At 64.1% G+C, this 55749-nt stretch carries 56 protein-coding genes (2 of these 56 cut by a window edge); 26 read left to right on the top strand and 30 right to left on the bottom strand.

Going from position 1 to position 55749, the window contains the following annotated elements:
* The 6 genes from LK540_RS06435 to LK540_RS06460 all read right to left on the bottom strand — a co-directional run.
* Positions 1-358 carry the 5' portion of an ABC transporter substrate-binding protein gene (locus LK540_RS06435; protein ID WP_229436244.1) on the bottom strand. The gene continues 854 nt to the left of window position 1, outside the view, so the window shows 358 of its 1212 coding nt (coding positions 1-358); its start codon is at positions 356-358; its stop codon lies off the left edge, out of view.
* 63 nt (positions 359-421) lie between these two features.
* Positions 422-1132 (bottom strand): ABC transporter ATP-binding protein, encoded by a 711-nt coding sequence (locus LK540_RS06440; RefSeq protein WP_229436245.1) that lies wholly within the window; start codon positions 1130-1132, stop codon positions 422-424.
* On the bottom strand, positions 1129-1902 hold the full coding sequence (locus tag LK540_RS06445) for an ABC transporter ATP-binding protein (RefSeq protein WP_229436246.1): 774 nt from the start codon (positions 1900-1902) through the stop codon (positions 1129-1131). Before LK540_RS06445 ends, LK540_RS06440 begins: the two co-directional genes overlap by 4 nt.
* A gap of 249 nt (positions 1903-2151) precedes the next feature.
* Positions 2152-3810, bottom strand: coding sequence for a GMC family oxidoreductase N-terminal domain-containing protein (locus LK540_RS06450; RefSeq protein WP_229436247.1), 1659 nt, complete (start codon positions 3808-3810; stop codon positions 2152-2154).
* A gap of 13 nt (positions 3811-3823) precedes the next feature.
* A complete protein-coding gene (locus tag LK540_RS06455; RefSeq protein ID WP_229436248.1) occupies positions 3824-4858 on the bottom strand; it encodes a nitronate monooxygenase family protein in 1035 nt (344 codons plus the stop codon).
* Between the two features lie 172 nt (positions 4859-5030).
* Positions 5031-7109 (bottom strand): TonB-dependent receptor domain-containing protein, encoded by a 2079-nt coding sequence (locus tag LK540_RS06460; protein WP_229436249.1) that lies wholly within the window; start codon positions 7107-7109, stop codon positions 5031-5033.
* Between LK540_RS06460 and LK540_RS06465 the strand changes: the two genes are divergently transcribed.
* From LK540_RS06465 to LK540_RS06480, 4 genes are all read left to right on the top strand, one after another.
* Positions 7108-7443: a hypothetical protein gene (locus LK540_RS06465; protein ID WP_229436251.1), complete on the top strand. Its 336-nt coding sequence runs from the start codon at positions 7108-7110 to the stop codon at positions 7441-7443. The two genes, LK540_RS06460 and LK540_RS06465, sit on opposite strands and share 2 nt — an antisense overlap.
* Positions 7444-7559: 116 nt before the next feature.
* Complete coding sequence (locus LK540_RS06470) at positions 7560-8252, top strand: winged helix-turn-helix domain-containing protein (RefSeq protein ID WP_229436576.1); 693 nt, start codon at positions 7560-7562, stop codon at positions 8250-8252.
* 834 nt (positions 8253-9086) lie between these two features.
* A complete protein-coding gene (locus tag LK540_RS06475; protein WP_229436252.1) occupies positions 9087-9545 on the top strand; it encodes a hypothetical protein in 459 nt (152 codons plus the stop codon).
* Positions 9546-9729: 184 nt separating this feature from the next.
* Positions 9730-10497 carry a 5'-methylthioadenosine/adenosylhomocysteine nucleosidase gene (locus LK540_RS06480; protein ID WP_229436254.1) on the top strand — a complete coding sequence of 256 codons (768 nt, stop codon included), beginning with the start codon at positions 9730-9732 and terminating at the stop codon, positions 10495-10497.
* Between the two features lie 7 nt (positions 10498-10504).
* Here LK540_RS06480 and ald read toward each other — a convergent pair whose 3' ends face one another.
* Both ald and putA read right to left on the bottom strand, forming a co-directional pair.
* Positions 10505-11620 (bottom strand): alanine dehydrogenase, encoded by a 1116-nt coding sequence (ald, locus tag LK540_RS06485; protein ID WP_229436255.1) that lies wholly within the window; start codon positions 11618-11620, stop codon positions 10505-10507.
* 37 nt (positions 11621-11657) lie between these two features.
* Entirely contained in the window at positions 11658-15305 is a 3648-nt protein-coding gene (putA, locus tag LK540_RS06490) for a trifunctional transcriptional regulator/proline dehydrogenase/L-glutamate gamma-semialdehyde dehydrogenase (protein WP_229436256.1), read from the bottom strand.
* Positions 15306-15518: 213 nt separating this feature from the next.
* On the opposite strand from putA, the gene LK540_RS06495 reads away from it, so the two are divergent.
* Positions 15519-15974: an Lrp/AsnC ligand binding domain-containing protein gene (locus LK540_RS06495; RefSeq protein ID WP_229436257.1), complete on the top strand. Its 456-nt coding sequence runs from the start codon at positions 15519-15521 to the stop codon at positions 15972-15974.
* A 275-nt stretch (positions 15975-16249) separates the two neighbouring features.
* Here LK540_RS06495 and LK540_RS06500 read toward each other — a convergent pair whose 3' ends face one another.
* On the bottom strand, positions 16250-17206 hold the full coding sequence (locus tag LK540_RS06500; RefSeq protein ID WP_229436258.1) for a LysR family transcriptional regulator: 957 nt from the start codon (positions 17204-17206) through the stop codon (positions 16250-16252).
* A 159-nt stretch (positions 17207-17365) separates the two neighbouring features.
* On the opposite strand from LK540_RS06500, the gene LK540_RS06505 reads away from it, so the two are divergent.
* Positions 17366-17566 carry a hypothetical protein gene (locus LK540_RS06505; protein ID WP_229436259.1) on the top strand — a complete coding sequence of 67 codons (201 nt, stop codon included), beginning with the start codon at positions 17366-17368 and terminating at the stop codon, positions 17564-17566.
* A gap of 83 nt (positions 17567-17649) precedes the next feature.
* Here LK540_RS06505 and LK540_RS06510 read toward each other — a convergent pair whose 3' ends face one another.
* The 6 genes from LK540_RS06510 to LK540_RS06535 all read right to left on the bottom strand — a co-directional run bounded on the left by LK540_RS06510 (position 17650) and on the right by LK540_RS06535 (position 21540).
* Positions 17650-18237, bottom strand: a complete 588-nt coding sequence (locus LK540_RS06510) for a chalcone isomerase family protein (RefSeq protein ID WP_229436260.1) — start codon at positions 18235-18237, stop codon at positions 17650-17652.
* Between the two features lie 182 nt (positions 18238-18419).
* The gene (locus LK540_RS06515; RefSeq protein ID WP_229436261.1) at positions 18420-18956 is read right to left on the bottom strand and encodes a DUF1003 domain-containing protein; all 537 of its coding nucleotides are present in this window, start codon (positions 18954-18956) and stop codon (positions 18420-18422) included.
* A gap of 94 nt (positions 18957-19050) precedes the next feature.
* Positions 19051-19311: a YfhL family 4Fe-4S dicluster ferredoxin gene (locus LK540_RS06520; RefSeq protein ID WP_229436262.1), complete on the bottom strand. Its 261-nt coding sequence runs from the start codon at positions 19309-19311 to the stop codon at positions 19051-19053.
* A 49-nt stretch (positions 19312-19360) separates the two neighbouring features.
* Positions 19361-19858: a pantetheine-phosphate adenylyltransferase gene (gene coaD / locus LK540_RS06525; protein ID WP_229436264.1), complete on the bottom strand. Its 498-nt coding sequence runs from the start codon at positions 19856-19858 to the stop codon at positions 19361-19363.
* Positions 19859-19970: 112 nt separating this feature from the next.
* Entirely contained in the window at positions 19971-20612 is a 642-nt protein-coding gene (gene rsmD / locus LK540_RS06530; RefSeq protein ID WP_229436265.1) for a 16S rRNA (guanine(966)-N(2))-methyltransferase RsmD, read from the bottom strand.
* Positions 20613-20643: 31 nt separating this feature from the next.
* Positions 20644-21540 carry a DUF6279 family lipoprotein gene (locus LK540_RS06535; RefSeq protein ID WP_229436266.1) on the bottom strand — a complete coding sequence of 299 codons (897 nt, stop codon included), beginning with the start codon at positions 21538-21540 and terminating at the stop codon, positions 20644-20646.
* A 27-nt stretch (positions 21541-21567) separates the two neighbouring features.
* On the opposite strand from LK540_RS06535, the gene glmU reads away from it, so the two are divergent.
* Positions 21568-22956 carry a bifunctional UDP-N-acetylglucosamine diphosphorylase/glucosamine-1-phosphate N-acetyltransferase GlmU gene (glmU, locus tag LK540_RS06540; RefSeq protein WP_229436267.1) on the top strand — a complete coding sequence of 463 codons (1389 nt, stop codon included), beginning with the start codon at positions 21568-21570 and terminating at the stop codon, positions 22954-22956.
* 136 nt (positions 22957-23092) lie between these two features.
* Here the strand turns inward: glmU and LK540_RS06545 are convergent, their stop codons facing one another.
* Complete coding sequence (locus tag LK540_RS06545; RefSeq protein WP_229436577.1) at positions 23093-23563, bottom strand: Lrp/AsnC family transcriptional regulator; 471 nt, start codon at positions 23561-23563, stop codon at positions 23093-23095.
* Between the two features lie 157 nt (positions 23564-23720).
* Here LK540_RS06545 and glmS point away from each other — a divergent pair, with 157 nt between their 5' ends.
* Positions 23721-25550 carry a glutamine--fructose-6-phosphate transaminase (isomerizing) gene (gene glmS, locus LK540_RS06550; RefSeq protein ID WP_229436268.1) on the top strand — a complete coding sequence of 610 codons (1830 nt, stop codon included), beginning with the start codon at positions 23721-23723 and terminating at the stop codon, positions 25548-25550.
* Positions 25551-25813: 263 nt separating this feature from the next.
* Positions 25814-27448: a methyl-accepting chemotaxis protein gene (locus LK540_RS06555; protein ID WP_229436269.1), complete on the top strand. Its 1635-nt coding sequence runs from the start codon at positions 25814-25816 to the stop codon at positions 27446-27448.
* Between the two features lie 257 nt (positions 27449-27705).
* On the opposite strand, the gene LK540_RS06560 is transcribed toward LK540_RS06555, so the two are convergent.
* From LK540_RS06560 to tssK, 4 genes are all read right to left on the bottom strand, one after another.
* On the bottom strand, positions 27706-28170 hold the full coding sequence (locus tag LK540_RS06560) for a hypothetical protein (RefSeq protein WP_229436270.1): 465 nt from the start codon (positions 28168-28170) through the stop codon (positions 27706-27708).
* Between the two features lie 117 nt (positions 28171-28287).
* Positions 28288-29691, bottom strand: coding sequence for a hypothetical protein (locus LK540_RS06565; protein WP_229436272.1), 1404 nt, complete (start codon positions 29689-29691; stop codon positions 28288-28290).
* Positions 29692-29701: 10 nt separating this feature from the next.
* The gene (locus LK540_RS06570) at positions 29702-29965 is read right to left on the bottom strand and encodes a PAAR domain-containing protein (RefSeq protein ID WP_229436274.1); all 264 of its coding nucleotides are present in this window, start codon (positions 29963-29965) and stop codon (positions 29702-29704) included.
* Between the two features lie 10 nt (positions 29966-29975).
* Positions 29976-31316, bottom strand: a complete 1341-nt coding sequence (gene tssK, locus LK540_RS06575) for a type VI secretion system baseplate subunit TssK (protein WP_229436276.1) — start codon at positions 31314-31316, stop codon at positions 29976-29978.
* Between the two features lie 162 nt (positions 31317-31478).
* Between tssK and tssE the strand changes: the two genes are divergently transcribed.
* Genes tssE through tssG form a run of 3 tightly spaced genes read left to right on the top strand, consistent with a single transcriptional unit; the run spans position 31479 to position 34841 of the window.
* Positions 31479-31958, top strand: coding sequence for a type VI secretion system baseplate subunit TssE (gene tssE / locus LK540_RS06580; protein ID WP_229436278.1), 480 nt, complete (start codon positions 31479-31481; stop codon positions 31956-31958).
* Position 31959: 1 nt separating this feature from the next.
* Positions 31960-33792, top strand: coding sequence for a type VI secretion system baseplate subunit TssF (gene tssF / locus LK540_RS06585; protein WP_229436280.1), 1833 nt, complete (start codon positions 31960-31962; stop codon positions 33790-33792).
* Positions 33756-34841 (top strand): type VI secretion system baseplate subunit TssG, encoded by a 1086-nt coding sequence (gene tssG, locus LK540_RS06590; protein ID WP_229436281.1) that lies wholly within the window; start codon positions 33756-33758, stop codon positions 34839-34841. The genes tssF and tssG overlap by 37 nt, the downstream gene beginning before the upstream one ends.
* A 162-nt stretch (positions 34842-35003) precedes the next feature.
* Here tssG and LK540_RS06595 read toward each other — a convergent pair whose 3' ends face one another.
* From LK540_RS06595 to LK540_RS06615, 5 genes are all read right to left on the bottom strand, one after another.
* Positions 35004-35753 (bottom strand): SDR family oxidoreductase, encoded by a 750-nt coding sequence (locus LK540_RS06595; protein ID WP_229436282.1) that lies wholly within the window; start codon positions 35751-35753, stop codon positions 35004-35006.
* A gap of 252 nt (positions 35754-36005) precedes the next feature.
* Positions 36006-38294, bottom strand: coding sequence for a xanthine dehydrogenase family protein molybdopterin-binding subunit (locus LK540_RS06600; protein WP_229436283.1), 2289 nt, complete (start codon positions 38292-38294; stop codon positions 36006-36008).
* Positions 38287-39318, bottom strand: a complete 1032-nt coding sequence (locus LK540_RS06605; RefSeq protein WP_229436284.1) for a xanthine dehydrogenase family protein subunit M — start codon at positions 39316-39318, stop codon at positions 38287-38289. Before LK540_RS06605 ends, LK540_RS06600 begins: the two co-directional genes overlap by 8 nt.
* Entirely contained in the window at positions 39315-39839 is a 525-nt protein-coding gene (locus tag LK540_RS06610; protein ID WP_229436285.1) for a (2Fe-2S)-binding protein, read from the bottom strand. The genes LK540_RS06605 and LK540_RS06610 overlap by 4 nt, the downstream gene beginning before the upstream one ends.
* Positions 39840-40017: 178 nt before the next feature.
* A complete protein-coding gene (locus LK540_RS06615; RefSeq protein WP_229436286.1) occupies positions 40018-40905 on the bottom strand; it encodes a LysR family transcriptional regulator in 888 nt (295 codons plus the stop codon).
* Between the two features lie 98 nt (positions 40906-41003).
* Between LK540_RS06615 and LK540_RS06620 the strand changes: the two genes are divergently transcribed.
* Complete coding sequence (locus tag LK540_RS06620; RefSeq protein ID WP_229436287.1) at positions 41004-42023, top strand: zinc-binding alcohol dehydrogenase family protein; 1020 nt, start codon at positions 41004-41006, stop codon at positions 42021-42023.
* Positions 42024-42147: 124 nt separating this feature from the next.
* Here the strand turns inward: LK540_RS06620 and LK540_RS06625 are convergent, their stop codons facing one another.
* Positions 42148-42795 carry a DUF6624 domain-containing protein gene (locus tag LK540_RS06625; RefSeq protein ID WP_229436289.1) on the bottom strand — a complete coding sequence of 216 codons (648 nt, stop codon included), beginning with the start codon at positions 42793-42795 and terminating at the stop codon, positions 42148-42150.
* 126 nt (positions 42796-42921) lie between these two features.
* On the opposite strand from LK540_RS06625, the gene LK540_RS06630 reads away from it, so the two are divergent.
* The 4 genes from LK540_RS06630 to LK540_RS06645 all read left to right on the top strand — a co-directional run bounded on the left by LK540_RS06630 (position 42922) and on the right by LK540_RS06645 (position 45324).
* Positions 42922-43551 carry a histidine phosphatase family protein gene (locus LK540_RS06630; RefSeq protein WP_229436290.1) on the top strand — a complete coding sequence of 210 codons (630 nt, stop codon included), beginning with the start codon at positions 42922-42924 and terminating at the stop codon, positions 43549-43551.
* Between the two features lie 75 nt (positions 43552-43626).
* Positions 43627-43971 carry a DUF6152 family protein gene (locus tag LK540_RS06635; protein ID WP_229436292.1) on the top strand — a complete coding sequence of 115 codons (345 nt, stop codon included), beginning with the start codon at positions 43627-43629 and terminating at the stop codon, positions 43969-43971.
* A complete protein-coding gene (locus tag LK540_RS06640) occupies positions 43971-44456 on the top strand; it encodes a DUF6644 family protein (protein WP_229436293.1) in 486 nt (161 codons plus the stop codon). The genes LK540_RS06635 and LK540_RS06640 overlap by 1 nt, the downstream gene beginning before the upstream one ends.
* Positions 44457-44544: 88 nt before the next feature.
* Entirely contained in the window at positions 44545-45324 is a 780-nt protein-coding gene (locus tag LK540_RS06645; RefSeq protein WP_229436294.1) for a glutaminyl-peptide cyclotransferase, read from the top strand.
* A 14-nt stretch (positions 45325-45338) separates the two neighbouring features.
* Here LK540_RS06645 and LK540_RS06650 read toward each other — a convergent pair whose 3' ends face one another.
* The 3 genes from LK540_RS06650 to LK540_RS06660 form a co-directional block, all read right to left on the bottom strand.
* Entirely contained in the window at positions 45339-46358 is a 1020-nt protein-coding gene (locus LK540_RS06650) for an NAD(P)-dependent alcohol dehydrogenase (protein ID WP_229436578.1), read from the bottom strand.
* Positions 46359-46426: 68 nt separating this feature from the next.
* The gene (locus tag LK540_RS06655; RefSeq protein WP_229436295.1) at positions 46427-46891 is read right to left on the bottom strand and encodes a DUF2269 domain-containing protein; all 465 of its coding nucleotides are present in this window, start codon (positions 46889-46891) and stop codon (positions 46427-46429) included.
* The gene (locus tag LK540_RS06660) at positions 46892-48178 is read right to left on the bottom strand and encodes an SDR family oxidoreductase (RefSeq protein WP_229436296.1); all 1287 of its coding nucleotides are present in this window, start codon (positions 48176-48178) and stop codon (positions 46892-46894) included.
* A 37-nt stretch (positions 48179-48215) separates the two neighbouring features.
* Between LK540_RS06660 and LK540_RS06665 the strand changes: the two genes are divergently transcribed.
* Together LK540_RS06665 and LK540_RS06670 are read left to right on the top strand one after the other, a co-directional pair.
* Positions 48216-48695 carry a hypothetical protein gene (locus tag LK540_RS06665; RefSeq protein WP_229436297.1) on the top strand — a complete coding sequence of 160 codons (480 nt, stop codon included), beginning with the start codon at positions 48216-48218 and terminating at the stop codon, positions 48693-48695.
* 16 nt (positions 48696-48711) lie between these two features.
* Entirely contained in the window at positions 48712-49218 is a 507-nt protein-coding gene (locus tag LK540_RS06670; RefSeq protein WP_229436298.1) for a hypothetical protein, read from the top strand.
* A 54-nt stretch (positions 49219-49272) separates the two neighbouring features.
* Here LK540_RS06670 and LK540_RS06675 read toward each other — a convergent pair whose 3' ends face one another.
* Positions 49273-50217: a DUF808 domain-containing protein gene (locus tag LK540_RS06675; protein ID WP_229436299.1), complete on the bottom strand. Its 945-nt coding sequence runs from the start codon at positions 50215-50217 to the stop codon at positions 49273-49275.
* A 201-nt stretch (positions 50218-50418) separates the two neighbouring features.
* On the opposite strand from LK540_RS06675, the gene LK540_RS06680 reads away from it, so the two are divergent.
* From LK540_RS06680 to lipA, 7 genes are all read left to right on the top strand, one after another.
* Positions 50419-50652, top strand: coding sequence for a BrnA antitoxin family protein (locus LK540_RS06680; RefSeq protein ID WP_229436300.1), 234 nt, complete (start codon positions 50419-50421; stop codon positions 50650-50652).
* A gap of 124 nt (positions 50653-50776) precedes the next feature.
* Positions 50777-51061 carry an HU family DNA-binding protein gene (locus LK540_RS06685; protein ID WP_229436301.1) on the top strand — a complete coding sequence of 95 codons (285 nt, stop codon included), beginning with the start codon at positions 50777-50779 and terminating at the stop codon, positions 51059-51061.
* 94 nt (positions 51062-51155) lie between these two features.
* The gene (locus LK540_RS06690) at positions 51156-51797 is read left to right on the top strand and encodes a LysE family transporter (RefSeq protein WP_229436303.1); all 642 of its coding nucleotides are present in this window, start codon (positions 51156-51158) and stop codon (positions 51795-51797) included.
* A gap of 130 nt (positions 51798-51927) precedes the next feature.
* Positions 51928-54078, top strand: a complete 2151-nt coding sequence (locus LK540_RS06695) for a DUF6600 domain-containing protein (RefSeq protein ID WP_229436305.1) — start codon at positions 51928-51930, stop codon at positions 54076-54078.
* Between the two features lie 120 nt (positions 54079-54198).
* Positions 54199-54465 carry a DUF493 family protein gene (locus LK540_RS06700; protein ID WP_229436307.1) on the top strand — a complete coding sequence of 89 codons (267 nt, stop codon included), beginning with the start codon at positions 54199-54201 and terminating at the stop codon, positions 54463-54465.
* Positions 54466-54547: 82 nt separating this feature from the next.
* Positions 54548-55261, top strand: a complete 714-nt coding sequence (gene lipB, locus LK540_RS06705) for a lipoyl(octanoyl) transferase LipB (protein ID WP_229436309.1) — start codon at positions 54548-54550, stop codon at positions 55259-55261.
* Positions 55258-55749 carry the start of a lipoyl synthase gene (lipA, locus tag LK540_RS06710; RefSeq protein ID WP_374041329.1) on the top strand. It continues 516 nt past the right edge of the window, so 492 of the gene's 1008 nt are visible here — the first part of the coding sequence; it begins with the start codon at positions 55258-55260; its stop codon lies beyond the right edge, outside the window. Before lipB ends, lipA begins: the two co-directional genes overlap by 4 nt.

Genomic DNA, 55749 nt, shown 5'->3' on the forward strand with positions numbered 1-55749 from the left:
CCGCCGCGACTTTCGCCATGGCCAGGCTGGCGCCCGAGTTGGTACCGCCGATCAGCATGTCAACGCCCTGCTGGTCAAACCATTCGCGCGCCTTGGAGGCGGCGATGTCCGGCTTGTTCTGGTGGTCGGCGACCATGAACTGGATCTTCTTGCCGTTCACGGCGCCGCCCAGGTCGGCAATCGCCATGCGCACGGCTTCGGCGCCGCCGTTGCCGTCGACGTCGGAATACACGCCGGACAGGTCGGTGATCATGCCGATCTTGATGGTGTCGCCGCTGATCTGGGCGTGGGCCGGCAGCGTGAAGCCTGCGGTGGCGAATGCGGCGGCGGTGGCGAGGGCGAGGGTTGTGCGTTTCATCTTGTCTCCGTTGTTGTATGTGAAGCGTTGAAGCATGAAAGCGTTAAAAGCTGCCCGGGTGGTCTAGACTCCGAGCAGTTCGGTCAGGACGGGCATGCGTGCGTCGAGTTCGCTTGATGCGATGGTCTCGACGATCTGCCCGTGCTCGACCACGTGGAACCGGTCCGCCAGCGGTGCGGCGAAGCGGAAATTCTGTTCGACCATGACGATCGTGTAGCCCTTGTTCTTCAGCGTCGTGATCATGCGCGCCAGGGTCTGCACGATGACCGGCGCTAGCCCTTCCGAGATTTCGTCGAGCAGCAGCAGGCGTGCGCCGGTGCGCAGGATGCGCGCCACCGCCAGCATCTGCTGCTCGCCGCCCGACAGGCGCGTGCCCTGGCTGTGGCGGCGCTCGTACAGGTTGGGGAACATCTCGTAGATCTCGTCGAGCGACATCGCGGTGCCGGCTTTCGGCAGCACGGGCGGCAGCAGCAGGTTTTCCTCGGCCGACAGCGAGGCGAAGATGCCCCGCTCTTCCGGGCAATAGCCGACGCCGAGGTGGGCGATGCGGTGGGTCGGCATGCCGATCGACTCGACGCCGTTGACCTTGATCGAACCGGTGCGGCGTCCCGTCAGGCCCATGATGGCGCGCAGCGTGGTGGTGCGGCCGGCGCCGTTACGGCCGAGCAGGGTCACGACTTCGCCCTGGGCTACCGTGAAACCGATGTCGTGCAGGATGTGCGATTCACCATACCAGGCCTGCAGGTTGCGAATTTCAAGCGCTGCTGCCGTCATCCATGTGCTCCTTCGAGTTCGCCGTCCGCCGTGCCCATGTAGGCCTGCATCACTTGCGGGTTCTTCGAGACCTCGGCGTAGCTGCCTTCGGCCAGCATGGCGCCGCGCTGCAGCACCGAGATGCGGTCGCAGATGCCGGACACCACGTTCATGTTGTGTTCAACCATCAGGATGGTGCGGCCCGCCGAGACCTTCTTGATCAGCTCGGTCACGCGGTGCACGTCTTCGTGGCCCATGCCCTGGGTCGGCTCGTCGAGCAGCATGAGTTCCGGTTCCATCGCCAGCGTGGTGGCGATCTCGAGCGCGCGTTTGCGGCCGTAAGGCAGATCCGCGGTCACGGTATCGGCAAAGCCTTCGAGATCGACCTCGGCCAGCAGCGCCATGGCGCGCGCGTTCAGGCGGTCGAGCGAACCTTCGCTGCGCCAGAAGTGGAAGCTGGTGCCGAGCCCGCGCTGCAGGCCGATGCGCACATTCTGCAGCACGGTCAGGTGCGGAAAGACGGCGGAAATCTGGAAGGAACGGATGATGCCCATGCGCGCGATCTGCGCGGGCTTGGCGCCGGTGATGTCCTTGCCGTTGAACAGGATCTGGCCAGACGATGGCACCAGGAACTTGGTGAGCAAATTAAAACAGGTGGTCTTGCCGGCGCCGTTCGGGCCGATCAAGGCATGGATATGGCCGCGCTGCACCTGCAGGTCGACGCCATTCACGGCGGTGAAACCCTTGAACTCCTTGGTGAGGCGCTTTGTCTCAAGAATGACGTCTGTCATTGTGTCTCCGGTACGTTTTACACGTGCTGCCTCGACAACCAATCAGCCTATCTGCGTAGACTCTTGACGGATATTACACAGAAGAGTTGTAGTGGACAATACAACACAGCCTTTGTGCGCCGCTGCACAGGCTGGGTAGTTTTGCGCACCCGGTGTGCATATTTGCACGGCTGAGCTAAGTGGTTCGCGATGCGGACGGGATGAAGAAAATCGCCGGAAAATGCACTCTGACGGTGCGCACTCTACGAACTAGACCGTCATTAGCGCCGGCCGCGCCACCGCTTCCCGTGCATCCGCCGCGATCATCTCCGCCGCCTTTTCCGCGATCATCAAGGTCGGCGAATTCGTGTTGCCCGAGGTGATGAAGGGCATGATCGACGCATCCACCACGCGCAAACCGTCGACCCCGATCACGCGCAATTCGCTGTCGACCACCGCTGCCGGATCGCCGCGCCGCCCCATGCGGCAGGTGCCCACCGGATGGAAAATCGTGGTCCCGATCAGTCCCGCCGCCTGCGCCAGTTCTTCCTCGGTCTGGAAGCGCGGCCCCGGCTTGAATTCTTCCGGCCGGTATTTCGCCAGCGCCGGCGCCGCCACGATGCGCCGCGTCAGCGCCAGCGCCTGCGCCGCCGTGCGGCGGTCGGCGTCGGTGCTCAGGTAGTTCGGCGTGATCTTCGGTGGCGCATAACTGTCGTTCGAGGCGATGCGCACATGCCCGCGCGAGCTCGGCCGCAGATTGCACACGCTGGCCGTGAACGCCGGAAAACCGTGCAAGGGGTCGCCGAACTTTTCCAGCGACAGCGGCTGCACGTGGTACTGCAAGTTCGGCGTCGCTTCCTCAGGACCCGAGCGCGCAAAGGCGCCCAGCTGCGAGGGCGCCATCGACATCGGTCCGCTGCGAAACAGCGCATACTCCATGCCGATCTTCATCTTGCCGAACCAGCTGGCGGCGCTGGTGTTCAGCGTTTTTACGCCCGTTACCTTGTAGACCATGCGCAGCTGCAGGTGGTCTTGCAGGTTTTCGCCCACGCCCGGCGCATCCACCACCGGCCGGATGCCGTGACGCTGCAGGCTGGCCGCCGGCCCGATGCCGGAGAGTTGCAGGATATGCGGCGAGCCGATCGCGCCGGCCGCCAGCAGGGTTTCGCGGTGCGCCGTCGCGGTAAAGGCGCGGCCGCCGCCGGTGAACTGCACGCCCCTGCACACCTTGCCGCCCTCGCCCTCCTCGATCAGCAAACGTTCCACGTGGCAGCCCGTCATGATGGTGAGATTCGGGCGCTGCGCCGCCGGCTTGAGAAAGGCCTTTGCCGTATTCAGGCGGATGCCGCGGCGCTGGTTCACTTCAAAATAGGACGAGCCGGCGTTGTCGCCGGTATTGAAATCGTCGATTTTCGCGATGCCGACTTCGGCCGCCGCATCGCGGAAGGCATCCAGGATCTTCCACGATAGTCTCTGCTTTTCCACGCGCCACTCGCCGCCGGCGCCGTGCAGTTCGCTGGCGCCGAGGTAATGGTCTTCGCTCTTCTTGAATAGCGGTAGTACCCGCTCCCAGCGCCAGGAATCGTCGCCAGCTTCGACTGCCCAGCGGTCGTAGTCGCCCTTCTGCCCGCGCATGTAGATCATGCCGTTGATCGAGGAACTACCGCCCAGCACTTTCCCGCGTGGATAGATCAGGGCGCGCCCACCCAGGCCCGGGTCGGGTTCGGTATTGAACAGCCAGTCGGTGCGCGGGTTGCCGATGCAGTGCAAATAGCCGACCGGGATGTGGATCCACAGGTAATCGTCGCGTGCGCCCGCTTCGATCAGCAGCACGTTGACGTTCTTGTTGCGGGTCAGGCGATTGGCCAGGACGCAGCCCGAGGTGCCGCCGCCGACAATGATGTAGTCGTATTCTCCAGCCGTTTCCACGCAGTGTCTCCTGTCAGGACTGCAGTTCGGATGCCAATAATGCGATCAATTGTTCAGCCGGCATGGGACGTGCGCGCGCCACGCCGGTGCCGGCCCAGAGCGACATCAGCTCGGTGTCGTTGCTCGTTGCGGCGGCGGCGCGGATACTGCCGGTCAAGGCGTTCTGCACCGGGTAAGGCGGCACCTGCGCTTCCACCGGCGCCATCTGGCGCATGAAGCGGTTCTCGATGCCGCGCGCATAACGGCCGGAAAAGCTGCGCGTCAGGCGGGTCGGCTGGCCTTCGGCCTCGACCAGGCGCTGCTTGTAGGCGGGGTGGATGCCGGATTCAATGGTGACAAGGAAGGCCGTGCCCATCTGCACCGCCGCGGCGCCCAGCGCCAGCGCCGCCTTGATATCGTTGCCGTCCATGATGCCGCCGGCGGCGATCACGGGGATGTCCACCGCCTGCACCACCGCCGGCCAGAGTTCGCGGGCAGTCAAGGTGGCGTCTTCCTGGCGGCCGATGAAGGTGCCGCGGTGGCCGCCGGCCTCGATGCCGGAGGCAATCACGGCATCGGCGCCGATGCTTTGCCAGGCCAGCGCTTCGTCGACCGTGGTGACGGTACCGATGGCCAGGATGCCGGCCGCGTGCAGGCGCTCGACCTGAACGGCGTCGAGAATGCCGAAGGTGAAGCTGGCCGCGGCCGGACGCAGGTCGAGCAGGGTTTCGAACTGGGCGTCGAAGTCTTCGCACCATTGCTTCGGTTGCGGGAGTGCGCTCCAGCCCAGGCTCTCCCAGACGGGGCGCAGCAGTTCGGCGCCGCGTTCGACTTCTTCGCTCGACGGCGTGGGAGTGCGCTGGACGAAGAAATTCAGGAGGAAGGATTGGTCGGTGAGGCTGCGGATGCGCTCGACCCCGGTGCGCAGGGCGGCCGGGGACAGCAGGGAACCGGCAAAGGAGCCGAGGGCGCCGGCGTTCGAGACGGCGGCCACCAGCTCGGGCGTGGTGGCGCCGCCGGCCATCGGGCCCTGGATGATCGGCAGCCTGAACAGCGAACTGAACTCCATACGGCATCCTTCCGGAAAGCGACGCAATTAAGCGATTCAATGAAGCAAAGCTTACCAGATCGCAAAACGGTTGCCGATAAAGTCGGCATGGACCGTTGAAAGCGTTTCGACTTTCAACGGTGCTATACAGCGTGGACTCGGGAGTCCACCCTACCTGATGTTAATTGCACGGTCAGAAGCTGTTGTTCAATCCAATCCACACCCGGCGCCCATCGCCCACGGTGTTGTAGGTCAAATCGTCCAGCTGCTTGTCGCCGATGTTGTACAGGGCGGCATTCAGCGTAACGCTGCGGTTCACACGGTAGGACACGCCGGCGTCGACCAGGGTGTAGTCGTCGTACTGGCGCACGCCGTTGGCCAGCAATTGGCCGTTGGTGCCGGTGCGCGCCGCGGCGTTGATTTCCTTGCCGTGGTAATTCGCCGCCGACCACACCGTCAGCCCACGTTTGACCGTCCAGTCCGCGCGCAAGTTCGCCGCGTGTTTCGGGGTGCGGGTCAGGGCGTAGCCGGCGTAGTCGCCGCCCTTCTGCTCGGAATCGGTGTAGGTGTAGTTGGCGCTGACGTTCAGCGCGCGCGAGGGTTTGTAGCGCGCCGTTAATTCCACTCCGCGAATCGTTGCGTTGTCGATGTTGTAGCTGTACCAGAGGCGGTAGTTCGGGTCTTCCGACCAGCGCGCCGGCACGCCGGGCGAGGCGTAGATCAGGGCATTCGCGACCTTGTCCTTGAAGTCGGTATAGAACACGGTGGCGCCGCCGGTCCAGCCGCGCTTGTTGTCGAGGTGGGCGCTGAGTTCATAGTTGGTGCTGGTTTCCGCCTTCAGGTTGGGGTCGCCGATGATCACGCCGCAGGTGCCGTTCGGACCGTAGGTGCAGCCGCCGCCGCCGGTGGTGTAGGCGTAGCCCGGCGCGATGGTGCGGATGTCCGGTGCGCGGAAGCCTTTCGAGATGCCGCCCTTGACGGTCATCATGTCGTTGGCGTGCCAGACCACGTAGCCGCGCGGGCTCCATTCCTTGCCGTAGATTTCGTGGTCGTCCAGGCGCAGGCCGCCGGTGAGCGACACGGTGCCGGTCAGTTTCCATTCGTCTTCGGCAAACAGCGCCTGCTGCTTGACGTTGAAGTGCTCGTCGACGCCGGTACGGCGGCCCGGGTTCTGGTCGGTCAGTTTCGCTTCGTTCCACTGCGCGCCCACCACCAGCGAATGCGCACCCAGCGGCATGTTCAGCTTGGCGTCGAAGACGGTGTTCTCGATTTTCGGCGCGCGCACATTTGCCACGAAGTCGCCGGCGTTGTTCTGCGTATAGGCCCAGCGCTGCGCCGATTCGTGCTGCAGCGAGATTTCCGACTTGCCGATGCCCCAGTTGCCGTCGTGCGAAATCGAATAATGGTTGCGCTTGTGCTTGTTGTAGGTGTTGGCGGCGGTCGCGGCCAGCGTTTCGCCGCCGGACGCATGGCGGCGCACATCGGTGACGCCGCCTTCGACCATGACGGTGTGATCGGTATTCGGCGTGAATGCCAGGCGCGCGTTCAGGTCGCGGTCCTTGGCGCCGGTGAAGCCGGCCAGGATCGCATCTTCGTCGCGCTTGTACTGCTTGCCCCAGATTTGCAGGCCGACGGTGTCAAGCTTGATCGGGCCGCTCAGGTAGAACTGGGCCTGGTAACTGTCGCCCGATTCGCTGTGTTCCTGCAGCGTGGTGTCGAAGCCGAGCGAGCCGCCCCACTCCTGCGCCACCTTGCGCGTAATGATGTTGATTACGCCGCCCATCGCGTCCGAACCGTAGAGCGAGGACATCGGTCCGCGCACGACTTCGATGCGCTCGATCGCTTCCAGCGGCGGGATGAAACTTTGCTCGAAGCCGGAATTGCCATTGGTACGGGCGTCGCGCGTACTCTGGCGCTTGCCGTCGACCAGGATCAGGGTGTACGAACCCGGCAGGCCGCGCATCAGGATGTCTTTTTCGTTGGTCGAGCCGGTGATGCTCACGCCTTCCAGGTCGCGCAGGGCATCGGTCAGGTCGCGGAAGGGGCGCTTGTCGAGTTCGGCGCGGGTGATCACGCTGATGCTGGCCGGCGCGTCGGCGATCTGCTGCTCGAAACCGGCGGCGGTGACGACGACGGTGGCCATCCTGCCTTCTTCGGTGCCGGCACTGGTGCTGACGGCTGCATCGCCAGTGACAGCGGCGGCGGCGTGGGCGGCGCCGAAGACCAGGGTGCCGCAGACGGCAAGGGACATCGCACGCAGGGCGGACGGCATGACTGTATTGCTTTTCACTTTTGCTCTCTCTCTATTTGCTTTGGAATATTCTTTGGCGCTGCCGGCGGTGGCGATCCACTACCTGCCGTCAGGCCAGGATGCGGGCGCCGTAGCGGGCGCCGGATGCCATGCGAACCGCAATCTGGACACGTATTCGCTCTTGTCTTGTGCGCCCGGCGCCGGCATATCCTGCGATGCAGGCAGACGCTGCCGTAATGCGGCGCCCACCTGCGGCACCGGCATCGGCAAGGCGGCCGATGTGAACTTTTCAGCACAAAACATGATGGAAAGGCCGACACAGGCGGGCGTGCCTTGTCAAACCCGAAGCTTGTAAATGATAATCATTATCATAAACATTTACTTCACGAAAAGTTTGTCAAATTGTGGCAGCGCCGCAAGAGCGGTTGAAGCAGGGAGAATGTGATGGAAAACAGGAGCCATATCCTGTTGATGGATCCGAACGAGGCAGTACGCGAACAGCTGGGCAAGCAGCTGCGGCTATACGGCATGGCGGTCACCGAGGCTTGCAACATCGCCGACGCCAGGCGCCTGTGCCGGCAACAATGTTTCGACCTCGCGGTGCTGGATTTTCCGTCACCGGGTGCGGAAGCGCTGGCCCTGGTGCGCACGCTGCGGATGAAATCGGGGACGCCGGTCATCTTGCTGGCAAGGCAACAGGACCCGGTGCAACTGATCGCGGGTTACGGCAGCGGCGCCGATGACTACATCGTGAAACCCTGCAATCCCTGTGAACTGGTCGTGCGCATTCATGCGGTATTGCGCCGCATGTCGCGCCAGCGGCAAGCGCCTCCTGCCCTGCCTTCCGGCAGTTACCGCTTCGGCGGCTGGCTGTTCGACGTCGAACAACGCCAACTGTGCGGGTTGGAGGACGTGCCTGTTGCGCTCAGCAGCGGGGAATTCCGGCTGCTGCGGGTTTTGCTGGCCCATCCGAATACCGTGCTCAGCCGTGAACGCTTGCTGGAACTCACCGCCGGCAGCGATCCGCAAGCATTCGACCGCAGCATCGACAGCCAGGTCAGCCGCCTGCGCAAGAAAATCGAAACCGATCCGCGCCGGCCGCAACTGCTGAAGACCGTCTGGGGCAATGGCTACATCCTGGCGGCCGACGTACATCCGGCCTGAAGCGCCAGCCCAGGCCCTTTCCCGGCAACGCTCCACCCAGCGCTGCCACGAAAACGGACGCGAACGACCAGCACACGCCCTCCCCGGCTTGCGTCTCAGTTCACAACACCTAGCTTACCAGATCGTAAACGCTGCGCTAGAGGCGCCACTGTGGATAAGCTTCTTGATATCCACAAGAACGGATTGTGAAAAAACGCGGCTTTTTCCACGCCCGCGATTGTTGTCCAGATTTGCCACCAGGAACATACAGGGGCAAATCACCAGCTTATACCGCGCGTAAACCAATGATTTCTCATCCGTTAACCTGCTTATCCACAGAAAAGGGCAGTTGTTAACACTACTACTATCCTTGTATACAGATTTTGGTTGTAAACCTGAGGTGCTCCGCGCTGCGCGCTCGAAAAAAAAAATTTTTTCGTTGCGAGCTCGACTGTTGGCAGAAAGCTGCACATCAAGCCTGCTCGCCTCCGGCATGCTGGCCCAGGCCATAAAACGCGTTCTGCTCGCCCACAAGCAGGTTCGGCAAGGCGATGCTGGTCGACCTGGCGCTGCCAACTGTGGACAAGCCCATGTATATCCACAGGAAGGAATGTGCAGAACGGCCGACTTCCACATGCACGCCGAATTTGTACAAAAATCGTGCAAGCCAGAAGCAAGGTTTGTCCAGCCCATCCGGAAGCACGTAAACCATTGACGCTGTGGAGAAAAACGGGTTTATCCACAGATGAGGGGGCGTTTACTACTACTACCAACTTTATATCTATCTACTTATTAAGAAGATGAAGTGCGCAAGTGCGGGGGAAAAGCAAAAAAAACCCGCCTGCGGTACTGCAAATGCTGCCGCGTACGCTGCTGATGAAAGGTTTGGCAAAAAGTCGCGAAGACGCGTTCGCTGTCGACTGCGGAAAACCGACCGCTGAACACACGTTTGCTGGAGCCTGCCGAAATCTTGCCGGCCCTGTTCGACCTGGTTTTGTCCGCGCTGTCGAAACGGGACAAAAGGAGATGACAAACCCGACCGCGATCGCGGCCAGGCTGGAGTCGCATCCGCCAGGAGCAAGCTGCCGGCAGTGCAGCGCAGCGCCGAATACGCCCTGCCAGGTAGCGGAAACACTGCTCAACCCCTGTTTTGCCAGCAAAAAGCGGCCTGAAGGCAGCTCGGCTGTGGACAAGCCGCTGGATATGCACAGGATCGGATGTGCAAAAACGACGCCTTTATCGACAAGCCGTTTTTTCTCCAACATCTGTGCTGGCTGGATACAATCCTTGTCCAGCCAGTTCGCGCTGGCGTAAACTGCTGATCTTGTGGAGAAAACTCTTCTTATCCACAACAACATCATCGTTTACTATCACTACCAGCTTTATATATACGTTTACTACTGTAAACAGTAAAAAACGCGAACAGCGGGCATAAGTGCCATTTCCAGCGCCTGTAGCTCCTTTGCAGGCTCTTTTTTGAACTCAAAACAAGCAAAACATGCGTCTAGGGATCATCAGCGCCTTGCACGAAGAACAGCAGGGGCTCGTAGAGGCCATGCAGAGCCCCTACAAGCTCATCCATGGTCAACGCGAGTACTGGCTCGGACAACTCTGGGAAATCGACGCTGTGTGCGTTTTATCGCGTATAGGCAAGGTTGCAGCTGCCATGACAGCGACCACGCTTGTGGAGAAGTTCGGAGTTACGCACATCCTGTTTACCGGCGTTGCCGGCGCCGGCGACAAAACGGTGCAGGTCGGCGACATCGTGGTGGCCGAATCGCTGGTCCAGCACGACATGGATGCCAGTCCCTTGTTCCCGCGCTTCGAGGTGCCGCTGACCGGCCTGACCCACTTCCCTGCCGATCACCAGCTCGGCACGCGTCTGGTCGATGCGGCGCATGGCTTCCTGGACAACGACTTCGACAACGCCATCGATCCGCGCGAAAAAACGGTGTTCGGGCTCACGCGGCCGCGCATCCACCGCGGCCTGATTGCCAGCGGCGATCAGTTCATCAACGATGCGCAGCACATCAATGTCTTGAATGCGGCCCTGCCCGGGCTGGTGGCGGTGGAAATGGAAGGTGCGGCGGTGGCCCAGGTCTGCTACGAACTGGGCTTGCCGTTTGGCGTGATCAGGACGATTTCCGACAACGCCAATGAAAACGCGGCCCATGATTTCATGCGTTTCGTGAAATCAGTGGCCGCGCGTTATGCCTTTCACATCGTCAGGCGCTTTTGCCTGGAGACGGAAAGCACGGTGTCGTAAAGATGACTCAGTCGAGCAGGGAATCGGCTGGCGTGTAGTCGTAGTTCAAGGCATCGGCCACGGCCTGGTAAGTGATCTTGCCCTGGCAAACGTTCAGGCCATTGCGCAGGTGAACGTCATCCGCCAATGCCTGGCGCCAGCCCTTGCCCGCCAGCGCCACGGCGTGGCCGATGGTGGCGTTGTTCAGGGCAAAGGTCGAGGTACGGGCGACGGCGCCCGGCATGTTCGCCACGCAGTAATGCACGACGCCGTCGATCACGAAGGTCGGATGGGCATGCGTGGTCGGGTGCGAGGTCTCGAAGCAGCCGCCCTGGTCGATGGCCACGTCCACCACCACCGACCCCTTTTTCATGCGCGCGATCATGTTGCGCGTGACCAGTTTCGGCGCTGCCGCACCGGGCACCAGCACGCCACCGATGACCAGGTCGGCCGATAAAACGGCTTCCTCGATCGCATGGGCATTCGAATACAGGGTGGAAATGCGGTTGCCGTAGACCAGATCCAGCTGGCGCAGGCGGTCGATGTTCTTGTCGAGCACGGTCACGCGGGCGCCGGTGCCTACCGCCATCTGCAGCGCATTGGTGCCGACCACGCCGGCGCCGATGATCACCACATGGCCCGGCGCCACGCCCGGCACGCCGCCCAGCAGCAAGCCCATGCCGCCTTTCGACTTTTCCAGGTGGGCCGCGCCGGCCTGGATCGCCATGCGCCCCGCCACTTCGCTCATCGGCGCGAGCAGCGGCAAGCCGCCGCCTTGGCCGGTGATGGTTTCGTAGGCAATGCAGACGGCGCCGGAATGGACCAGCGCCGCGGTCTGCTCGGGATCGGGCGCCAGGTGCAGATAGGTGTAGAGGATCTGGCCGGCGCGCAGCATTGCGCACTCCTGCGGCTGCGGCTCCTTGACCTTGACGATCATGTCGGCGCGCGCAAAGACCTCTTTCGCCGTCTCCACGATGCTGGCGCCGGCGGCCAGGTATTGATCGTCGGATAGACCGATCTCGCTGCCGGCGTTCGTTTGAACAATCACCTGGTGCCCCCGTGCGACCAGCTCGTGCACGGAAGGCGGGGTCAAGCCGACCCGGTACTCATGGTTTTTAATTTCTTTTGGAACGCCGACCAGCATGTCTTCCTCCGTTTGTAAGAATAAAACTGCTACATGATTACAGCCCCAGCGTCATCAGGCTTGCGTTGCCGCCAGCCGCGGTCGTGTTGACGCACAGCGCGCGCTCGGCCACCAAACGCCACAAATCCACTGGTGCGTTTCCATCGGTATCGACGATGCCGACGATCGCATCCGGACGCGCCGCCAGCTGCGAGCGCAGTGCACCCTTCAGCCCGGTTTCCACCAGAGCGATCTGGAAATCGCACTGCGCCACGTCGGCCGCACCGACGAAACGGATGCGGTCTTTTACTTCGACCGGCAGATCGTCCGGCACGGCCAGACTCGCGCCGGCCAGCACATAGGCGCGGTTGCCGGTGGCCAGCGCCGCTGCCAATTGGTTCAGCATCGCCGGCAAAGTATCGGCTGCGCACAGCACGGCGCCACGCGGGCAGAAGGCCAGGGTGTTGCGCTCGCCGGTCGGGCCCGGCAAGACGAGTTCGCTGCCGTTCAGCTGGGTGCGGGTGTAGCCTTCGCCCAGCTGGACAATGTGCCCGTGGCCATGGGTGCGCGCCCAGACCAGCAGCGACACCAGCGCCGGGCAAGCCTTGCGGTTGTGCTCCAGCAGCGCTGCGGCGCCGCGCTGCAGGCGCTTCAGGTAGAGCGGGCCGCCGGCTTTCGGGCCGGTGCCGGATTTGCCTTCGCCACCGAACGGCTGTACGCCGACCACGGCGCCGACGATGTTCCGGTTCACGTAGATATTGCCCACATGCGCGCGGGTGGTGATGAAGTCGATGGTTTCGTCGATGCGCGAATGCACGCCCAGGGTCAGGCCGTAACCGGTGGCGTTGATCGAATCGACCACCTTGCCCAGGTCGGCGCGGCGGTAGCGCACGATGTGCAGCACCGGGCCGAAGACTTCGTGCTTGAGCTCGTTCAGCGAGCCGATCTCCAGCACGGTCGGCGGAACAAACGTCCCCTGCGAGGTCACGCTGGCCGGGAGTTCCAGGGCAAAGTGGTTTTTCGCGGTCGCCTTCATGCGCTCGATGTGGGCCAGCAAATTGCGCTGGGCTTCGGCATCGATCACCGGGCCGATGTCGGTGGCCAGGCGGTCCGGGCTGCCGACGCGCAGTTCGCCCAGCGCGCCCTTGAGCATGCGGATGGTCTTGTCGGCGATATCGTCTTGCAGGAACAGCACGCGCAGGGCCGAGCAGCGCTGGCCGGCGCTGTCGAATGCCGAGCTCAGCACGTCTTGCACGACCTGTTCCGGCAGTGCCGAGGAATCGACGATCAGCGCGTTCTGGCCGCCGGTTTCCGCCACCAGCGGAATGTCGATGCCTTCGACTTCGCCGCGTTTCGCCAGCGTGCGGTTGATGAGCTGCGCCACTTCGGTCGAGCCGGTGAAGATCACGCCTTTCACACGCGCGTCGCCGGTGAGGGCCGCGCCGACCACTTCACCGCGGCCCGGCAGCAGCTGCAGCGCGGCGGCCGGGATACCGGCTTCGTGGAACAGCTGCACCGCGCGGTGAGCGATCAGCGGGGTCTGCTCGGCCGGTTTGGCGAGCACGACGTTGCTGGCAGCCAGGGCTGCAGCCACCTGACCGGTGAAAATGGCCAATGGGAAGTTCCATGGGCTGATGCAGGTGACCGGTCCCAGTGCCTGGGCTGTAGTGGCGTCTTTCGCCTGTGCAGCGTAGTAGCGCAGGAAGTCGACGGCTTCGCGGATCTCGGCGATCGCATTCGGCAGCGATTTACCGGCTTCGCGCACGGCCAGGGCCATCAGCTCGGCAATGTTTTCCTCGAACAGATCGGCCACGCGCATTAGGATCGCGGCGCGCTCGCCGTTGGCGCTGGACTGCCATTCGCCGGCAAAGGCGGCGGCCGCGGCCAGCGCGGTATCGACATCGGCTTTCGATGCCTCGAGAACCTTGCCGACGATATCGGCCGATTGCGCCGGATTCACCACGTTCAGGGAATCCGCACCCTGCACTTCTCCCGCGATCAATGGCGCGGCGGCATACTCGCGCTGGCGCGACAGTTCCATGCCAAGTACGCGCAGTGCATCTTCATTCGTCAAATCGATGCCGGCGGAGTTCTTGCGCTCGGCGCCGAACATCGCGCGCGGCAGGGGAATGCCGGTGTGCGGCAAGCCGCCGCTGGCACGCGCTACCTCGAACGGGTCGTTCAACAGCGACTCGACCGGAATCTTTTCGTCGACGATCTGGTTCACGAACGACGAATTCGCGCCGTTTTCCAGCAGGCGGCGCACCAGGTAGGCGAGCAGGGTTTCGTGCGAACCGACCGGGGCGTAGATGCGGCAGGCCTTGTTCAGGTTATCTTTGCCGACGACCTGGTCGTACAGGGTTTCGCCCATGCCGTGCAGGCACTGGAATTCGTAGTTGTCGACGCCACGTTCCTTGGCCCAGGTGTAGATCACGGACAAGGTGTGCGCATTGTGGGTGGCGAACTGGGCGTAGATGACGTCGGTCGCGCCCAGCAATTTTTGCGCGCAAGTCAGGTAGGACACGTCCGTGTAGACCTTGCGCGTGTACACCGGATAGCCCGGCATGCCGTCCACCTGGGCGCGCTTGATCTCGGCATCCCAGTAGGCGCCTTTGACCAGGCGCACCATGAACTTCTGGCCGCTGCGGCGCGCCAGGTCGACCACGTAGTCGATCACGAAGGGGCAACGCTTCTGGTAGCCCTGCACCACCAGGCCAATGCCCTCGAAACCGGCGAGCTCGGCATCGAATGCCAGGGTTTCCAACATATCGAGGGAGATTTCCAGGCGGTCTGCTTCTTCCGCATCGATGTTGATGCCGATGTTGTAGCTTTTCGCCAGCAGCACCAGGTTGCGCACGCGCGGCAACAACTCTCCCATCACGCGCGCATGCTGGGCGCGGCTGTAGCGTGGATGCAGGGCCGACAGTTTGATCGAAATGCCGGGGCCATTCTTGATGCCGCGCCCGTTCGAGGCCTTGCCGATCGCGTGGATCGCCGCAACGTAGGAGGCGTAGTAATTCTGGGCATCGCTTTCGGTCAGTGCCGCTTCGCCCAGCATGTCGTAGGAATACTGGTAGCCGCGGGTTTCGTTGGCCTGGCTGTTCTTCAGCGCTTCCTCGATGGTCTGGCCGGTGACGAACTGGTTGCCCAGCATGCGCATGGCCATATCGACACCCTTGCGGATCAGCGGTTCGCCGCCCTTGGCGATCAGGCGCGTCAGGGCCGAGCCCAGGCCGCGTTCGCTGTTGGTCGACACCAGTTTGCCGGTGACCAACAAGCCCCAGGTGGCCGCGTTCACGAACAGCGACGGCGATTCGCCCAGGTGGCTGCGCCAGTCGCCCTTGCTGATCTTGTCGGCGATCAGGCGGTCGGCGGTGGCGCTGTCGGGAATGCGCAGCAATGCTTCGGCCAGGCACATCAGCGCGACGCCCTCTTCCGATGACAGCGAGAATTCATGCATCAGCGCGTCGACGCCCGAGGCGCGGGTGCGTTTCGTGCGCACGTTCGAGACCAGGCGGTGCGCCAGCGGTTTCGCATCCGCGCTCGGACGCGCGCCCTGGGCCAGCAGCCACTGGACGGCTTCGGTCTCGTCGCGGCGGTAGGCGGCGGTGATGGCGGCGCGCAACGGCGCTTGCTCCTGCTTGATTTCAGCCTGGAAGGTGTCGAATGGGACGAAGGTGGTGGCCGGGGTGGCGGCGATCTGCATGGCGGGTCTTGTGAAAGGTCAGGAAAAGGGAAAGCGCACAGAAAAAAGCGCCGCTTGCAGCAGCAAGCGACGCGCGATTTGTACCGTGCTTCAATCGTTTGATTGTAGAAGGAATTCTTCTGGATTAATTCTGTTTTTAACGGGCACTAGCAATAGATAGTTTTTGGTGCGAGAATTCGGCCAAATAATATTTACGGTGAGAGCGGAGACGCCATGTTGGACAAGATTTCGAAAAAAATACTGGCCGAGTTGCAGAACGATGGACGCATCAGCAACGTCGAGCTGGCCGCGCGCGTTAACCTGTCGCCGGCCGCCTGCCTCGAGCGCGTGCGCAAGCTGCACGAGTCGGGCTACATCACGGGCTACACGGCCCAGCTGAATCCGCAGCTGCTGGATGTGTCGCTGCTGGTCTTCATCGAAGTCGTGCTGGACCGCACCACGCCGGAGGTGTTCGACGCCTTCAAGCAGAGCGTGCAATTGATTCCGGAAGTGCTGGAATGCCACATGGTGGCGGGCGGCTTCGACTACCTGGTCAAGGCGCGCGTGAAGGACATGGCGGCTTACCGCGAATTCCTGGGCAAGACGCTGCTGCAGAAAGGGGTGCGCGAGACGCACACGTATGCGGTGATGGAAGAGGTCAAGAATACGACGAAGTTGCCGATTCGGTGATGTTGACTGGCGCTTGCTTGAATCGTTGGCTGTAACCGTACGGTGGGCACTCCGTGCCCACGCGGAACGATGCGTCGTGTTGGCTTCGTTCTGTCGAAACGGATGAGGTAACGTGGCGTGTCCGGATGTGGACACGCGGCGTTTTTAATTCAACGATACGCTTTTTTGCGCGGCAAACACAATTGCGAGGCTGCGAGATGTTGTCACACGTTCCGTAGCCGGATGCTTTGCACCGCGTGGGCACAAGTGCCCACCCTACGAAAAACAAACCTCTTTTAAGCGGCCTGCCGTTCCATCAACGGCTTGGTCGCCGCCGCCGCCGTCGTTTCCAGGTTATTCCGCAGCCAGCGATGCGCCGGGCTGCGGCCGTCGCGCTCATGCCAGAGCATGTCCAGGTGCACGGCCGGCAGCGCGAACGGCAGCTCGCGCCAGATCAGGGCCTCGGTCATGCCGGTCGAGACCATCAGGTGTTTCGGCAGCACGGTAATCAAATCCGAATTCGCCACCACCCGCCCTGCGGTAAAGAACTGGTTGACGGTCAGCAGGATGCGGCGTTCGCGCCCGATCTGGGCCAGCGCCTCGTCGACCAGGCCATGGGCGCGGCCCGAGAAACTCACCAGCAGGTGATTCGCCTTGCAATACGCATCCAGGTCGAGCTTGCCGTCCGCCAGCGGATGCTTCTTGCGCATCACGCATACGTACTGCCCGGAATACAAACGCTCGTGGCGGATCGGCGAACCGGTTTCGTAGGACAGCTGCGCCGCTACGCCCGGGAAGAAACCCACCGCCAGATCGATGTCGCCACGGAGCAACATCGGACGCGGTTCGCGCGTGGTCAGCGGCACCATGCGGATGTTCACGCCCGGCGCTTCCGCCTCGATCGAACGCATCAGCGAGGGCAGCCAATAGGCGGCAGTGGCGTCGGCCATCGCCATGCGGAACGTGGCCTGGGCTTTCGAGACGTCGAAGGTTTCCGGCATCACCGCCGCTTCCAGCGCCGCCAGCGCCTGGCGCACCGAGGGCCACAAGGCTTCGGCACGGGGCGTGGGCTTTACGCCGTAGGCGGTGCGAATCAGCAATTCATCGCCCAGGCTCTCGCGCAGGCGCTTGATGGCGTTCGATACCGCAGGCTGGGTCATCGCAAGATGACCTGCGGCGCGCGTCAGGTTTTGCTCGGTCATCACTGCGTCGAAAACGCGCAGCAAATTCAGGTCCAGGGTCAGAAAGCTCATGATCTCGTCTCGTTAGGCGCTGTAGCCGGTTTTTAAGTCTGTCTGTCAGTGTAACGCATTTCCATTCACGATCCATATAAGCGCCATCATCGAACGGAATTAGATTTATATGCTGCACTGCACTATAGTTGAAAAAAACAACATCAACTCAACAAGATCATGGCCTTCGTCGATAGCGTTACCCAGTTTTCCTTCCCGCCCCTGCCGGCCGCGGATCTGCTGCTCATGGCCCTGATGCTGGCGCTGGGTGTGGCCTTCGTCATGTTCTTCCGCCCGCTGTTGAGCGGCATCGTGCGCGCACTGGTGCTGACCGTACGCCCGCGTATCGCCAAACCGGCCCGGGTTGCAGCGCGCGCCTGATTACCGCGTCTTGAATAAAAAACGCGGCGCCCGGATTACCGGCGCCGCGTTTTTTTATGTCTTTACAAAGATGATTTCAGCGATTACTTCGCGTCTCCCAGCAGGGCCGGCTTGAGCGAGCTGTCGGCCGGCTTGTCGCCCAGCCAGATGCGCAGCACGGCGTTATAGAAGCCGATGTCGATCGCGGTGCCGCCGATGCGCTTGCCGTTCAATTCGCACACGGTGCCGGTGCCCGGCACCCAGTCCATGTGCAGCACGTCGCCCTTTTTGATCTGGTCGACGCTGGCAAACATTTCGCCGAACTTGTTGATCTGGGTGACGAATTTCGCCTTCTCCGCCTTGTCCAGGTTATCGTTGATACCGTCCATGAAGGCCTTGGCCAGGTCTTCGGACGAGATATCGCGCGCCATGACCAGGGTCACGCGGCGCGGGCCTTCCATGCCCAGGATCTCGGCAACATTCCTGCTTTTCTCGGGAAGGTAGAGGCCGGCCGCATAGACCTTGATCACCAGCTTGGTGCGCATGCCGGCGCCGTTCAGTTTCAAGTCCTTGCCGCCGACCTTGGCTATGTCCTCGAACTTGACGCCGTTGACGTCGATAGCGGCCATGGCCGGCAGGGAAAACGCGAGCGCCAGGGCGGCGCCAGCAGCGAGGGTTTTCAACGCTTTCATGCTGTCTCCTAGTTTATCGGTGTACATCCGGCCACTCGCCATTAAAAAAGAATGACCGTGCTAAAACCTGGATAGCAATATAGCATTGAACTCTTGTCTGAAATCAACAGCCGAGGATTATTTCGATGCTGCGGAAGCACATTCCGATGTGGCCGGATGCGTCTCGCTTGATGCCGTTTCGTTTATTTCGTCTCACGTTCGATGGCGCTCAACACGCTGGGCGCATCGGCCGGCTTGGCCAGTTCCTGGGCTTCGCGGTCGGGCTTGTCCATCAGGTTCGGGCTCTCGCGCCGGATTTCTTCCAGCATGGCGATGATCTTGCTGGTCTTTTCGTCCGACAGCAGGCTGATTTGCAAATCGAGATGGGCATTGCGCTCGGCCAGCTTCGACATGCGGTTCTGGCGGATCAGCACGGTGGTGGAAATGATAAAGGCGTTCAGGGAGACAAAACCCTGCAGCCAATAGAAAGGCGGCTCGTCGATTTGTTCGAGATCGAACGCCGGCGCCAGGCTGTTCCACAGCAGCCAGCAAACGATGAAGGTGACGTTGACGGCGAAATAGCTCGGGCTGCCCAGGAACAGGCTGACTTTCTCGACCACCTTTTGGGCGACGGTGACCTGCTCTTCGTTGCGCTCGCAGTATTCGGCGATCGTGCCGATGTTCTCGCTGACGCTGTGCGGCAGCGCATTGCAAGCATCGTTATCGTCCGGAGGGGCCATGCAGGAAGATTAGCATGGCAAATCGCGCTTGTCAGAATACCTACATGACGTGCGCGCCGGGCAGAAAAACGCCGGCGCGGGGCCGGCGTGGTATTCAGGCGGTGTTCTTTGCGCTTGTCAGGCGTTCGTACTTGATCATCAATTCCTCGCGCGTTTCGCGCCAGGCCGGATCGAGGGGAATACAGGCGACCGGGCACAGCGAGGCGCACTGGGGTTCGTCGAAGTGGCCGACGCACTCGGTGCACTTGTTCGGATCGATCTGGTAGAACTCTTCGCCCATCGAAATCGCATCGTTCGGGCACTCGGGCTCGCACACGTCGCAATTGATGCAGTCGTCGGTAATCAGTAAGGCCATGATACTGCTCGCTTATTGCCTGTTAAATGCCCGAATCGGATATGCGGATTCAGGCTTTCGGCAGGTTCATTGCTGCGATCTTCTTTTGCAGCCAACGGTCCACCGAAGGGAAGACGAATTTCGACACGTCGCCGCCCAGCATCGCAATCTCGCGCACGATAGTGCCGGAGATGAACTGGTACTGGTCGGACGGGGTCAGGAACAGGGTCTCGACGTCCGGGAGCAGGTAGCGGTTCATGCCCGCCATCTGGAACTCGTATTCGAAGTCGGACACGGCGCGCAGGCCGCGCACGATCACGCGCGCATCGTGCTTGCGCACGAAATCCTTGAGCAGGCCGGAGAAACTCTCGACCTTCACGTTCGGATAATGGCCGAGCACCTCGTTGGCGATTTCCAGGCGTTCCTCGAGCGAGAAGAAAGGCTTCTTGTTCTTGCTGTCGGCAACACCGACCACGAGCGTATCGAACAGACCCGACGCGCGGCGGACCAAATCTTCATGGCCGCGGGTGAGCGGATCGAAGGTACCTGGATAAACGGCTACAACCATTGTGGCTCCCTGGGAGAAACACCTGTGTTTAAAGGCGCATTATGCATGAAAATCCGGCAGTTGCCCCACCCCTGGAGCCACTTTGCCCGTTAATTGAGCAAAATTAAGGGCATTATGCCTTGTTTTCGTGCAATTTCAGCAGGTGGTAGAAAACCATGCCGGCCTTGTCGGCACGGACCTGTTCCCAGGGCAGGAGCCAATCAGGCGTGTCTGCGCCCTGCGGCAGCGCGAATTCAGCTTCCACATACACCATGCCGCCCTCGTTCAGCAGATCGATACACAGCGGCAGCGCCTTGGCCACGAAATCCTGCTGATACGGCGGATCGAGGAAGATCACGTCGAAACGCTGGCCACGCGCAGCCATGTCGCGCGCCACCACGAAGGCATCGCCGCGCAGCACGGAGACGTTCTGCGCCTTCAGGGTTTCCTTGTTCAGTTCGAGCTGGCGTGCGGCCGGGCCGTGGTAGTCGAGCATGACGACGGAGCGGGCGCCGCGGCTGGCGGCCTCGAAGCCGAGTGCGCCGCTGCCGGCAAACAAATCGAGGCAGTCGACGCTCTCCCAGTCGTTTGCGACCTGGTGGTTGATCCAGTTGAAGACGGTTTCGCGCACGCGGTCGGGCGTAGGGCGCAGGCCGAGGGCGTCGAGCACCGGCAGCAGGCGCCGTTTCCATTCGCCGCCGATGATGCGCACTTGCTGCGGGGCCAGGCGCGGACGCCCGTGCTGGCCCTGGGGTTTTGCTGGCTTTCTTTGCATGGCGCGCACTATACCACGCTGGTTTATCGGATTATTTCGCCTCTTTGGCCAAGGCGTTGAAATCGTCGATCCAGCCCTGCATGCGTTTTTGCGCATGCGCTTTCTGTTCCGGCGTGGCGATGCGGATCGCGGTGAGGATGTAATTCACGGTCGCATTCGTATAGCTGTCGTAGAAGGCCTTGCGCTCCGGCGCATCCATGCGGGTGAAGAATTCGCGGATCAGGCCATTGATCATGGCCGTGGTCTGTTCCTTGCTCGGCTTTTCCGCCTGAATCTTGCGTACCAGTGCCAGGATCTTGCGCTGGCGCAGGATGCGCTCTTCCAGCCAGATATTGTTGTCGAGCGGACGGGCGTCCGACGCGCGGCGCAGCGCCGCTTCCTGCTCGCGGCTGAAGCTGCCGAACCAGAGTTTCAGTTGCTCCATCGACTTGTCGTAGCGCGCTTCGTTGCGCTTTTCGACGCTACCGCTGACGAACTTGCTGCGGTATTCGCGGTTTTTCTTCTCGAAACGCTCTTCTATCTGCTTGATCTGCTCGGGCGTGAGCGAGCGCGCCAGGTCCACCATATCCGGCACGGCGTGGTAGGCCAGGGTTTCGGTGCGGGTACGGATTTCCTTATAGGCATTCAGCAAATCGGCCTGGGTCGGATTGGCCGCCAGCTGGCGCTGGTATTTGGCAAGCAACGCCGCATAGTCTTGCAGCTGGGTTTTTCGATGCCATTGGAACAATTCTTTGATGTCTTGTTTGACGCCGTCGGACTGATCGCCCTCAAAATCGACATAGGCGTCCAGCCACCAGTACAGTAGGGTGTCGCCGTGGTTGTAGCTGAAGCGGATGGTGCTGCAGGCGGTTAGTAAAGCGAGCAGCCCGATCAGGAACAGTGCGCGCGTGCGCTGGAACAGGGTGTCATGCGTGCTAAACTTTTTCATCTTATTAACTCTTTTTGAAATCGGCTTATGAACGTTGTCATCCTTGCCGCCGGCATGGGAAAGCGGATGCAGTCCGCTCTGCCTAAGGTTCTGCATCCGCTGGCTGGGAAGCCGCTGTTGCAGCATGTCATCGATACGGCGCGACGCCTGTCGCCGAGCAAATTATGCGTGATCTACGGGCACGGCGGCGCAGCGGTGCCGGAGATGGTGGGCAAACTGGCGCTGGACGGCGCCGCTGGTACGAACACTGCCATCGACACCGCCTTGCAGCAGCCGCAACTGGGCACCGGCCATGCCGTGATGCAAGCCGTGCCGCAACTCGATGAAGACGCGCCGACCCTGGTGCTGTACGGCGACGTGCCGCTGACCACCGAACAATCGCTGCGCAGCCTGGTTGAGGCCGCTGGCAACGACAAGCTCGGCATTCTGACCGTCGAGCAGGCTAATCCCTTCGGCCTGGGCCGCATCGTGCGCGAGAACGGCCGCATCGTGCGCATCGTCGAAGAAAAGGATGCCAGCGATCTTGAACGTGCGATCCGCGAGATCAACAGCGGCATCATGTGCATCCCGACGCGCCACCTGAAGCGCTGGCTGGCCGCGCTGTCGAACAACAATGCGCAGGGCGAGTATTACCTGACCGATATCGTGGCCCAGGCCGTGAGTGAAGGCGTCGAGGTGGTATCGGCCTCCCCAATGGCCGAATGGGAAGTGGCGGGCGTGAACAGCAAGGTGCAGCTGGCCGAACTCGAGCGCCGCCACCAGTTGAACATCGCCACTGCCCTGCTGGAAAAAGGCGTAACGCTGATGGACCCGGCGCGCATCGACGTGCGCGGCGAACTGATCTGCGGACGCGATGTCGTGATCGACGTCGGCTGCGTGTTCGAAGGCCGCGTGGAACTGGCCGACGGCGTGACGGTCGGCCCGCACTGCGTGCTGGTGAATGCCAAAGTGGCCGCAGGCGCCAACATCAAGCCCTTCTGCCACATCGAGGATGCGCTTGTCGGGCCGAAGTCGCAGATCGGGCCTTATGCGCGCCTGCGCCCGGGCACCGAGCTCGGCGAAGACGTCCATGTGGGTAACTTCGTCGAGATCAAGAATAGCCAGGTCGCCGCGCACAGCAAGGCCAATCACCTGGCCTACGTGGGCGACGCCACCGTCGGCTCGCGCGTGAACATCGGCGCCGGCACGATCACCTGCAACTACGACGGCGCGAACAAGTTCCGTACCGTGATCGAAGACGATGCTTTTATTGGCAGCGACAGCCAGCTGGTGGCGCCGGTCACCGTTGGCAAGGGCGCCACGCTCGGCGCCGGCACCACGCTGACCAAGGATGCGCCGGCCGGCAAGCTGACCATCTCGCGTCCCAAGCAAATGACGCTCGACGGCTGGACCCGCCCGGTGAAAGTGAAGAAGTAATCCACCGCGTATCCACCGGAAATCGACAGCTTAGTAACAACTAAGCCACATGGGTATCCACCGGCTTATGCACGGGATACCCATACCGATTCCACATGGTCATCCACCGGTTTATCCACAGGGCGTTTAGCCCTTTTCAGATGGCGATGCGGGTGTCGAACTTGCTACGGAAGGTGGAGAAATAGGCTTTGACGTTGCGCACGTTGGCGTGGGTGGCGAACAGACGGTGCGCCAGCGCGTGGTAGGCCGGCATGTCGACCACCTGCACCACCAGCACGAAGTCGGGCCCGGGCGCCACGCGGTAGCACTGCAGCACGGCATCTTCCGCGGCGGCCAGCTTCTCGAACGCTTCCATGCGTTCGGCGGCCTGGACGTCGAGCGTGATCTCGACGATGGCGGTCAGGCGCGCTCCCACCTTGGCCGGATCGACAATTGCAACTTGCCGTTCGATAACACCAGCATCGGTGAGCTGCTTGACGCGGCGCAGACAAGTGGGCGGCGACACATGCACCAATTCTGCCAGTTCGGCATTCGTCTGCGATGCATCAGTCTGGAGTGCGTTCAGGATGCGACGATCAAGTTCATCCAGGGGCGTAGGTTCAGTCATGAAATTTAAAGTAATAATTTCGTCTGAAATGAAATAATATTTCATCTCTGTGTGAGCGTGAAATTTTATAACGTTTTCGATTGAATTCTGAAAGCTTATTTCATGCGCATTGCCATAGGATATGCTTTATTGCTAATTTTTTACACGAGGTCTTTCTATGTGCGGCATTGTCGGCGCAGTAGCGCAACGTAACATCACCCCCATCCTGATTGAAGGCCTGAAGCGTCTCGAATACCGCGGCTACGATTCTTGCGGCGTAGCCCTGCACGTGGATGGCCGCCTGCAACGCTCGCGCAGCACCTCGCGCGTGGCCGACCTCGAAACGCAAATCCAGGGCACTGGCCTGCAAGGCTTTACCGGCATCGCCCACACCCGCTGGGCCACCCACGGCGCCCCGGCCTCGCACAATGCCCACCCGCACTTCTCGCCAAGCGAAGAGAACGCACGCATCGCCTTGGTCCACAACGGCATCATCGAGAACCACGACGAGCTGCGCCGCGAACTCACCGAACTTGGCTACGTGTTCCAGAGCCAGACCGACACCGAAGTCATCGCCCACCTGGTCGACTACATGTACAACGGCGATCTCTTCGACACCGTGCAGCAGGCCGTGAAGCGTCTGCACGGCGCGTATGCGATCGCCGTGTTCACGCGCGAGGAACCGCACCGCGTGGTGGCCGCGCGCCAGGGCTCGCCGCTGATCCTGGGCGTGGGCGAAGGCGAAAACTTCGTGGCGTCGGATGCGATGGCGCTGGCCGGCACCACCAACCAGATCATCTACCTGGAAGAAGGCGACGTGGTCGACCTACAACTGTCGCGCTACTGGATCGTCGACGCCGAAGGCCGCCCAGTCGAGCGCGAAGTGAAAACCGTGCACGCCCACACCGGCGCGGCCGAGCTCGGTCCTTACCGCCACTACATGCAGAAGGAAATCTTCGAGCAGCCGCGCGTGATCGGCGACACCCTCGAAGGCGTGACCGGCATCATGCCGGAACTCTTCGGCGACAAGGCCTATAAGGTATTCAAGGAAATCGACCGCGTGCTGATCCTGGCCTGCGGCACCAGCTACTACGCCGGCCTCACCGCGAAATACTGGATCGAATGCATCGCCAAGCTGCCGGTGAATGTGGAAATCGCCAGCGAATACCGCTACCGCGACAGCGTGCCGCACCCGAACACCCTGGTCGTTACCATCTCGCAGTCCGGCGAAACCGCCGACACCCTGGCCGCCCTGAAGCATGCGCGCAGCCTGGGCATGCCGCACACGCTGACCATCTGCAACGTCTCGACCAGCGCCATGGTGCGGGAATGCGAACTGGCCTACATCACCCGCGCCGGCGTGGAAGTGGGCGTCGCCTCGACCAAGGCGTTTACCACCCAGCTGGCCGCCCTGTTCCTGCTGACCCTGACCCTGGCGCAAGTGAACGGCCGCCTGACCGACGAGCAAGAAGCCGAGCACCTGAAGCAGATGCGTCACCTGCCGGTGGCCCTGTCCTCGGTGCTAGCGCTGGAACCGCAGATCATTGCCTGGGCCGAAGAATTCGCGCGCAAGGAAAATGCCCTGTTCCTGGGCCGCGGCATGCACTACCCGATCGCCCTGGAAGGCGCGCTGAAGCTGAAGGAAATCTCGTACATCCACGCCGAAGCCTATCCGGCAGGCGAACTGAAGCATGGCCCGCTGGCGCTGGTGACCGAAGAAATGCCGGTCGTGACCATCGCCCCGAACGATGCGCTGCTGGAAAAGCTGAAGTCGAATATGCAGGAAGTGCGCGCCCGTGGCGGCCAACTGTACGTGTTTGCCGACGTCGATTCGCGCATCACCTCGGGCGACGGCCTGCACGTGATCCGTCTGCCGGAACACTACGGCGAACTGTCGCCGATCTTGCACGTGGCGGCGCTGCAGCTGCTGGCGTATCACACGGCGCTGGCGCGCGGTACCGACGTGGACAAGCCACGCAACCTGGCGAAATCGGTCACGGTGGAGTAAGGCATTGAAGGCGGCATTTTCTTGGATTATCTGAAAATGCCGCATGTAACATCGTCATATCTGTCAATATTTCGTTGTTTTTTGATTTCTTAAGGGAAATTAAAGTAACGAATTCATCAATGTGATTAAGTTTCTTGTAAGCTACGTTCTCGTCGTCTGATTCGTCAAGACAGCCTGCTGGTCCAGCCAGAGGGTGTCATGGAAGAAGTCTCTTTTCCCTTGTTCGGATCGCCTCGATCAACCTCGCTTACAAGAAAACGAACATGAACTTCCTCCGCTACACCATCAAGGCGCGATTGCGCCTTGGCTTCGGCATCATCCTTCTTTTCCTGCTCATCGTTTCCCTGACCGGCCTGCACAAGATCAAGCAAACCAATGCCGACACCGAGCACGTCGTCAACGTCAACATGAGGAAGATCGAGCTGCTCGAGCAGATGTCGGACTCGGTGCACATCGTGTCGCGTGTCGTGCGCTCGATGGCCTTGTTGGAAGACAAGGCCGAAGCCGCGCGCGAAGCGCCCAAGGTCGAGGCGGCACGCGAGGAATACAACCGTGCATTCAACGAACTGAAGGCCATGCCCCTCGATGCGCAAGGCCAGCAATTCATTCGTGACCTGAGCGCCCTGCAAGAGACAGTACGCCCGATGAACAACCGCTTCGTCGAGCTGTCAGCAACGAACTCCCAGGACGCCATTCATTACCTGCTCGGCACCGCCGGTCCGGCAACGTCCAAATGGCAAGACGACATCCGCAACTTCATGGCGCTGCAAAGGAAAAAGAGCGAGGAAGACGCCTTGCATGCGCAGCAAGCCTACGAACAGGCGCGTTACCTGATGCTGGGCATGACCATCTTTGCCATCATCGGCGGCGCCGTGTTCGCCTTCCAGATCAGCCGTTCGATTACCCAGCCGCTGAGCCAGGCTGTCGAGCTGGCGCGCACCGTCGCTGCCGGCGACCTCACCACCCACATCGACGTGCGTGCGGACGACCGTACCGAAACCGGCGCACTGCTGCGCGCACTGAACGAGATGAATGCCGGCCTGAACGATATCGTGGCGCAGGTACGCCAGGGCGCCGTCTTGCTGTCCAGCGGCGCTACTGAAATTGCGAATGGCAACATCGACCTGTCTTCGCGCACCGAGCAGCAGGCCTCGGCGCTGGAAGAAACCGCTGCCTCGATGGAAGAGTTGACGGTCACGGTGAAGAACAACGCCGACAATTCGAACCAGGCCAGCAGCATGGCCAGCAGCACGGCGCAGGCCGCGGTGCGCGGTGGCCAGGCGGTCGGGCAAGTGGTCGACGTCATGGGGCACATCGAGGCTTCGTCGGCGCGGATCGTGGAGATCATCGACGTCATCGACGGCATCGCCTTCCAGACGAATATCCTGGCGCTGAATGCCGCGGTGGAAGCGGCACGTGCCGGCGAGCAGGGCCGCGGCTTTGCGGTGGTGGCGAGCGAAGTACGGACCCTGGCCCAGCGTTCAGCCACGGCCTCGCGTGAAATCAAGACCCTGATCAACGATTCGGTCGCCCAGGTGAACCAGGGCGGCAGCTTGGCGCGCGAGGCCGGCAGCGCGGTGCAGGGCATCGTCGGCGGCATCACCAAGGTGTCGGATATCGTGGCCGACATCGCCGCTGCCAGCCGCGAGCAGTCGACCGGCATCGAGCAGACCCACCAGGCGGTCAGCGAGATGGACCAGATCACCCAGCACAATGCGGCCCTGGTCGAGGAAATTGCCGCGACGGCGGCCTCGCTGCAGGATCAGGCCAGCGCGCTGGAGCAGGTCGTGCAGCGCTTCCGTCTGAAGGGCGAACATGGCGGCGCAGCGCATACCGCCCATTCGGCCGGCCTGCGCGGGCAACAGGATGTGCCCCGCCTGTCCGCCGCACTGGCGTGAATGCAGGGCGACCTGCCACGCCTGTCCGCCACACTGGCTTGAACGCAGGGAGACCTGAGCGGCTGTCCGCTACACTGGCTTGAACGCAGGGAGACCTGACCGGCTGTCCGCTACGCTGGCTTGACCGCAGGCGACATGCCCGGCTGTCCGCCTCACTGCTTTGAATGCACGGCAGCATGCCACTGCTGTCACTTTCACGTTGCAGGCCGTGATGCCCTTCGCTCAGCTGATCAATTGATCAACTGAGCATTCCTTCCTCAGCGCGAATCCGCGCCGCCTGCCCCGCCCTCGTCCTTCTGCGCCAGTTTCTCGACGTCCTTGCCCTCGGAAACACCGGTGATATGGCTTTGCTGGCTGGCGCCGTCCGGGCTGCCCATCGAGGTGCCGGGGTTGCCGCCCGCCGCCGCCGCACCCATGCCGGACTGGCTGCTGTTATCGCCGCGCGATGCGCCGACGGTGCCACCGGGAATCGGGCCGGAGGCGCTGCCGTGGCTGCTCTGCGGCGCACCCGGCGCATTCACATTGCTTTCGGCCGGCGCGCTCTGGAAACCACCCTGGCGCGCCGTGCCCGGCCCTTCTTGCCGGCTGTTCGTGTCGCTTGCGGAAGCCGGCGCCGACAGGGTATCGACACGGCTGCGGTCGCCGCTGTCGTTGCCGCCTGCAATTTGTTCGTCCTGGCGGCCCATGTTGCCGCGATCGGTATCGGTATTACCTGCCATCATGTTCTCCCAGCTTGAATGCAGAAAACCCGATGGTAGTCCGATGCCCGGCAGAGCCAATCGGCGCGCGACTTGAATCGGTGTAGGACGCTTCGGACGAGGCCTCGCCGCCCTGCTGTCTCAACTTGCCCGGGCCTCGGGCGGCGGCGGACGCAGCAGGTGCGCACTGCAGTGCGCTGCATCTTCATTGCCGAGGCAAAGGACCGGCGCACCCCGCACCAGCGCGCCGTGCTGTGCCAGCGCCAGCGCCGTCACGAAGGGCACGTCGCCACAGGCGCCGCTGGCGCTACCGACGCAGAACACATCCTCGTTCTCGTCGAGACCGGGCATGGCGTTCGACACCATGCCCATCAGTTCCAGGGTACGGGTCTGGCGCTGGCCGCTGTCGGCCACCACCATCGCGACTTCCGCCAGCCCGGCTGCGGCATGCCGGCCGGCGCGTCCGGCCAGTTCGCCCAGCAGGGCCGGCTGTGCCCGCTGCCGTGCTGGGGCCGCCGCCTCGCGCTGGGCTTCCTCGGCCGGATCGAGCAGGACAAACAAGGTGCCGTCGATGGCGTGCGCCAGGCGCAGGTCGGTCAGCAACAGGCCGGCCGCACCTTCGCCCGGCACCAGGCCCTGCGGCCGGCCGGACGTGAACAGGATGCCCTTGCTTGCCCACTCGTCGACAATGTCCTGCCCGATATTCGAAGCGCAGGCCACGAGCAGGGCCACGACGGGCGCCGTCTCCTTAGCCGCCTCGCTTGCCAGCTGAGTACACAAGGCTGCCGGCGTGATGGCCTCGGCACTGGCGTCCGGCAGCGCCACCTGGGCGGCCGGCCAGCCGAAGCTCGCAGCAATGTGCTGGAACCACATGCCGGCGGCGCGGCGCTGTTCCAGCGTCCAGTCCGCCGGCAGCAGGGGCAGCAGACGCAGGCTGGGCGGCTTGCCCTCGGCCGGCAGCAGGTCGCCGGCACGGCTGGCCAGCTCGGCCACGACGCTGCTGCCCAGCGTCAAGGCCCGCCACTGCGGATCGGTAAAGTGCAGCTCGGGCATGCCGTTCTGCACCAGCCACGCACCCACTTCTTCCTGTAAGGATGGGTCCAGCGCATCGCTGCAGCGCGCCGCCGCCACCGGAAAGCCATCGTCGTCGATCAGTTCGGCGTCGAGGTCGGGCCGCACGGTGTTGCCGGCAATTGCCTCGGCCAGCTCCTCCGCAGATGCGCCATACGGCGAACGCAAGGCGCTCGAGACGATGGCCAGGGCCGGTAGGGCCGCAACCGGGGCCGGCGCCGTCATCACCGCTGCGGCAGCCGGCGCCGCTGCCGCGCGTTTCGCCAGCAGCTTGCCGCCAAACCACATCGACCCGACCAGCATCAGCGGCAAGGCCAGCAGCACCAGCATCAATTCAAGCGTGCCGGGCGTGCCGGTGGCGCCGCGCCAGTACCAGATGGCGCCACCCCAGCAGGCGGCGAACACGCCGGCGGCCAGCAAACCGCCCTTCAGCGGGCCGGGCAAGGCGCCCGGCGAGGCAATCGCAGTTGTCATGGAAGTCGGGTCAGATATTGTCGATCGTGGCCTGCTGGCCGGCGATCAGGGTGGCGCCGCAGGCGGTCTTGTCGCCGTTGCGCGCGGCCGGTTTGCCGTCGACGATCAGGGTGGCGTCGCCGCTGACGATAGGGTTCGGCCCGTGTTTCGGGCAGGTGGCCTTGTCGCCGACGCGGGCGATGCCCTTGCCGCCAGAGTCGCTGTTGGGCGAGGCCTCGATCACTGAGCCGCCGTGCGAGGTCTTGTCGCCGAGAACAATGAGGGGTCCGGACATTGTTACCTCCTCAGGACGCCACGGCCAGCAGTTCCAGCCGCAGTTCCTTCATCCCGGCCGGCACGTAGAGCGAGATCGACTGCGCCTTGAGCATGCGCTCGTACATCTGCCCTTTTGCTTCCAGCAAGAAGTAACAGGTATCGGGCCGCACCGGCACCGCCGCCGGCAGTTGCGGCGTGTACTGCAGGCGCACGCCGGGCAGGGCCGAGAGCACGAATTTTTCCACGTCGTCCGGGGCGCCGACCTTGAAGCGCAGCGGCACCACGTCGACCAGCTCGATGGCGGGAACGTCGGCGCCGACCGCGATGTAGAAGGTGGTTTTCTCGTCGATCTTGCCCGAGTCGAGCATGCCGATGTGGTAGCAGGGCCGGCTTTCGTTGAGGGTGATCGCGAAGTATTTCGACGAGATCACGGTGTCGAGCAGCTCGCGGATGATCTGGTGCAGCTTGGTGAAGCCGGGTCCGGGGTCGCTGTGCTGGTAGGGCGGCAGATCCGACAGGGTCCAGCTTTTCGAGAAGGTCATCAGGCGCCCGGCCACGCCCAGCAACTGTTCGTACAGGCGCTCGGGATGTAGGGTCGGATGGTGGAAGTGGTGGGTCAGTTCGGCATATGCCGCGCTGGCCGTGTGCAGGAGCCAGAACGAACTCATGTCGCCGGAGCGGAATTCAATCACGTTCTTGCTCGGCTCGCGGTGGTGGCCGTACAGCGCGCTGACCTTGGCCTGCAGGGCGTCGAGCAGGCGCCGCAGCTGCTGGAACAGCGGCGGCGCGGCGGTGACCGTCAGGCTGGGCGGGACAAACGACGGGTCGAGCTCGAAGCCGCCGGTACTCACGCGGCGCAGGCGCAGCAGCGGAAAGTGGACATAGGCGTCGCGCGGGTCGGCATCCGAGATCAGGCGCACCGATTTTTTCAGGTAGGCCAGCTGCACCGGGGCGGCGCCCGTGTACAAATCCGGCGTGTCCTGGTTGGCCTGCACGAAGCGCGCCGTGTTCGAGGCCTGCCCCGGCTGGGCGAAGTTGCCGTTGAAGGGCTTCAGGCCGGGCAGCGCCACGTAATACGTCACGCTCCCCTGCGACTGCTGCAGCGCGCCCAGGTCTATCGTGTCGGGCAATTCGTCGGCGCCGGGCGCATCGACCAGTTCGCCATCCTGGAAGCGCACGGCGAGGTCGACGATGCGCAGCACATTGCTGGCCAGCGCCTCGCGGTCGATCTGCAGGCGCTCCACGCCCCAGGCATACGGGTGGACCGCCTTGATGCCCTTGTTCAGGCAATGTTCGTGGTATTCGTCCTGGCGCTGGAAATGTTGTGGACGTAACAGGAGGCCTTCGCCCCAGAGTACTTTGCTGCTCATGTTTCTGGCATCCCTCAAGTATTTGTTGATGTGGGCCGAACTTTCCTCAAAGGACAATAACAAGACCAAAAGTTGCGCATGTGAAGTTGCTCAAACGTTGGCGCTGGACGGCGTGGCAACATGCGGTTTGCTCCGCATCGACCACCAGCACGAAGGACGCCAATGAAAGGTTTTACGCCTGGACTATTCGACCGCCTGCTGGGCGTGCCGCTGCGTGGCAACACCCCGCGCGCCCTGCTCGAAGACATGAAGGACATGGTGGCGCGCGACCTCGAAGCCCTGCTGAACACGCGCTCGGTGTTGCCCGACGAGATGCTGGAACCGTATCCGGATTGCGCTAATTCGCTCGTCAGCTACGGGCTGATCGACTTTGCGGACCTGTCGCTGTCGAGCCCGACCGACCGCGCCCACATCTGCGCCTGCATCGAAAGCGTCATTGCCCGCCACGAGCCGCGCCTGAAAAACGTCAAGGCCTCGCTCGAACTGCGCGACGACACGGTGAACCGCCTGAACTTCTCGATCACCGCCCTGCTCGTGATCAGCACCTCGCAGGAATCGGTGAACTTCGACGCAGTGCTGCAACCATCAACGCTGAGCTACAGCATCAGCAAGGCAGGCCGCACCGCGCCTGCGGGAGCCTGATTTGGAACAATTACTGCCGTATTACGAAAGCGAGCTGGGCTACCTGCGCCGCAACTTTCGCGAATTCGCCGAGCGCTACCCGAAGATCGCCGGGCGCCTGTTGATCAGCGGTGAAGTGTGCGAAGACCCGCATACCGAGCGCATGATCGAATCCTTTGCCCTGCTCAATGCCCGCATCGCCAAGCGCCTCGACGACGATTACCCGGAATTCACCGAAGCCCTGTTCGATGTGTTGTATCCGCACTACCTGCGGCCCTTTCCGTCCTGCTCGATCGCCCACCTGGACGCGAGCGCGACGCAAGGCATGGGCACGGTCCCGCGCGGCACCCAACTGGCCACGCGCCAGGTGCGCGGCGGCTCCTGCACCTTCCGCACGGTGTATCCGGTCACCGTGGCGCCGCTTGCATTCAGCACCGCCCGCTTCGACGCCATCATCAGCCCGCCGGAAGCGGTGCGCCTGCCCGCCGGCGTAGGCGCCTGCATCCATCTCGGCCTGTCCGGCGCCTTCGAGCAGATCCGGACCGGCCAGCTGGTGCTGCCCACCCTGCGCGTGTTCATCGACGGCGAGCCGTCGTTCTGCGCGGCCCTGCGCGATGCGCTGTTCATGCGTGGCGCTGCCGCCTGGCTGGAGACCGACAACAACGGACGCTGGATTCCCCTGTCCGCCATGCCGGTCCAGCCCGCCGGCTTCGGGGAAGAAGACGCCCTGATCGATTTCCCGGCGCGCTCGCATGTGGCGTACCGCCTGCTCACCGAGTACTTCTGCTTCCCGGAAAAATTCAACTTTTTCGATATCGACCTGGCCGCGCTGGCGCCGCTGTTGCCCGTGGGCTGCAGGACGCTGACCCTGCACCTGGGTTTGCAGGGCATCCGCCCCGACTCGAATACCGCGCGCATGCTCGGCACCCTGAGCACGAACAATGTCCTGCTCGGCTGCACGCCGGTGATCAATTTGTTCCGCCAGCGCGGCGAGCCGATCCGCCTGACCCATGCCACGGCCAGTTATCCGGTACTGGGCGACGCCCGCCGCGCCTTCGCTTTCGAGGTCTATGCGGTCGATTCGGTGAACCTGGTGCGCCAGACGCCGCAGGGCGAAGCGATCGTCGAGTTCCGTCCGTTTTATTCGCTCAAGCATGCGCAAACGCCGGAACAGCACGGCCATTACTGGGCCATGCGGCGCGACGAGGAGTTAGCCGATAAAAGCCCGGGTTTCGAATCGCAGATCACGATCGTCGACATCGACTTCGACCCGGCCGCGGTCGAGACCGAAACGCTGAACCTGGAACTGACCTGCAGCAACCGCGACCTGCCCTCGCTGCTCGGCTACGGCCAGCCCGGCGGCGATTTATTCTTCGAGGGTGGCGCCAGCACGCGCGGCATCGCCCTCCTGCGCAAACCCACGCCGTCCTGGCGCTTTGCGCGCGGACGCAGCGCCCACTGGCGCCTGATTTCCCATTTGTCGCTGAACCATCTGTCGCTGGCCGATGGCGGCATCGACGCCTTCCGCGAAATGCTGGCGCTGTACGACCTGCCGCGTTCGCCGTCGTCGCAGCGCCAGATCGGCGGCATTGCCGACATCGTGCAGCAGCCGGCCACGGCCTGGCTGTCCGGCAATCCGTTTACTTGCCTGGTGCGCGGCGTGGAAGTGCGCCTGAGCATCGACGAAGAAGCCTTTGTCGGCAGCGGCATCCACGCTTTTGCCCACATCGTCGAACGCTTCCTCTCGCTGTATGTGCATGCCAACAGCTTCACCCAGCTGGTGGTGGTTTCCAACAAAAACGGCCAGGAGCTGCTCAGATGTTTGCCAAGAAGCGGCGATTCGAGCCTGCTGTAATCGAGAAGTTGTTCCGCGAACCCTACCGCTTCGAGTATTTCCAGGCGGTGCGGGTGCTGGAACTCTGGCTCAAGCGCAACGGCATGCCGCGGCAAGGCATGGTGGCCAACTTCCTGCGCTTCCAGAACTCGACCTCGCTGCGCTTTCCGGCCAGCCAGATCGAGGCCATCGCCACCGAACCGCGCGATATCGCACGCGATGCCGCCGCGCTCGGCACGGCCCTGCAAGACGCCACGCTGAAATACGTGCGCATCACGCCGGCCTTCATGGGCCTGCTCGGCGGCACCGGCGTGCTGCCGGTCCATTACACCGAACGCATCGCCGAACACTTGTTCAATGAAAAGGACGAGGGCGCGCGTGCCTTCCTCGACACCTTTTCGAACCGTTCGCTGGCGCTGTTCTATGAAGCCTGGCGCAAGTACCGGCTGGCGCTGAAATACCAGGTCGATGGCCAGGACCATTTCCTGCCGCTGCTGCTGTCCCTGGCCGGCCTGGGCAACAACGCGCTGCGCCAGCGCCTGTCGCGCCGGCAGGACGGCGCCGTGCTGGACGAATCGATCGGCTACTTTGCGGCGTCGATCCGGCACCGGCCGAGTTCGGCGGTGCAGCTGGCGCGCGTGCTGGGCGAGTATTTCGGACATCCGGTGCAAGCCCAGCAATTCGTCGGCCGCTGGTACGAGGTGCCGCTGCCCCAGCAAACCGTGCTCGGCGGTGAGATCGGCGTGCTCGGCATGGATGCAATCGCCGGCGGTCGCGTCTGGCAACGCGATTTGCGCCTGCGCCTGGTCGTCGGACCGCTCGACCATGCCGGTTTCATGGCTTTCCTGCCGGGCGGGCTGGCGGCACGCGCCCTGAAAAGCCTGCTGACCATGTTCACCGGGCTGGCGCTCGAATACGAAGTCGAACTGGTACTGCGCGCTGCCGATGTGCGGCCGGTCACGATCTCGGAACGCGGCCATCCCGGCCGCCTGGGCTGGGACGCCTACCTGGTCGAGGGACCGCAAACGCAGGACCGCAAGGACGTGCATTACGACCTGCTGGGCGGCTGATATCCCCTTCAAATACCGTTAATCGGTAAATCCGGCAGCGGTTTTCAGTCCCTGAATGTAACTGAAACCAAGAGTTAACCACGCCGCATAGAGATATCAGAATGGATGATAATTGCTGAATGAATACGCCGGGCGAAATGGGGTGGGGATAACTCGACAGTTTTACACAATGCCGCCATTCACCCGCAGTGTTTGCCCGTTCACCCATTTGCCTTCCGGACCCACCAAAAACGCCACCGTATTCGCGATGTCTTCCGGCGTACCCAGCCTTTCCAATGGTGCGGCTTTCGCCAGGCGCTCGACCAGCTCGGCCGGTTTCCCGTCCAGGAACAGCTCGGTCGCCGTCGGCCCCGGCGCGACGCACATCACCGAGATGCCCCTGCCGCGCATTTCCTTGGCAAAGATATTGGTGAAGGTCTCGACCGCCGCTTTCGCGCCCGCATACACGGCGTAGCCCGGCATGGCCAGGCCAATCGCGCTGGTCGAGAAGTTGACGATGCGCCCGCCCTGGCGCAGGCGCGTGGCGGCCAGGCGCAGCATGTGGAAGGTGCCGCGCGTGTTGATGGCGAAGATGCGTTCGTACAGCGCGTCGTCGGTGTCGGCCAGCATCGTGGTGCCGGGCTGGATCACGCCGGCGTTGTTGATGACGATGTCGATGGGGCCGAGGGCGGCTTCGGCCTGTTCGAACAGGCGGGTGCAGTCGGCGGCCTGGGAGACGTCGGCCTGGAGGGCGATTGCACGGCCGCCAGCGGTTTCGATTTCCGCCACCACCGCGTCGGCGTCTTGCGAGCGGCTGGCGTAGTTGACGGCGACCGCGTAACCGTCGCGCGCCAGGCGCAGGGCGATGGCGCGGCCGATGCCGCGTGAGGCGCCGGTGACGATGGCGGTTTTGGGGTTGGGTGTGGATGACATGGTGTTGTTTTCGTTTCGTGTGTTTTAAGGATGTGGCGCTGTTGCGTGTTGCGTTCGTGATGTGCGTGATCCGCGTGGGCACGGGGTGCCCACCGTACGGGACACGCTGCGTATCCGGGTTTCGTATGAACTCGCAGATAGCGGTGACCGTAGGGTGGGCCGGGCCACGCTAGGCTCTCGAGCCCACGCGGATTTCGCACACCACGAACGGCACACGCAACAGCGCCCTATCCCATGCGTGCTGCCCTTACGTCACGGCCCGCCCATCAACACCTTGTCCGGCGTGATCGGCGTACTGCGAATCCGCTTGCCGGTCGCGTGGAAGATGGCATTGCTGACCGCCGCCGACACGCTCACCAACCCGATCTCGCCCACGCCCTTGGCACCCAGGCGGCTAACGATACGGTCGTCTTCTTCCACGAAAATCACATCAATATCGTGGATATCCGCATTCACCGCCACGTGGTACTCCGACAAATTGTGGTTCATGAAGCGCCCGAAACGGTGGTCGGTATGGCTTTCCTCGTGCAGCGCCTGGCTGATGCCCCACACCACGCCGCCGACGATCTGGCTGCTCGCCGTCTTGGTATTCATGATGCGTCCTGCAGCGATGGCGCTGACCACGCGCGTGATGCGCACGATGCCGAGCTCCTCGTCCACGCGCGCCTCGACGAATACCGCCGAGTGCACCAGGCGCCGGTACTTGCGCTGCTTGAGCATGTTCGGCAGCATCAGGTACTTTTCCTCAAGCTGGTCGCGGCCGGTGGCGCCGACGATCGAGGCCAGCGAAATCCAGGTGCGTGGATCCTTTTTCAAACGCAGCGCGCCGTCGACGAATTCCACGTCCTTCAAACGCTTGTCGCGGAACGGCGAATCGGCTGCCGATTGCGCATAGCGCAGCAGGGTCTTGCGCAGCTTGTCGCATACGCCCGCCACCGCCGAACCGACGGTCGCCACGTGCGAGGAACCGCCTTCGATCGGCGCCACCGGCAGGGTCGAGTCGCCCAGCTGGAAGGTCACGCGTTCCAGCGGCAGGCCCATCGCTTCCGCGGCAATCGTCGCCATCACGGTATAGGTGCCGGTGCCGATGTCGGTGGCGGCGCTCGACACCACCAGGCGCCCGTCGACATGCATCACGGCGCTGGCGCGCGCGAACATCTGCATCGCATCCCAGACACCGGTGGCCATGCCCCAGCCGATTAGTTCCGACCCCTCGCGCATCGAGCGTGGCTCCAATGGGCGCTGGTCCCAGCCGAATTTTTCCGCACCCTGGCTGTAGCAGGCACGCAGCTCCTTGCTCGAGAAGGGCTTGTCCTCGATGGGGGCGCGCTCGGCGTAGTTCTTCAGGCGCAGCGCCAGCGGGTCCATCTTCAGTTTGTAGGCCAGTTCGTCCATCGCCACTTCGAGCGCATGCATGCCGTGCGCCGCGCCGGGGGCGCGCATGTCGATCGGCGTGTACTGGTCGACGCTGACCAGCTTGTAGCCCAATTTGATGTTGTCGCAGGCGTAGAGCAGGCCCGACCAGTTGACCACGACCTCGACGTAATCCTCGATCTGCGAGGTCTCGGCAATCGCGTCGTGCATGATCGAGCGCAGCGTGCCGTCCTGCTCGGCCGCCAGCTTCACGTACTGCACGGTTTCCGGACGGTGGCCGAAGCTGAACATCTGCTGGCGCGTGAGTGTCACGCGCACCGAGCGTTTCATCTTCAGCGAAGCCATCACCGCCAGCGTCAGCTGGTACTGCGGACGCAGGCCGGAACCGAAGGCGCCGCCGACATATGGGTTGCGCACCGTGACCTTGTTCTTCGACAGGCCGAACACGTGCGACACGTACCAGCGGCTGTTCTGCGAGCTTTGCGTCTTGTCGTAGATGGTCAAGTGGCCGTCTTCGTCGCGGATCACGGTGGAGGCGAACAGCTCTAGCGGATTGTGATGCTCGACGCCGTGGTGGAACTCGGATTCGATGCGTACCGGCGCGGCCTGCCAGGCCTTTTCGGCATCGCCCTTTTCCGGCGGCGGCGGCTCGTAGCCGGCCTTCAGCGGACGCGGTTTGTAGGCCTTGTCCAGGTTCGCCGTCATGCGCGTATCGTGCGCTTCCTCGTGGTAGTGGATGCGCACCAGGGCGGCGCCGCGGCGTGCGGCCTCGAAGGTCTCGGCCAGCACCAGCGCCACCGGCTGGCCGCTGTAGATCACCTGGTCGTCGTAGAACGGACGGAAAGGCGAGCCGGCCGGCGCCGTCATGTCCTTGTAGCTGATGTCGAAGGAGCGCACTTTCGGGCGGTTCAGGTGGCTCATCACCTCGACCACGCCTTCCAGGGCCAGGGCCTCGGTGGCGTCGATGGTGACGATGCGGCCCTTGGCCACGGTGCTGCTCACGACCACGCCATACAGCATGTCGGGGGCGAAGTGTTCGGCGGCGTATCGGGCGTCGCCGGTAACCTTGGCGCGGCCGTCGACGCGCGAGACGGCGGTGCCAGTGCGCACCTGGCCGGTGCCCGGCTCGGCGACGGGTGCGCGTAGATCGTGGATCAAATCAGTCATTGCGCTCTCCGGTATTGGTGACGGTGCCTTCCACCGCCGTTTTCAATGCGCGCACGATGGCGTTGCGCGCCAGGCGGACCTTGAAGTCGTTGTGGCCATGGCCCATGGCGCCTTCGAGCAGCTTGTCGGCCACCTGGCCGAACAGCGCAGGATCGGGCTGCTTGCCTTCCAAAAGCTGCTCGGCCTCTGGCCGGCGCCACGGCTTGTGGGCCACGCCGCCGAGGGCGATGCGCGCGCTTTTGATCGCGCCATCGGCGCCGATGTCCAAGCCCACGGCCACCGACACCAGCGCAAACGCGTACGACAGGCGCTCGCGGATCTTCAGGTAGGCCGAGTGGGCGGCGTAGCGGCTGGCGTCGGGCAGCGAGATGCCGGTGATCAGTTCGTCGGCTTCGAGCACGGTGTCGTACTGCGGCGCGTCGTCGGGCAAGCGGTGGAATTCGGCGAAGGGGATGTCGCGTTTTCCGCGTGCCGACTCCACGTGCACCGTCGCTTCCAGCGCGGCCAGGGCCACGCACATGTCGGACGGATGGGTGGCGATGCAGTGCGGGCTGGTGCCGAGGATGGCGTGCTGGCGGTTCACGCCTTCGAGCGCCGCGCAGCCGGTGTTCGGCTCGCGCTTGTTGCAGGGCGTGCCGACATCGTAGAAGTAGTAGCAGCGGGTACGCTGCAGCAGGTTGCCGCCGTTGCTGGCCATGTTGCGCAGCTGGGGCGAGGCGCCGGCCAGGATCGCGGCCGTGAGCAGCGGATAGCGCTCGCGCACCAGCGGGTGGTAGGCCGTATCGGCATTGCGCGCGGTGGCGCCGAGCAGCAGGCCGCCGTCCTTTTCCTCGATTCGATCCAGCGGCAGGCGGTTGATGTCGACCAGGCGGCCGGACAACATCACGCCTTCCTTCATCAGGTCGAGCAGATTGGTGCCGCCGGCGATGAAGCGCACGGCTTCGCCGGCGAAGCTGGCGTTGCCGGCCACCTCGCCGATGGCCTTCCTGGCGTCGTCCGCCTGGGTAAAGGTGAACGGGTTCATGCCGGCACCGTCCCCGGCACCACTGGGTGTACCGCGTTGTCCATGTCGTCGATGCCGGCGGCCTTGCAGACCGCCATGCGGATCTGCGGGTAGGCGCCGCAGCGGCAGACGTTGCCGCTCATGAGTTCGCGCACGTCGGCGGCCGTCTTCGCCTGCCCTTCCTTTATCAGGCCGATCGCCGAACAGATCTGCCCCGGCGTACAGTACCCGCACTGGAAGGCGTCGTTGTCGACGAAAGCCTGTTGCACCGGGTGCAGCTTGCCGTCTTCGGCCAGGCCTTCGATGGTGGTGATCTCGCGGCCGTTCTGCATCACGGCCAGCGTCATGCAGGAATTGATGCGGCGGCCGTCGACCAGCACGGTGCAGGCGCCGCACTGGCCATGGTCGCAGCCTTTCTTGGAACCGGTGAGTTGGAGGCGCTCGCGCAGCACGTCGAGCAGCGTGACCCAGGCTTGCAGTTCCAGCTGGTGATCGCGGCCGTTGATGCGCAGGGTGAGCGGATGGCGCTCGGGAGCTGGCATGGTGAATCCTTTCTGGATGATGGCAAAAAGCCGCGGCCGCGCCGGTACAGGCTCCGGGCGACAGGCAGCCATGGGGATACGTGATGCATCCCGATGTGGTCATCTTAGTATTATCTTTTGTGTAATTGGCGCACGTTAGCCGGCCTCACCGGCCCTGCCTGCGCCCTGTCACGGCAACTCAGGACAAGTAACTTGCCAGGTCGAACTGATCGATAAATTCCAGCAAGGCGGACAAAGCCGCGGGCCGGTGGCTGCGCCCCGGATACACCGCGTAATAGCTGTTATCGGTAGGCGGATGCTCGGGCAGCACCAGCTGCACGCTGCCGCTTTCCAGCGCATCGCGCACCATGAACCAGGGCAGCAGGGCGATACCGGCGCCGGCGATTGCCAGGCCGCGCAGGGTGTTCAGGTTGTTGGCGCGTAGCGCCGCGCCGAGGGCGGGAATGTGGACGATCCTGCCGTCGCTCTGCAGCGGCCATTCGGGCAGGACGTCGTGCAGCAGCAGCTGGTGGCGGCCCAGGTCCGCCGCTTGCGCCGGCGTGCCGTGCTGCTGCAGGTAGCCGGGAGAGGCCACCAGCACGCGCCGCACCGTGCCCACGCGGCGCGAGACGAAACTCGAGTCGCCCAGCTGCCCGGTGCGCAGGGCCAGGTCGATGCGTTCGGCCACCAGGTCGAGGTGGGCGTCGGTGATCACGCATTCGACGCTCACCGCCGGGTAGCGCGCGTGAAAAGCCGCCAGCAGAGGCGGCAGCAGCAGGATGCCGGAGGCTTCCGGCGCGGTCAGGCGCAGGTTGCCGGCCGGTTCGTCGCGCAGGCGGGAAATGGCGGCGTCGGCGGCGTGGGCCGCATCTAGCATGGTTTCGCAGTGGGTGAGGTAGACCTGGCCGGCCGCCGTCAAGCTCAGGCGGCGCGTGGTCCGGTGCAGCAGGCGCACACCGAGCGCGGTTTCGAGTTCGGCCACGCGCTGGCTGACCGTGGATTTCGGCAGCCCGGTGACGCTGGCAGCCGCCGTGAAGCTGCCGGCATGCGCCACCTGGACGAACAGCGCCATCGCGTCGAGCTTCATTGTCCGTCCCTTTGGATAGTCTTTTCGGATTATAGCGGCTAATCAATACAATCTTTTGTGGCTACACTGGCTTTGTTCAAACCAACAAGGAAACACCCATGAAAGCCATTGCCGCCTTTGCCGCCCTGCCCGCCGACCATCCGAGCGCCCTGCAAGACCTGAACCTGGCCGACCCGGTCGCCAGCGGCCACGATTTGCTGGTCGAAGTGCATGCCGTGTCCGTGAACCCGGTCGACACCAAGGTGCGCCGCGGCCTGCCGGCCGAGGGCCAGTCCGAACCGCGCGTGCTGGGCTGGGATGCCAGCGGCATCGTGCGCGCCGTCGGCCCGAACGTGACCCTGTTCCAGCCGGGCGACCGCGTCTGGTACGCCGGCGCCATCAACCGCGCCGGCAGCAACAGCGAACTGCACCTGGTCGATGAGCGCATCGTCGGCCGCATGCCGGCCTCGCTCGGCTTTGCCGAATCAGCCGCCCTGCCGCTGACCGCGATTACCGCCTGGGAGCTGTTGTTCGACCGTCTCGGCCTGCAGCGCGGCGGCCATGCCGGCGAAAAGCTGCTGGTGGTGGGCGCCGCCGGCGGTGTCGGTTCGATTTTGATCCAGCTGGCGCGCCAGTTGACCGGCATCACGGTGATTGCCACCGCCTCGCGTCCGCAAACCCAGGCCTGGGTGCGCGATCTGGGCGCCCAGCACGTGATCGACCACAGCCAGCCGCTCGATAAAGCCTTGCTGGATGCGGAACTAGGCGAAGTCGACTACGCCATCAGCCTGACCCACACCGACAAGCACTTCGCCGCCCTGGTCAACGCCATCAAACCGCAGGGCAAGCTGGCGCTGATCGACGATCCGGAGCCGATCGACATCCGCCTGCTCAAGCGCAAGAGCATCTCGCTGCACTGGGAACTGATGTTCACCCGCTCGCTGTTCGAGACGGCCGACATCCAGGCCCAGCACGATCTGCTGAACGAGGTGGCGCAACTGGTCGACGCCGGCCGCATCCGCACCACGCTGGCCGAGCACTTCGGCGCCATCAACGCCGCCAACCTGCGCCGCGCCCATGCCTTTATCGAGAGCGGCGCGGCCAGCGGCAAGGTGGTGCTGGAAGGCTTCGGGGAGTGAAATTGGCCGGTTTTTCGGGCGTCTCGCGGGAATTTATGGATGAGGTTTCCGGACCGTTAAAAACCCGCGTTTTACTCGTCATACCGTTTATATGATTTATTCAAAATAAACGGTATAAACGGTATTATTTGTTGGCCTGAAGCGGCGGCATGGCGACCTGGTTTTCGCACCCTTCGTGGATGACCATGACGTTCGCCTGCCTTTCCTGCTCCTCCAGGCCGGGCAGGCCAAGCGTTCGCCGGCGTTCTTCTACACGAGCCCGGTCGTCCATCGGCTGCGGCGTCCAGCGGCAGCCGTCGAGCTGGCGCATCTGGGTGCCGTAGCGCTGCGGCTCTCCTTTGGCGAGGGCGATGCGGTCCAGCAGCTGCGCCAGCACGCGGCCATCCGCTTCGCCGGCGGCCACCGCGCGTTCCAGGTGCGGCGCCGCAGCCTGTTGCAGCGCCAGGCTGTGGCGCACCAGCTGCCAGGCAGCCTCCCCCGCTTTGGCGCCATGGACGGAGCGCAGGGGCCAGCCGCAGCGCGCCAGCAGCGTTTCCAGGCGCATGGCATTGCTGCGCTCGACCAGGGCCAGTTGCGCCCCGCGCCGCGCTTGTCCGCCGTCTTCCGGCGCGGCCAGGTAATCCTGGCGCCCGCGCAGGGCCCCGTCGGCTTCCAGCATGACCTGCACGTCCTCGCCATATCCCGCGCAGGCGGCCGCCGTTTCTTGCGTCTGCGTCTGCGCCTGTGCCGCCCCACCCGCCAGACCCACGCCAACGAGGCAGATCCGCATCATTCTTCGTACCGTCGACGATCGCATGCTGTGTTCTCAAAAAGATAATTTCTAAAGAGTAACACGGCGCGTGCGCTCGTCCGGCGATGGGAGGTTCATAATCGAACCAGCCACCAACGGGAGAGCGTCATGCTGAGTCGGGTCCTTCCTCGCCTGCTGTTTCGTCTGCTGCTCTGCCTGCTGATCTTCTCTCCCACTGCGCACGCTGCCGATGCCGGCGACGAAGCTCTGTGGCAACGCCTGCGCGGCAACGGCGTCATCGTGCTGATGCGCCACGCCGCCACCACGCCCGGCATCGGCGACCCGCCCGGCTTCGAGCTCGGCAAGTGCGCCACCCAGCGCAACCTTTCCGCCGCCGGCCGCGACGACGCCCGCGCCATCGGCGCCGCATTCCGCCATCACAACATCGTGCCCGGCGCCGTCTGGTCCAGCCGCTGGTGCCGCTGCCTGGAAACGGCGCGCCTCGCCTTCGACGGGGTGAAACCCGAACCCGCGCTCGATTCGATGTTCAAACTCGACGAGGCCAGCAGCGCGGCCAGGGTGCGCGACCTCTACAACCGTTTGGAAGAGCGGCGCGGCATGGGGCCGCTGGTGCTGGTCACCCACGACGTGAACATCCGCGCTCTCACCGGGGAATACGTGGCGCAGGGAGAAATGGTGCTCACCGTACTGCGCGACGGCCGCCTGGAAGTCATCGGGCGCCTGAACGCCCACGGCGGCAGGCAGGCCGGGGCCGCCGCGACGACCGGCGCACGATAGACGCCGGCCAGCCGCTTCCGCAGATAACGGACGTACAATCGTGCATCTCATCCTGTCGCGTTCCGGGAGACCCTCATGAAAAAGCGTCTGTTCCTGCTCGCCGCGCTGGCCGCCGCCGGCAGCGCCCTCGCCCACCATGGCTGGAGCGAATACCAGTCCGACAAACCGCTCGACCTGACCGGCACCATCGAACAGGTCGGCTACGAGCAGCCGCACGGCTTCGTGCGCCTGAAAACGGCCGATAAAACCTGGCTGGTGGTGCTGGCCCCGCCGTCGCGCATGGAAAGCCGCGGCCTGCCGCGCGACAAGCTGGTGGCCGGCCAGAAAGCCAGCGTCCACGGTTATCCCCATCGCAGCAAGGGTGACGAACTGCGCGCCGAACGCATCACCATCGAGGGCAAGACCACGGAGCTGCGCTGATGGCGTTCGCGGCGGCGGCGGCCTGGCTGGAAGGGACGCCGCTCTCGCAGGCGATGCGCGGCGATCCCTGGCTGTATCCGGCTGTCGAGATCGTCCACATCTTCGGCTTCGCGGTGCTGGTGGGCAGCGTGGTGCTGTTCGACTTGCGCGTACTCGGCTTTGCGCGCGGCTTGCCGGTGCAGCTTTTGGCGCGCCACCTGCTGCGCTGGGCGGTCGCCGCGTTGCTGTTGATCGTGCCGGCCGGGCTGCTGCTGTTTTCCGCCCATCCCGCCGAGCTGGCGCGCAACCCGGCCTTCCAGTGGAAACTGGCGCTGATCGCCGCTGCCGGCCTGAATGCGCTGGCCTTCCACGTGTTTCCTTATCGCAGCGTGGCGAACTGGGAACGCGAAAAGCCGGCGCCGCCCGCCGCGCGTGCCCACGCGCTGCTGTCTATCCTGCTCTGGCTCGGCGTGATCACCTGCGGGCGGCTGCTGGCTTATTTGTAACTGCGCTGTAGCTGAGCTGTAGCGCCGGCAACAGCGCCCGCGCCTTCATGCTAGAGTGGCCATCCCGACCAGTCTCATCCGGCCCACCATGCTGAAAACCTCCGCCCTCGCCGCCATTCTCGTCACCGCAGTCGCCAGCCACGCAGCCCAGGCGGCGATCCCCGTCTACGGTTTCGTTGTCAAGAACACCTACCCGCACGACCCGCAAGCCTTTACCCAGGGCCTGTTTTTCCGCGACGGCCACCTGTACGAGAGTACCGGCCTGAACGGCCGCTCGACGCTGCGCAAGGTCGAACTCAAGACCGGCAAGGTATTGCAGAAGACCGACCTGCCGGCCGAGGTGTTCGGCGAAGGCTCAACGGCATTCGGCGACAACATCTACGGCCTGACCTGGCAATCGAAGTTCGGCTTCGTGTTCGACGCCAAGACCTTTGCCGTGAAAGGCCGCTTCCCGTACGAGGGCGAAGGCTGGGGCCTGGCCAGCGACGCGAAGCACGTCTACATGAGCGACGGCAGCGCCAGCATCCGCGTGCTGGACCCGAAGAACCTGAAGGAAGTGCGGCGCGTGCAGGTGACGGCCGAGGGCAAGCCGATCGAGTCGCTGAACGAGCTGGAAATCGTCGACGGCGAACTGTATGCCAACGTCTGGGGAACGGACGTGATCGCGCGCATCGACCCGGTGTCGGGCAAGGTGGTCGGCTGGGTCGATCTGCGCAACCTGCTGCCGCCCGCGCAGCGCGGCACCACCTCGGTCGACGCCGTGTTGAACGGCATCGCCTGGGATGGCAAGAGCCGCCGGCTTTACGTCACCGGCAAGTTCTGGCCCAAGTTATTTGAAATCGAGCTGGTCCGCTTCGAAGGCAGATGAGAGGCAGATAAAACCTAAGCCGTGACCGCGATGACGACCTTGCCGAAGTGCGAGCCCGATTCCATGTAGCGGTAGGCTTCCTTTGCCTGGTCGAAGGTGAACACGCGGTCGACCACCGGCTTGATGTCGGTGGTGGCGGCAAAGCGCATCACGTCTTCCAGCATCTTGCGGCTGCCGACGAAAATGCCGACCATGCGCTTGGCGCTAGCCAGCAGCGTGGCCGGGTTGACTTCGCCGCCGAAGCCCGACACGCCGCCGATGATGGCCACGCTGCCGCCCATCGCCGCCGACGCCACCGAGCGGTTCACCGTGCCTTGTCCACCGACTTCCAGCACCACCTCGGCGCCGCGCCCGTGGGTCACGCGCAGCACTTCTTCCTGCCACTCCGGCGTGCTGCGGTAGTTGATGGTGTGGTGGGCGCCCAGTTCGCGCGCGCGCTGCAGCTTCTCGTCGCTCGAGGAGGTGATGATGGTGCGCAGGCCGGCCGCCTTTGCCAGCTGCAGGCCCAGCACCGACACGCCGCCGGTCCCCAGCAGCAGCACGGTGTCGCCCGGCTGGATCGCGTTGCTCGACACGAAGATCGCATTCCAGGCCGTGACACCGGCGCAGGGCATGGTCGACGCCTCCACAAAGCTCAGCTGCGGCGGAATCTTCACCAGCGCGTCTTCGTGCAGGATGACTTCCTCGGCCAGCATGCCGTCGATGTCGCCGCCCAAGGCGTGGCGGATCTTCTCGGGCGCGGTGCGGCCCTCGTGCCAGTGCGGGAAAAAGGAGCCGGCCACGCGGTCGCCCACCTGCAGGCGCGTCACGCCGCTGCCCACGGCCAGCACTTCGCCGGCGCCGTCCGAGCACGGGATGATCGGGTCGTCCACGTTCACCAGGTAATTCCCGCTGGCCACCATCAAATCGCGGTAGTTCAGCGATACCGCATGCACCCGCATCCGTACTTCGCCCGGCGCCAGCTCGCGCTCGGGGTAGTCCACGCACTGCAGTCCGTCGATGTTGCTGCCGGGAAGTATCTGGTAAGCCCGCATCTCGTTCTCCATGGTTGGTCGTCAAAGGCGCGGTTATTCTACTGCGGACGAACCGCAGGGTTCGTTCGCTACATCGGCTTGGCCACCATCAGCCAGAAGATGACGATGAACGCCGCAAACGCCGGCACGCCCAGCGCCACCCAGGTCTTGAAGTAGCGCCAGTACTGCGCCGGCAATGCGGTGTCGTTGCGCACCGCTTCGGCGGACAGGTCGCGCAGCCGCATCTGGATCCAGACCACCGGCAGCCAGCAGGCGCCGGCCAGGACGTAGAGGGCGATCGACCATCTGATCCAGGTGCTGTCCAGCGGGTAGCCGGCCAGGTGGATCATGTAGAAGCCGGTGGCCGGCTGGATGATGGCGGTGGTGGCGGTGAAGACCCAGTCGGCAATGACCACGTTGCGCGCGACCACGGCAATCGCCCGCACGTCGCCGCTGATGTTCGCAAACAGCATGTACCAGGCCGAGCCGATGCCGGTGCCGAACAAGAAGGTCGACGACAGGATGTGCAGCCACTTCACGACAACGTAATCCATTTATTCTTCCTCGAGTTCGTACAGCAGCCAGATGGCCGCCAGCATGGGCAGGTTCTTGGTCAGGGGGCCGTAGGGGTGCAGCAGGAATTCAGGCAGCTTCCACGCTATCACGATCGTGTAGAAGCCGATCAGGCCCAATTGTGCCAGCCACAGGGGGCGCCGCCGCGGCAAAAAGGCGATGCCCACGCCGAGCAGCAAATCGAAGCCGGCCGCGCCGTACAGCATCAAGGGCTGCAAGGATGGCGGGATGCCGGTGCGCGCCAGCAGTTCGTAGCTGGCCTCGACCGGGTACAGGCCGAAGGAAACGATGGCGGTGGCCAGCCACACCGCCACGATGCTCCAGCGTAGCGTAGGCAGCAGCCATGCCAGCTTGGCCAGCGTGCGTTCGGCCTGCGGATCGGTGACGAATTCGCTGATCGGCTTCGGGGCGCGGCCGAGCAGCTGGGTGATGGCCGCCGGGTCGCCGGCATTGCCGCGGTCGAGCATGCGCAGCGCGTCTTCGTCGAGCAGCCCGCCCGGCAGCCAGCGTCCGCATCTCGCCATGGCGCGCGCCAGCGCGCCGGGCAGCGGCAGCACGCGCAGGCGGCCCATGCCCATCCCCTTGCGCAGCGCCGCCAGGTAATCGGTAAAGGAGAGCGCCTGCGGCCCGACCAGGGGCACGCGCTGGGCGGTCATGCCTGGAGAAGGCGGCAGCCGCCCACGCAACAGGCCGAGGATGGCTTCCACCACATCGTCGATGTGTACCGGCTGCACGGGCTGCGGCGCGCTGCCGAAGCGCAGCGCGAACGGCAGGCTGGCCAGGGTCTTGAACATGCGTGCGCTGGCCCCGCCTTTGCCATACACGAGCGAAGGCTGGACGATATACGCCTGCAGGGGCAGCGCCGCCAGGACATCGTCGGCCGCCTTCTTGGTCAGGTGATAAGGGGTATTCGCTTCGCCGTCGGCGCCGAGTGCCGACAGCTGGACGACCATCCGCACCTGCGGCGCGTCGGCGCAGGCGGCGAACAGCGCGCGCGGCGTGTCCAGGTGCAGGCGTTCGAAAGTCTGGCTGCCGGATTCGCGGAAGATGCCGACCAGGTTGATCACGGCGTCGACGCCAATGAGGCGCGCCGCCCATACGGATTTCTCGGTATCGTGGACGAAGTCGGCCTGTACGTAGCGCAGGTGCGGATCGTCGCTGTTTTTGGGGGTGCGCACCGCGCAGAGCACGTCGTGGCCCGCGCGCAGCAGCGCCGGCAGCAAATGCTGTCCGATGAAGCCGCTGGCGCCGGTCAGCAAGATCCGCATGCATTTCCTTTCATTCGATTCAGCGAGGACAACGAAGATGGCAGATTGGACTACATCCCTGGAGCGCGGCCTGGTGTCGGGCGCCGCATCCAGCCTGGTATCGACCGCGGCGCTGGCCCTGGTCGGACGTGGCGAAACGGGCAGCGCCTATGCCCCGACCAACGCTGTCAGCCACTGGATCTGGGGCGACGAAGCCGCCGAACACGACGGCTTTTCGCTGAAATACACCATCACCGGCTACGTCATCCACCACATCAGCGCCACCTTCTGGTCGGTGCTGTTCGAGCACCTGGCCGGCGAAAAGCTCGACCGCAAGGACCTGCGCGTGACGCTTGCCACCTCGGCCGCCACGTCGGCGCTTGCCTGCTTTGCCGACTACAAGCTCACGCCCCAGCGCCTGCAGCCGGGCTACGAAAAACGCCTGTCGAAGAAATCGCTGGCCGGCGTGTACGCCGCGTTTGCCGTCGGCATGGCAATCGGCGCGATTGTCCTGCGCCGCAACCGCCCACCAGTCTAGAGCAGGCAGGGAAAACGTGCCGCCCTTTGTCTATGTGCTGATGTTGCATGGTGTGCTCGGCTTCATCGACATCATCGTGAACCACGAGCTGCTCGAAAAACTGCCCGCGCGCGGCGATTCTTCGCACGAGGAAGGCCTGCACGCGGTGCGCGAGACCATCTTCGCCTGCCTGTTCGCCTCGCTCGCCTGGTTCGAGTGGCACGGGGTGCTGGTGTGGTGGATCGCCGGGCTGCTGCTGTGCGAAGTGTGCGTGTCGTCCTGGGACGTGATCGTGGAAGGCGACACGCGCGTGCTGCCGGTGTCCGAGCGCGTGCTGCACCTGCTGATGTTCGTGAACCTGGGGATCACCATCACGTTGGTGGCGCATGCGCTGCTCTGGTGGCATGGCGGGCCGGCGCAGCTGGTGCGCGTGGATTACGGATGGGCGAGCTGGGTGCTGACGGCGATGTCGGTGCTGTCGGCGATCTGGGCGGTGCGGGATGGGGTGGCGGCGATGCGCCGGAGGGATGTGGCTGCGGTGTAATTGGTGGGTTCTCGAACCCACCATTCCTGCGCCCGCTCAATCGAACCCCAACGATCAATGCGCCGGCACCGCCTTCTTCCCGCGCAGCTTGTTCACCACCGTCACCACCAGCAGCACCAGCGCGCCGACGATCACACCCGCCAGCGCATCGATCACGGTCGGCGTGATCGCGCCCAGCACGTTGCCGACGCCCGGCACCGTGGCCATGCGTTCGGCCGATTCCAGCGCGAAGTGGTGCAGCGGTTCCCAGTTGTGGCCGATGATGCCGCCGCCGACCATGAACATGGCGGCGGTGCCGACGATGGTCAGCAGTTTCATCAGGCGCGGGGCGGCGGCCAGCAGCATGCGGCCCAGGCCGCGCGCGAAGCCGCTCGTCTTCTTGCTTAGGTACAGGCCGGCGTCGTCGAGCTTGACGATGCCCGCCACCAGGCCGTACACGCCGATCGTCATCACCAGCGCAATGATCACCAGCACCGCCAGCTGCTGGCTGACCGGCATCTTCGACACCTCGCCCAGCGAAATCACGATGATTTCGGCCGAAAGGATGAAGTCGGTGCGGATCGCACCCTTGATCTTGTCCTTCTCCACCGCACACAGGTCGACCTGGCTGGCGGCCAGCGCCGTCGCCAGGCGTTCCTCGTTGGCCGCGTCTTCCTCGGGGCTGTGCAGGAATTTGTGGGCCAGCTTTTCGAAGCCTTCGAAGCAGAGGAAGGCGCCGCCGATCATCAGCAGCGGAATGATGGCCCAGGGAATGAACGCGGAGATCAGCAGCGCCGCCGGTACCAGGATCGCCTTGTTCACCAGCGAACCCTTGGCCACCGCCCACACTACCGGCAGTTCGCGCTCGGCGTGCACGCCGCTCACCTGCTGGGCGTTCAGGGCCAGGTCGTCGCCGAGCACGCCGGCGGTCTTCTTCGCCGCCACCTTGCTCATCAGCGTCACATCGTCCAGCACGCTGGCGATATCGTCTAGTAATGCCAGCAAACTGCCTGCAGCCATGAACCTACTCCCAAGATGTCAATATGGCAGCATCTTAACCGAGGGCAGGTCGCGCGGGCACACGGTTCAGCGCGTTTTTCTTGCATTTCAGGCCCGGAAAACTGCAACTCGTCGCTTTCGCCGGTATTTCGTGCCGGGCATACGTATAGTCCATCGTCAAAGCTGCGCCACGGCAGCTTCGCCCAGACGAAGGAGACCTCGATGAACCCGACCATGACCCCAGCCGTATCTCAACCAGTACACCAGGCCGCCGCGCCGGTGCGCCGCACCCGTCCGCCGAAACGCAAGACCCGCATCACCATCTACCTCGACGACGAGGTGCTCAACGAGTTCCGCACCCTGTCGGAACGCTCGGGCACCGGTTACCAGACGCTGATCAACGCGGCGCTGCGTACCCGCCTGGCGAATGCCAAGCCGGAAGCCGGGCTGCTCTGATTTCGCAGAACGCCCGTATTTCCAGCCACGCCGGGAAACGCGGCCGTCGCGCACGGCCGTGTGAAAGATTACAGCTGAGAATTTTTTATGCTAATCTTTCCGCTCTTTCAACCCCGGAGGCACCATGAAAAAAGGCGAACTGGTCGCTGAATTTGCCAAGCGTACCGAAATGTCCGGTACCGCGGCCAACAGCGCGGTCAACACCATCATCGAGATCATCACCGAACGTCTGAAAAAAGGCGACACCGTCGGTATCACCGGCTTCGGCACCTTCTCGGTGACCAAGCGCGCAGCCCGCAAAGGCCGCAACCCGGCAACCGGCGAAGTCATCAAGATCGCCGCGTCGAAAACCCCGCGTTTCGCTGCCGGTGCGACCCTGAAGGCCGCCGTCAATCCGCGCAAGAAGTAATCCCGTCTTTCCCACGGCAGGCGCGGCGGCCCACGTCCCCGCGCCGGCTGTGTCAGTATTCCCGTTCTTCCTCTTTTCCCTTCCGAGTTCCTCCATGTCTTTCGCCACCTGGTTTGCCTTCGTCATTGCCGGCACTGTCATCGCCATTTCGCCGGGATCGGGCGCCGTGCTGTCGATGTCGCACGGGCTCGCCTATGGCGTGAAGAAAGCCAGCGCCACCGTGCTCGGTTTGCAGCTGGGCCTGATCATGGTGCTGGCCATTGCCGGCGCCGGCGTCGGCTCGCTGCTGCTGGCCTCGGAAACCGCCTTCACCGTGGTGAAGGTGATCGGCGCGCTGTACCTGATTTATCTCGGCATCTCGCAGATGCGTTCGAAGGCGGAAGCGGGTCCCACGGCCAGCGCCGCCGGCCTGGCCGCCCATCCGCCCTTCAAAAAGCGCGTGCTGACCGGTTTCCTGACCAACGCCACCAATCCGAAAGGCATCATCTTCATGGTTGCGGTGCTGCCGCAGTTCATTTCCAAGGATGCGCCGCTGCTGCCGCAGTTGCTGATCCTGGGCGTGACCATGGTCACCATCGACAGCCTTGTCATGCATGGCTACGCCTTTTTGGCGTCGTCGATGCAGCGCCTGTTCCGCGATGCGCGTGCGATGCGTATCCAGAACCGGTTCTTTGGCGCAGTGCTGGTCGTCGTCGGTTCCATGCTGTTCTTCGTGAAGCGAGCTGGAGCGAACTAAGCGTTTGGCACAGGCGGTGTATGTTTCGCTCATGCACAAGTTGAAACCGTCTGTAACCCGTGTTGTCCGCGTGTCTTCGCGTGCGTTGTAATCAGGTAGACGTCTTCCGTCCCCACCCCTGGAGCCTTCGATGAAACCACGCTTTCTGATGAAAAACGCTGCGCTCCTGGCGCTCGCGCTTAGTTCCGCCCTGACTTCCACGCTGGCGCTGGCCGACGATCCGCCGGCCCAGGTCGGGCGCATCGCGCTCACCCAGGGCCAGGTCAGCATCAGCGCCGGGCAAGGGGACGCCGCCAGCACCGCCCTGGTCAACTGGCCTGTCACTTCCAGCAACACCGTCACCACGGCGCCGGGCGCGCGCACCGAGCTGCGCGTGGGGTCGAGCGCGATCCGCCTCGACGGCGACTCCAGCCTCGACGTGATCCAGCTCGACGACGACAACCTGCGCCTGCGCCTGCACTACGGCAGCGTCAACATCCGCATCGTGAATCCCGAGGTGCTGGGCGGCTTCGAGCTGTCCACGCCCCAGGGCCGGGTACTGATGCAGGAAGCGGGCCGCCTGCGCGTGGACGCCGAACTGGCCGCCGACACCAGCAGCATCAACGTGTTCGACGGCGTGGCCGTCGTCGAAGGCGGCGGCGAGCGCCTGACCGTGCGCGCCGGCCGCCGCGCCGACATCACCGGGCCCGACCTGCGCACCGCCCAGGCCGTGCGCGATGCCTTCGACGACTGGGCGCTGGAGCGCGACCGCCAGGCCGATTCGGCCCTCGCCACGCGCTACATCCCGCGCGAAATGACGGGCTACGAAGACCTCGACCGCTACGGCAGCTGGAGCAGCGACAGCGAATACGGCACGCTCTGGATACCGTCGGTGTCGTCGACCTGGGTGCCCTACCGCGACGGGCGCTGGACCTGGATCGCTCCCTGGGGCTGGACCTGGGTCGACAATGCGCCCTGGGGCTATGCGCCCTTCCACTATGGCCGCTGGGTGCAGGTGAATCGGCGCTGGGCCTGGGCGCCTGGCCACCACGAGCGCCGCCCGGTGTGGGCGCCGGCCCTGGTCGGCTGGGTCGGCGGCGCCGGCTGGAATGTGAATTTCAATTCGCGTCCCTCGGCCGGGCAAGGCTGGTATCCGCTGGCGCCGCACGAGCGCTTCGTGCCCGGCTACCGCCTGTCGGACGATCATTTGCGGCGCCTGGCCTGGCAAGCCGCGCGCGGGCGCGACGCCAAGCATGACGGCAAGAAGCGCGATTACCGGCGCGAGGGCCTGACCGTGGTGCCGCAGGACCGCTTCAACGGGCGCCGCGAAGTGGTGGTGCCGCGCGAGCCGCGCGCCACGCCGCCGGCCAACTGGGCGCGTGCGCCGGTGGCGCTGCCGCCGACGCCGCCGGTGAAGTTCGGCAGCATCGGCCAGGGCGCGAACGTGCGCGATGCGGCCCGCGCCGTCGCCGAGGATGCCGCCCGCGCCGCCGGCCGCAACGACGGACGCGGCGATGGACGCGGAAATGAGCGCCGCGACTGGAACCGCGACGGACGTCCCGATGCGCGCCCGGATGGCCGTCCCGATTATGCGGGGCGCAGCCAGCCGGCCGCCGTTCCGGCAAGCCCGGCAGTGCCGACGGCGCCGGCCGCGAGCCCCCTGCCGGCGCCGCCCCAGGCGGCCGTGATCGGCAGCAGCGTGCCCGTGATCGTCGGCGGTGGCCGCGAGCGCGACCGCGACGACCGTGTGTACCAGGATTTGCGCGCCCGGTCCGAGGACGGACGCCGCAACCGCTACCAGCAGCGCGCCGAAAACGAGGCCCAGGTCCCGCGTTCGGCCGTGCCGGTACTCAGCGGCCAGCCGGCGCCGGTGATGAGCGCCCCGCCTGCGCCGCAGCGCAACTGGTCGCGCGATGTGCAGCGCGATGTGCAAAGGGACGCGCAGCGAGATGCGCAGAGAGATGCACAGCGCGAAGCACAGCGGGAAGCGCAAAGGGAAACAGCGCGCGAGGTCCACAGGGAGTCGCCGCGCTTCGGCAGCGCCGGCGCCATGGAAGCGGCGGCTGCCGCCGCAGCGGCGCGTGCCCAGCAACAGGCGCGTCCGGTGCCGGCCGCCATCTCCGCACCGCCGTCGCGCGCCATGCCTTCGCCTCCGCCAGCTCCGGCCCCAGCCATCGCGGCGCCTGCGCCCTCCCCGGCGCCGTCCGCAGCTCCGGAACGCCGTCACGCACCCGCAGCCCAGCCAAGGAATGCCGACGATGGCGGCGGCCGCCGCGGCCCGGCACGCCAGATGGAGCGCTGACCACCATCCGGGCCGGCCCGCGTGCCGGCCTTTTTTCGCCTGCGCCCGGGCCAATCGCAACCGGATGACACGCCGGCTGCGCGCTTTGGCTACAATGTGCTTTTGCACAGGAATTGAACAATGGACCCGAAAGAATCCCTCATCGAATACCCGAGCGACTTCCCGATCAAGGTGATGGGCCCGACGCACGACGCCTTTGCCGCCACCATCGTGGAAGTGGTCACCGGTTTCGACCCGACCTTCCACCATGGCCGCATGGAAGTGCGTCCCTCCGGCAAGGGCAACTACACCGGCCTGACCTGCATCGTGCGCGCCACCAGCCGCGAGCAGCTCGACGACATCTACCGCACCCTGTCGTCGCACCCGATGGTCAAGATCGTTCTGTAACGAAACACTGTCCGAGGCCCCGGCAATGCCGGGGGCACTGGCATATAATGTCGGGGCTGTCACCATCCCTGACCAGACTCCCATGCATCCGACCCGTCCCGCCAGCCCGCTCATCCGCGAGCTCGGCCGCGCCGACTACGAACCGACCTTTGCCGCCATGCGCGCGTTCACCGATGCGCGCACGCCCGACACGCCTGATGAGCTCTGGGTCGTCGAGCACCCGCCGGTGTTCACCCTGGGCCTGGGCGCCGACCGCGCGCACCTGCTGAATGGACCGGGCGTCCCGGCGCACGACATCCCCGTGGTGCAGACCGACCGCGGCGGCGAAGTCACCTACCACGGCCCCGGCCAGGTCGTGATCTACCTGCTGATGGACCTGCGCCGCAACAAGCCGGGCGGTAAATTGTATGCCCGACAATTTGTGGCAAAAATCGAACAGGCGGTCATCGAGGTGCTGGCGGCGTATAATCTCGGGGGCGAACGCGTGGCCGGCGCGCCCGGCATCTATATCGCGCAAGGCCCGCGCCGCGGCGCCAAGATCGCCGCCCTCGGCCTGAAAGTGCGCGGCAATGGCTGCACCTACCACGGCGTCTCGCTGAACGTGGCGATGGACCTGGCGCCGTTCTCGTGGATCAATCCCTGCGGCTACTCGGGCCTGGCCACCGTCGACATGCGCACCATGGGCGTCGAGGCGCCCCTCGCCGACGTGCAGCAAGCCCTGGCGCGCGAACTGGTACGCCAGCTGGCCGCCGATCCTGCCGAACCGAACAATTCAATTGAGCCCCTGCGGGCATGAGCGACATGACTACCGAAACCGATACCGTCCTGAATCCTGCCAGCACTCCCGCCTACAATGCCAGCGACAAGCAGAAGGGCGCCAGCAAGACCTCGCGCATCCCGATCAAGATCGTGCCGATTGCCGACGCCGAGCGACTGAAGAAGCCGGACTGGATCCGCGTCAAGGCCGCTACCGCGTCCTCGCGTTTCTACGAAATCAAGGACATCCTGCGCGCGAACAACCTGGTCACCGTCTGCGAGGAAGCCAGCTGCCCGAACATCGGCGAATGCTTCGGCAAGGGCACGGCCACCTTCATGATCATGGGCGACAAGTGCACGCGCCGCTGCCCGTTCTGCGACGTCGGCCACGGCCGTCCTGATCCGCTGGACGTGAACGAGCCGGGCAACCTGGCCAAGACCATCGCCGACCTGCGTCTGTCGTACGTCGTGATCACCTCGGTCGACCGCGACGACCTGCGCGACGGCGGCGCCGGCCACTTCGTCGAG

Source organism: Massilia sp. IC2-278, from assembly GCF_020708045.1.
Lineage (GTDB): Bacteria > Pseudomonadota > Gammaproteobacteria > Burkholderiales > Burkholderiaceae_D > Telluria.

Coding starts and splice junctions, on each gene's coding strand:
- LK540_RS06440 (WP_229436245.1), bottom strand. CDS start 1,132: ATGACGGCAGCAGCGCTTGAAATTCGCAACCTGCAGGCCTGGTATGGT.
- LK540_RS06445 (WP_229436246.1), bottom strand. CDS start 1,902: ATGACAGACGTCATTCTTGAGACAAAGCGCCTCACCAAGGAGTTCAAG.
- LK540_RS06455 (WP_229436248.1), bottom strand. CDS start 4,858: ATGGAGTTCAGTTCGCTGTTCAGGCTGCCGATCATCCAGGGCCCGATG.
- LK540_RS06465 (WP_229436251.1), top strand. CDS start 7,108: ATGACTGTATTGCTTTTCACTTTTGCTCTCTCTCTATTTGCTTTGGAA.
- LK540_RS06460 (WP_229436249.1), bottom strand. CDS start 7,109: ATGCCGTCCGCCCTGCGTGCGATGTCCCTTGCCGTCTGCGGCACCCTG.
- LK540_RS06470 (WP_229436576.1), top strand. CDS start 7,560: ATGGATCCGAACGAGGCAGTACGCGAACAGCTGGGCAAGCAGCTGCGG.
- LK540_RS06475 (WP_229436252.1), top strand. CDS start 9,087: ATGCTGCCGCGTACGCTGCTGATGAAAGGTTTGGCAAAAAGTCGCGAA.
- LK540_RS06480 (WP_229436254.1), top strand. CDS start 9,730: ATGCGTCTAGGGATCATCAGCGCCTTGCACGAAGAACAGCAGGGGCTC.
- ald (WP_229436255.1), bottom strand. CDS start 11,620: ATGCTGGTCGGCGTTCCAAAAGAAATTAAAAACCATGAGTACCGGGTC.
- putA (WP_229436256.1), bottom strand. CDS start 15,305: ATGCAGATCGCCGCCACCCCGGCCACCACCTTCGTCCCATTCGACACC.
- LK540_RS06495 (WP_229436257.1), top strand. CDS start 15,519: ATGTTGGACAAGATTTCGAAAAAAATACTGGCCGAGTTGCAGAACGAT.
- LK540_RS06500 (WP_229436258.1), bottom strand. CDS start 17,206: ATGAGCTTTCTGACCCTGGACCTGAATTTGCTGCGCGTTTTCGACGCA.
- LK540_RS06505 (WP_229436259.1), top strand. CDS start 17,366: ATGGCCTTCGTCGATAGCGTTACCCAGTTTTCCTTCCCGCCCCTGCCG.
- LK540_RS06510 (WP_229436260.1), bottom strand. CDS start 18,237: ATGAAAGCGTTGAAAACCCTCGCTGCTGGCGCCGCCCTGGCGCTCGCG.
- LK540_RS06515 (WP_229436261.1), bottom strand. CDS start 18,956: ATGGCCCCTCCGGACGATAACGATGCTTGCAATGCGCTGCCGCACAGC.
- LK540_RS06520 (WP_229436262.1), bottom strand. CDS start 19,311: ATGGCCTTACTGATTACCGACGACTGCATCAATTGCGACGTGTGCGAG.
- coaD (WP_229436264.1), bottom strand. CDS start 19,858: ATGGTTGTAGCCGTTTATCCAGGTACCTTCGATCCGCTCACCCGCGGC.
- rsmD (WP_229436265.1), bottom strand. CDS start 20,612: ATGCAAAGAAAGCCAGCAAAACCCCAGGGCCAGCACGGGCGTCCGCGC.
- LK540_RS06535 (WP_229436266.1), bottom strand. CDS start 21,540: ATGAAAAAGTTTAGCACGCATGACACCCTGTTCCAGCGCACGCGCGCA.
- glmU (WP_229436267.1), top strand. CDS start 21,568: ATGAACGTTGTCATCCTTGCCGCCGGCATGGGAAAGCGGATGCAGTCC.
- LK540_RS06545 (WP_229436577.1), bottom strand. CDS start 23,563: ATGACTGAACCTACGCCCCTGGATGAACTTGATCGTCGCATCCTGAAC.
- glmS (WP_229436268.1), top strand. CDS start 23,721: ATGTGCGGCATTGTCGGCGCAGTAGCGCAACGTAACATCACCCCCATC.
- LK540_RS06555 (WP_229436269.1), top strand. CDS start 25,814: ATGAACTTCCTCCGCTACACCATCAAGGCGCGATTGCGCCTTGGCTTC.
- LK540_RS06560 (WP_229436270.1), bottom strand. CDS start 28,170: ATGATGGCAGGTAATACCGATACCGATCGCGGCAACATGGGCCGCCAG.
- LK540_RS06565 (WP_229436272.1), bottom strand. CDS start 29,691: ATGACAACTGCGATTGCCTCGCCGGGCGCCTTGCCCGGCCCGCTGAAG.
- LK540_RS06570 (WP_229436274.1), bottom strand. CDS start 29,965: ATGTCCGGACCCCTCATTGTTCTCGGCGACAAGACCTCGCACGGCGGC.
- tssK (WP_229436276.1), bottom strand. CDS start 31,316: ATGAGCAGCAAAGTACTCTGGGGCGAAGGCCTCCTGTTACGTCCACAA.
- tssE (WP_229436278.1), top strand. CDS start 31,479: ATGAAAGGTTTTACGCCTGGACTATTCGACCGCCTGCTGGGCGTGCCG.
- tssG (WP_229436281.1), top strand. CDS start 33,756: ATGTTTGCCAAGAAGCGGCGATTCGAGCCTGCTGTAATCGAGAAGTTG.
- LK540_RS06595 (WP_229436282.1), bottom strand. CDS start 35,753: ATGTCATCCACACCCAACCCCAAAACCGCCATCGTCACCGGCGCCTCA.
- LK540_RS06600 (WP_229436283.1), bottom strand. CDS start 38,294: ATGACTGATTTGATCCACGATCTACGCGCACCCGTCGCCGAGCCGGGC.
- LK540_RS06605 (WP_229436284.1), bottom strand. CDS start 39,318: ATGAACCCGTTCACCTTTACCCAGGCGGACGACGCCAGGAAGGCCATC.
- LK540_RS06610 (WP_229436285.1), bottom strand. CDS start 39,839: ATGCCAGCTCCCGAGCGCCATCCGCTCACCCTGCGCATCAACGGCCGC.
- LK540_RS06615 (WP_229436286.1), bottom strand. CDS start 40,905: ATGAAGCTCGACGCGATGGCGCTGTTCGTCCAGGTGGCGCATGCCGGC.
- LK540_RS06620 (WP_229436287.1), top strand. CDS start 41,004: ATGAAAGCCATTGCCGCCTTTGCCGCCCTGCCCGCCGACCATCCGAGC.
- LK540_RS06625 (WP_229436289.1), bottom strand. CDS start 42,795: ATGATGCGGATCTGCCTCGTTGGCGTGGGTCTGGCGGGTGGGGCGGCA.
- LK540_RS06630 (WP_229436290.1), top strand. CDS start 42,922: ATGCTGAGTCGGGTCCTTCCTCGCCTGCTGTTTCGTCTGCTGCTCTGC.
- LK540_RS06635 (WP_229436292.1), top strand. CDS start 43,627: ATGAAAAAGCGTCTGTTCCTGCTCGCCGCGCTGGCCGCCGCCGGCAGC.
- LK540_RS06640 (WP_229436293.1), top strand. CDS start 43,971: ATGGCGTTCGCGGCGGCGGCGGCCTGGCTGGAAGGGACGCCGCTCTCG.
- LK540_RS06645 (WP_229436294.1), top strand. CDS start 44,545: ATGCTGAAAACCTCCGCCCTCGCCGCCATTCTCGTCACCGCAGTCGCC.
- LK540_RS06650 (WP_229436578.1), bottom strand. CDS start 46,358: ATGCGGGCTTACCAGATACTTCCCGGCAGCAACATCGACGGACTGCAG.
- LK540_RS06655 (WP_229436295.1), bottom strand. CDS start 46,891: ATGGATTACGTTGTCGTGAAGTGGCTGCACATCCTGTCGTCGACCTTC.
- LK540_RS06660 (WP_229436296.1), bottom strand. CDS start 48,178: ATGCGGATCTTGCTGACCGGCGCCAGCGGCTTCATCGGACAGCATTTG.
- LK540_RS06665 (WP_229436297.1), top strand. CDS start 48,216: ATGGCAGATTGGACTACATCCCTGGAGCGCGGCCTGGTGTCGGGCGCC.
- LK540_RS06675 (WP_229436299.1), bottom strand. CDS start 50,217: ATGGCTGCAGGCAGTTTGCTGGCATTACTAGACGATATCGCCAGCGTG.
- LK540_RS06680 (WP_229436300.1), top strand. CDS start 50,419: ATGAACCCGACCATGACCCCAGCCGTATCTCAACCAGTACACCAGGCC.
- LK540_RS06685 (WP_229436301.1), top strand. CDS start 50,777: ATGAAAAAAGGCGAACTGGTCGCTGAATTTGCCAAGCGTACCGAAATG.
- LK540_RS06690 (WP_229436303.1), top strand. CDS start 51,156: ATGTCTTTCGCCACCTGGTTTGCCTTCGTCATTGCCGGCACTGTCATC.
- LK540_RS06695 (WP_229436305.1), top strand. CDS start 51,928: ATGAAACCACGCTTTCTGATGAAAAACGCTGCGCTCCTGGCGCTCGCG.
- LK540_RS06700 (WP_229436307.1), top strand. CDS start 54,199: ATGGACCCGAAAGAATCCCTCATCGAATACCCGAGCGACTTCCCGATC.
- lipB (WP_229436309.1), top strand. CDS start 54,548: ATGCATCCGACCCGTCCCGCCAGCCCGCTCATCCGCGAGCTCGGCCGC.